Below are 54,712 nucleotides of genomic sequence, written 5' to 3' on the forward strand. Positions count from 1 at the left end.
TCGGCAATGCCTCCCGCGGGGGCTGCGGGCGAGGGGTGGGTTGGGGGGGGGGCGGATTTGGGGGCGGTGGAGGCTTCGGCGGCGGTGGCTTCGGAGGAGGCGGCGGCTGGGGCGGTGGCGGTGGTCGTTCGGGAGGCGGTGGCGCCTCGGGGAGTTGGTGATGCGTTGCTGGCGGCATCTGTTTGCACCTTCGGCGCAGGCGGCGTTTCCCGAGCCGAGCCTGGATCGCATCGCCCACGCCATTGCCGATGGAGAACGGCTGCACGATGGGCAGGTGATGTTCGCGGTTGAATCCGATCTGCCGCTGTCGGCGCTGTGGCAGGGCGTCAGCCCACGACAACGCGCCGATCACGCCTTCGCCGTCCTGCGGACCTGGGACACCCGCGCCAACAATGGCGTGTTGATCTATCTGCTGTTGGCCGACCACGCCATCGAGATCGTGGCCGACCGTGGCCTGCGCGAGGTGGTGGACGCGGCGCGTTGGCAGCAGGTGTGCGACCACCTGCGGCAACAACTGCAGCAGGGTGACCGCGAAGCGGCGGTGCTGGCGGCGGTTGCCGAGGTTTCACAGCTGCTGGCGTTGCACTTCCCGCCGGATCCCTCGCGTCCTTCGGGCAATGAATTGCCGGACCGGCCGCAGCTGTTGGGCTGAACCCCGCAAGGGCTGACCTGATGGCATGGCTTGAGCCCGGGGGAGGCTGCCCTGAGAATAGGCAATCGTTTCGCTGGATAGCACCTGCATGATCTATCTCCATGACATAGACCCCATTGCCTTCTCACTGGGGCCGATCAAGGTGCACTGGTACGGCGTCATGTATCTGTTGGGCTTTGCCGCCGCCTGGTGGCTGGGGCGCAGACGGATCGCCGCCGGGCGCTTGCCCGGGGTGGATGCCAATGGCTTCTCCGACCTGCTGTTCTACGCGATGCTCGGCGTGGTGCTGGGCGGGCGGATCGGTTACATGCTGTTCTATGCCACCTCCGATTTCCTGCACAACCCGCTGATCCTGCTGCGGGTGTGGGAAGGCGGCATGAGTTTCCACGGTGGCCTGCTGGGTGTGATGGCGGCCGGCTGGTGGTGGACGCGCAAGCACAAGCTGCATTTCTTCGACACGATCGATTTCGTCGCACCGCTGGTGCCGCTGGGCCTGGGTTTTGGGCGCCTGGGCAACTTCATCGGTGGCGAGTTGTACGGCAAGTTCACCAATGCCGGGTGGGGGGTGGTCTTCCCGCACGCGCCGCTGAAGGATATCCCGGCCGGTCTGCCGACCATGCAGCAGCTGATGTCCGCCGCGCAGATCCAGCAGGACTACGCCGCCGGCCTGCTCAACCAGTACGCCCGTCATCCCTCGCAGCTGTATGAAGCGTTGCTGGAAGGGCTGGTGATGTTTGTGGTGCTGTGGGCGTTCTCGATGAAGCCGCGCGCGCGCTATGCGGTATCCGGTTTGTTCGCGCTGATGTACGGCAGCTTCCGCTTCCTGGTCGAGTTCGTGCGCATGCCCGACAACGGCGTCTACGTGGCCTTCGACTGGCTGACCCGCGGGCAGATCCTGAGCCTGCCGTTGATCGCACTGGGCGTGGTCCTGTTGCTGATGTCGCGCCGTGCCCCGGTACTGCAACCTGTTCTGCCCACCGGAGAGAAGGCGTGAAGCAATATCTGGATCTGCTGCAGCACGTACTCGAGCATGGCAGTGAGAAGTCCGATCGCACCGGTACCGGCACGCGCAGCGTGTTTGGTTGGCAGATGCGCTTCGATCTCAACCAGGGCTTCCCGCTGGTCACCACCAAGAAACTGCACCTGCGCTCGATCATCCATGAGCTGCTGTGGTTCCTGAAGGGCGACACCAACATCGGTTACCTGAAGGACAACAAGGTCAACATCTGGGACGAATGGGCCGACGCCAACGGCGACCTCGGCCCGGTGTACGGCAAGCAGTGGCGTAGCTGGGCCACTGCCGATGGCGGCTCGATCGACCAGATGCAGTGGCTGGTGGATGAGATCAAGCGCAACCCGGATTCGCGCCGGCTGGTGGTCAGTGCATGGAACGTGGGCGAGTTGTCGCAGATGGCGCTGATGCCGTGCCACAACCTGTTCCAGTTCTACGTGGTGGATGGAAAGCTCAGCTGCCAGTTGTACCAGCGCAGCGGCGACATCTTCCTAGGCGTGCCGTTCAACATCGCCAGCTACGCGCTGCTGACGCACATGGTGGCGCAGGCAACCGGCCTGGGGGTAGGCGATTTCGTGCATACGCTGGGCGATGCGCATCTGTACTCCAACCATTACGAGCAGGCCCGCGAGCAGTTGTCGCGTGAACCACGCGCGTTGCCAAAACTGTGGTTGAACCCGGAAGTGACCGACCTGTTCGGTTTCAGTTTCGATGACATCCACATCGATGGCTACGACCCGCATCCGGCGATCAAGGCGCCGGTGGCGGTATGAGCAAAGCGGCAGGCAGTAAGCTGCAGACATTGCTTTGTCGCGGTGCATTCGCTTTCCTGGGGGTACTGCCGACAGTGGCCGCGGCTGACGTTGCACGTGGTCCGGCCGGTAGTTTTGAATTGCCCGAACAGATCACTTTCTCGGTGGAGCCGGCAAACGAGAAACACCCGAACCCGGCGCTCAGCAGCGTGCTGCGTCTGACCAATGGGCCGGAAGCGGAATCTGCTCAGGCAGCGGTTACGCAGACATGCTCTCCCGGTATTGGTGGCCTCAACTCCAAACCGGGTATCGAGCGCTTGGCGGCAGCCACGTTGATGGTGGATACGCGACTGCAACTGGTGAAGCCGGGTGAGTGGACGGTATTGGACTCCCACCCCGCTTACCGGACCGAGTTGTCCAATGGTCAGGGTACGTTGATCACGCAATGGATGATTCCGTTGGAAACGCATTTCGCCTGGATCAAGTTCGAGCGTCTTGAGCAGACAACGATCGAGCAGGGCGTGCTCGCTGCCATCGACAGAATGCAGATCCATTGCGGCCTGACAGCTGCCGGTTCGGAAGGTTGAGTGAGCTGCATGAAACTGTCTCTGATCGCAGCACTCGACCGGAATCGCGGTATCGGTCACGACAACCAGCTGCCGTGGCACCTGCCGGATGACCTGAAGCACTTCAAGGCGCTTACGGTGGGCAAGCCGGTATTGATGGGGCGCAAGACTGCGCAATCACTGGGACGCGCCCTGCCGGGTCGCACCAATCTAGTGTTGACCCGCAGCGGGCAGGTGCCGTTTGCAGGCATGCGTGCAGTGGTTTCGCTGGAGCAGGCGCAAACCCTCGTGACGGAAGAGGGGGCAGACGAACTCTGTGTGATCGGCGGCGGTGAGATCTATCGTCTGCTGCTGGACCAGGCGACGGATCTCTATCTGACCTGGGTGGATACCGAAGTGCCCGCGGACACGCATTTCCCGGAAGTCGACCCTACCCATTGGCGGGAAGTGGACAGCCAAGCGCATGCGGCCGATGAGCGCCACGCGTTCGGGTTCCGCTTCGTGCACTACCTGCGGCGGTAGCAGCGGCCTCGGTCGCGCTCTATCGCCGCAGGCGAAGGAGAGGGCTGGGCAGGAGAAAGGGCTTCTGCGCATCGCGCCCCAACAAAAGAACCATCAAGCCGCTGGTCGGTAATGCCCGATGATCGTGTGCCGGAACAGCAGGTCTTCCTCCTGCGTGCCGCGGGCGATGTTGTGCAGGACCAGCGGTGTGCCATCGTCCAGTCGCCGATCCGAGACGATGCCGACGTGCAGCAGGCCATTGCCATTGAGCTTCCACGCCACGATGTCACCGGGGCTGAAGTCGTCAACCTGATCACTGCGGGGTTGCTCCCAGCCTTGTCGCTGGAACCAGCGCATCTGGTTGGGCACGCGGCGATGGTCGATGTTCCGATCTGGTCGCGACAATCCCCACAACTGCGGATAGGCGGCGAAATCGCCGCGCATGTCGTCATTGATGCGCTGTTGCAGATCAATACCCTGCGTGCGCAGGGCGCGGATCACCACATCGGTGCAGACACCGCGATCAGACGGCGGGTCGCCGCCTGGAAAGCCGAGGGCGAAGTAGGCCGGATCGTAGTGGGTAGTAACGCCGATCTGCGCGCGTGCTGCCGCCACCAGTGGCGGCGAAACGACGGCAGGTACTGCTGATTCGATTGCCGCCTGCGGCGGCGGGCTGGTCTGCGCGCCGTCCATCTGCGGACGGCAGCCCGCAAGCAGCGTAATGACCATCAGCGTCAGTGCTGATGGCCACAGCCTCATGCAGCCGGACCGTTACTGTCTGGCGTGGGAGTGCTGTTGTTGGGATTGCCGCTCCTTCCGCGCGGGCGATGACGGCGCGAGCGACGGCGTTGCTCGCCGCTGCGCTCGTTGTTGGGCGTTTCGCTACGCGGCTCGGTCCTGGCCTCTGGCTTGGCTTCCACACGCGGCTTGCGTGGCGGCTGTGCGCCCGGCACCGGTGCCGGTACGTCGCGACCGGGCACCTGCACCACGCGCAGATCTTCGCTGTCCAGCTGCAGTGCGGTGAGCTTGCCGCCCCACACCGCACCGGTATCGATGGCGTGCACGCCCTGGGTGATGGTCAGGCCCAGGGCCGACCAGTGGCCGCAGACCATCTTCAACTCGCGTTCCACCCGACCCGGGACTTCAAACCACGGGTACATGCCCTGTGCCTGGGTGCCGGGCGTGCCCTTGTCCTCCATGCTGATGCGCCCGCTCGGGGTGCAGTAACGCATGCGGGTGAACATGTTGATGATGGCGCGCGAGCGGTCGTAACCGCTCAGGCCCGGTGACCAGGCCGGCTTGTCGCCGTACATGTTGCGGAACAGTTTGCGGTAGCCGTTGCCGTGCAGCTGCTGCTCGACTTCGCGCGCATGTTTCTCGGCCAGGGCCACGGTCCATTTCGGTGCCAGCCCGGCATGGAACATCATCCAGCCCAGCTCGCGGTCCACATGCACCAGCTTCTGCAGGCGCAGCCAATCCAGCAGGACGTTGCGGTCCTCGGCCAGCACGATGCGTTGCAGGTCCTGGTTGACCTTGCGCTGTTCCTCATCGCTGCGTGCACCGATGGCCAGCAGCGACAGGTCGTGATTGCCCAGCACCACGACCGATTGGTCGCGCAATGAATGCACCAGCCGCAGCGTCTCCAGCGATTGCCCGCCGCGGTTGACCAGGTCACCGCAGAACCACAGCTTGTCGACGGCCGGGTCGAAGTTGATCTTCTCCAGCAGGCGCTGGGTGACGTCGTAGCAGCCTTGCAGGTCGCCGATTGCCCAGGTCGCCATCAGTGCAGCGTCCTGGGAATGGTCAGTACGAACGGCGCGATGGGCACGGCGAACTCGGTGCCGTCGTCGGCGACCATGTCGTAGTGGCCCTGCATGGTGCCGCGCTCGGTGCCGAGCATGATGCCGGAGGTGTATCGGAACTCTTCGCCCGGGCGCAGCCGCGGCTGCTCGCCGACCACGCCATCGCCGTCGACGTGCTCGACCCGGCCTTCGCCGTCGGTGATGCGCCAATGGCGGCTGATCAGCCGCGCCGGCATGGTGCCGCTGTTGTGGATGCGGATCGTGTAGGCGAACGCAAAGCGCCCGTCTTCAGGGGCCGACTGTTCGTCGATGAAGCGAGGGGAGACCTCGATCTCGATCGCGTAGTGGCGGGAATCTTCCATGCGGGGAGTGTAAGCAAAAGCAGGTGATCGGAATGCGCAGTTGCCGCGTTCAAGCGTGCGGCAGATTGGCAAGGCGGATGAAATCGGCAACTTCCAGCTGTTCTGCACGGGCGTCGCTGCGCACGCCGGCGGCCTCGAACTGGGCCGCGTCGATCACGCCGTTGAGCGCATTGCGCAGGGTTTTACGGCGTTGGCCGAAGGCGGCCCTGACCACATCGGCAAAGCGCTTGCGGTCGTTGATGCCCACGCTGGTGGGATCGCGCGGCACCAGGCGCACCACCGCCGAGTCCACCTTCGGTGGTGGCCGGAACGCGCCCGGCGGCACCACGAACAGCGCCTCGACCTCGCACCAGGCCTGCAGCATCACGCTCAGGCGGCCGTAGACCTTGCTGCCCGGGCCGGCAGCCATGCGGTCGACCACCTCCTTCTGCAGCATGAAGGTCATGTCCGAGATCGCCGCAGCGTGGTCCAGTGCATGGAACAGGATCGGCGAGGAGATGTTGTAGGGCAGGTTGCCGACCAGGCGGATCTGCCCACCAGCGGCCAGCTCGGTGAAGTTCACCTGCAGCACGTCGCGGTGGACGATGGTCAGCTCACCCAGCGGCGCGGCCGCTTCGGTGAGCGGCGTGATCAGGTCACGGTCGAACTCGATGACCGTCAGCTTCGGGTGGCGGCGCAGCAGCGGGAAGGTGATGGCGCCCTGGCCCGGGCCGATTTCGACCAGCCGGTCGTCGCCTTTCGGGTCAACCGCCATCACGATCTTCTCGACGTAGTACTTGTCAGCCAGGAAGTGCTGGCCCAGCTGCTTCTTCGCCGGAGCGGTGAAGCCGCTGCCCGTGCGCGGGGAATGTGAGGAATTCATTGGGGGATTTTACGTTGTGCAGCCAGCCTGGCGCACAAAACAGCGGCAGCAAACAGGCTGGAGGGGTTGGCGATGCCTTTGCCGGCCAGATCCAGCGCGGTGCCATGGTCCACGGCCACGCGCGGGTAGGGCAGGCCGAGGGTGATGTTGGTGGCCTGCTCGAAGCCGCTGTACTTGAGCACCGGCAGGCCCTGGTCGTGGTACATGGCCAGCACGGTGTCGAAGCCGGCCAGCTTGGCCGGCAGGAACGCGGTGTCGGCCGGCAGCGGGCCGATCAGGTCCAGACCCTCGCTGCGCAGCTGTTGCAGCAGCGGGATCATCACGTCCAGCTCCTCGCGGCCCAGATGCCCGTCTTCGCCGGCATGCGGGTTCAGGCCGAGCACGGCGATGCGCGGTTGCGGCAGACCGAAATCGCGGCGCAGCGCGGCATGGGTGGTGCGGATGACCTTGCTCAGACCGGCGGCAGTGATCGCGTCGGCCACCTCGCGCAGCGGCAGGTGGGTGGTGGCCAGGGCGACGCGGACGATGTCGTTGGCCAGCATCATCACCACTTCCACCCCGGCCTGGTTGGCCAGCAATTCGGTGGTGCCGCTGTAGGCGATGCCGCCCTCGTTGATCACCGCCTTGTGCACCGGGCCGGTGATCACGCCGTCCAGGCTGCCGTCCAGACAGGCCTGGCCGGCGCCGAGCAGGGCGTCGATCACCGCGCGTGCGTTGCGCGGGTCGGGCGTGCCGAAGCGGTTGGGGGCGGCGTTGGGTACCGCGCGCAGAGGCAGGTCGCCCGGCGCGCGGGCGGGTGAGTCTTCAGGCAGCAGTTGCAGCGGCAGGGCCAGTGCGGCAGCCGCCGCGCGCAGCGTATCCGGGTCTGCAAACGCCAACAGCCGGCAATCATTGCGCGGCTGTTGGGCAAGTCGGACACAGAGTTCCGGGCCAATCCCGGAAGGCTCGCCCGGAACCAGAGCGAGCTGGGGAATCATCGATCAGGGCTTGGCGGGTTCAGCCGTGCCTTCGGCACGGTCACCGCTGCGGAAGCTGACGTAGGCTTCGCCACGCAGTTCCTGCAGGAAACGGTTGTACTCGTCATCCAGCTTGCGGCGACCGATCTGCTCACGCACCTGGGCGCGCTTGTTGTCATCGGTCACGTCGGTCTGGCGCGTCGCAACGCGCTGGACGATGTGCCAGCCGGCATCGGTGCGGAACGCAGCGGTCACGCCGCCATCGTTCACACCTTCAATCTGCTTGCCGAAGTCCGGGCCGAACGCATCGGCCGGGAACCAGCCCAGGTCACCGCCCTGGCCGCGGCTGTTGGTGTCATCCGAGGATTCCTTGGCCACGGTCTGGAAATCGGCGCCGCCGGCGATCTGCGCGCGCAGGGTTTCGATCTTGGCCTTGGCGGCTGCCTCGCTGACCTGGTCGGTGACGCGGATCAGGATGTGACGGGCGTGGAATTCAGTGACCTTGCGGGCATCGCCGCCGGCATTGCCGTCACGTACTTCCACCAGCTTCAGCAGCTGGAAGCCGCTGGGGCCGCGGATCGGGCCCAGTACGTCGCCCGACTTCATGTTCTTGATCTGGTTGGAGAAGGCGCTGGGAATCTCATCCAGGCTGCGCCAGCCCAGGTCACCACTTTCCAGTGCGTTGGGGCTGTCGGAATAACGCACAGCCGCGGCGGCGAAATCCAGTTCGCCCTTGTCCAGCAGGTTCTTGATGCCGTCCACCTTGCTCTGGCCGGTGGCGATCTGCTCGGCGTTTGCGCCTTCGGGCAGAGCAACCAGGATATGGGCAAGGTGGTACTGCGCGCCGCCGGCGTTCTGCTGGGCCAGGGCGGCATCAACCTCGCCCTCGCTCACGCTGATGCGGCTCTGCGCGAAGCTCTGGCGCAGGCGCTGGGTGATGATTTCCTCACGCACCGAGTTGCGGAAATCGGAGAAACCGATGCCGTCCTGGGCCAGGCGCTGGCGCAGGGTGTCGACATCGCTGCCGTTCTGCTGGGCGATGCTGGCGATGGCGTGATTGAGTTCTTCGTCGCTGACACGGATGCCGCTGCCATCGGCGCGCGCTACCTGCAGCTTGACCAGCACCAGGCGCTCCAGCACCTGACGCTCCAGCACGCTGTCCGGCGGCAACTGGGCCTCACGGCCCGCGTACTGGCCCTTGATGTTGTTGACCGCGCGCTGCAGTTCGCTCTGCAGAATCACGTTTTCATCAACGATGGCGGCGATGCGATCCAGCGGCTGGTTCTGCTGCTGGGCGGCTGCCGGAGCAGTCACACCGGAAAACGCCAACAAAGTGGCGAGGACTGCGGGAAGGGTTTTGGTCATGGAATCAGATTCGGATCGTAGTCGTCCTCGATCGCCTGGATGTTGCTGGGCGGTACGAGGTACAGGTCGTCTCGGTTGTACCCGAGAATAGCACGGCGCAAGGTGCGGTCCGTGTCTTGTCCAACCGAGCTCAGGCCCTTGAGCACGAACTCGATCTGGAAGGAGTTGTTGAGGTCACCCTCGCGGTTCTTGACGTAGCGGCGCGCCAGCGCACGCACGGCCAGGCAGCAGCTGTCCCATTGCACACCGCCGATGATTTCCAGCGGCTTCTTGTCGGCTTCGAGCAGCGAGTAGTAGTAGCGGCCGACGATGCTCCAGCGCGGGTTGATCGGGTACAGGAAGGAGAAATCCACCTGTTTGAGCTGATCGGTGTTGGTGCTGGGATTGCCGCGATAGCGGTAACTCAGGTTGATGATGCCGTCGTTCGGGAACAGATAACGGCCACGGATGCTGGCCAGATCTTCCTTGCGGTACTTCGGGTTCCACTGGTAGGTACTGCCCAGGGTCCAGCGGTCGGTGACAGCCCAGTTGACGTCAGCCACCCACGCGGATTTGCCGTCGCGCACGATCGCGTCGTTGGGGGTGAGGGTGACCCGTGAATCCTCGAAATAGGTGATCTGACCGATGCTGGCCGACAGCTTCTCGCGCCCATCTTCCTGGCGGATCAAGCGGGTGGTCAGCGCGGTGGTCAGCTGGTTGGCATCGTTCTGGCGGTCAGCACCGGTGAAGCGCGAGTCGCGGAACAACTGGCCCCAGCTGAAGGTGAAGGCACGGGTGTCGAACAACGGCATGTCGTCCTGGTCGCGGTACGGCGTGTTCAGGTAGAACAGCCGTGGCTCCAGGGTGTTGAGATAGGACCTGCCCCCGATACTGGTTTCCCGGTCGAAGAACAGGCCCATGTCGATGCTGCCGATCGGAACGCTGCGGCTGGGCGAGGTGTTGCCGCGCAGCTGTTCCGGGGTGGCGGTGCTCGGATCGATGCCAGCGGCCTGCAGGTTCTGCCGGCGGATGCTGTCGGCCAGGCCGCGCTCCAGGTCATAGGCGGTGTAGCGCCAGGCCAGGGTCGGGGTGATGTACCAGGACGCGCCGGCCAGCGGCATCGAGATGTACGGTTTGATGTCCAGACGCGAGCCGCCGGGCTGAGCGGTCACCGTGCCGGTCCGGACATACTCGCCATCGGCATCGATCGTTTTCTGATGGATGTCGTCATGGGTGAAGCGCACCGCTTCTGCGTAAACCCCGGTTTCAAACCAGTTGCCATAGCTTTCATCCCAGGTGCCGAACAGGCGCGGCTGGCGGCTGTAGGGCAGGGACTGTTCGGTCAACGTGTAATCGGTGAGCTGCCAGTGGTCGGCCATCAGGCCGGCGGTCCAGCTGCGGCCGGAGCCGTACAGGCCGGCGGTGCTCTGCAGGTTGGAGGCGGTCACGCCGAGCAGGCGGTTGGCGAAATCCTCCATGTAGCGCTCATCGCTGACCCAGGCCATGTTGGCGCGTGCCTGCCAGTGGCTGTCGATGTTGTGGTAGCCGCTGAACTGGACCTTGCCGCGATCCTTGTCGCGCAACGAATCGTTGGGCAGGTAGGCGGTATCCAGCTGCCCTCGGCCGCCGGAATAGAGATAGCGGAACTCGTTGTTCAGCATCAGCCCGCGCTTGCTCATGTAGCGCGGAGTGAGCGTGTCGTCGTAGTTCGGTGCCAGGTTGAAATAGATCGGTTGTGCATAGTCGAAGCCGTTGCGGCCGGACATGCTCAGCTTGGGGTACAGCAGGCCGGTCTGGCGGCGGTCGTCGATCGGGAACTTGAACCAGGGCGCATAGAACACCGGCACCTTGCCAATGCGCAGCACCGCGTTGCGTGCGGTACCGAAGCCGGCCTCGTTGTCCACTTCGATCTGCGGGGCCACCAGCTTCCACACCGGTTGCGAGGGATCGCAGGTGGTGTAGGTGGAGTGGTGCATCTGCCCGACCGAACCCTGCAGGTCGATCGATTCGGCACCGCCATTGCCACGCCGGGAGACCAGCTGGTACTGGATGTTGCTGATCTTGTGGGTATCGGTTTCCTGATTGCCCTCGGCACGCTCGGCCATCATCCGGATCGAAGTATCCGAGTAACGGACATTGCCTTCGGCGATGTAGTTACCGCTCTCGGTGTCCAGACGCAGGTTGTCGGTGCCCATGAACTGGTCACCGCGCTTGAGCACCACGTTGCCCTGGTATTGGGGGATGGTGCTGGTGCCGCTGAGCTCGTTGCCTTCGATATCGGTGGGCAGCTGCTCGCGGCTGGCGGCAGCGGCCGGGTCGGCCTTGGGCGCTTCGCTGAAGGCGGGCAGGACTTCCGTCGCTGGGCAAAGGCCCCAGTTCAGCGGTTTATCATCGGCCATCGCTGGCAGGCAGATGGCGATTCCCAAGGGTAACGGAAGCAGGCGGAAGGCTCGGCGCACGCGGTTCGGGTTCGGGGGAAAACGGTCGCTAGCTTGCCCCATCGCCTGCATGGGGGCAATGAAGGCTGCTGTGGGGAGCCGGTTCGGGTTCATTGACCTCGATGACGGCTATCACCTGCGTCGTCTGGTGAAGGCCGGTGCGCATGATCGCAGCCGGTCGGCAGGTGGGGCATTGGCCGCTGAGCCGGGGTCAGGTGTCCAGCAGTGCCTGGACATGCGCCACGCTGCATTCGCGCAACGCCTGCAGGTCGTAACCGCCCTCAAGCACTGACACCACCCGGCCATTGCCATGGCGGTTGGCGATGCCGGCCAGTTCGGTCGTCAGCCAGCCGAAATCCTCGGTTTCCACCATCAGGTCCGCCTGCGGATCACGCATATGGGCGTCAAAACCGGCGGAAATGAGCAGCAGCTGCGGCCGGAACGCCTCGATCTGCGGCAGCATGTCGTCGGCCCAGGTATTGCGGAAACGGAAGCCGCCACTGCCAGGTGGCAGCAGGATGTTGCAGATGTTGCCTACGCCGCGCTCGCGCATGCTGCCCGAGTACGGGAACAACCCGGATTGATGGGTGCTGTAGTAGGCCACCTTGGGGTCGGTCTCGAAGATCGCCTGGGTGCCATTGCCGTGGTGCACGTCGAAATCGACGATGGCGATGCGCTCCAGCCCGTATTTGTCACGTGCATAGGCCGCAGCGACGGCCACGTTGTTGAACAGGCAGAAGCCCATCGCGGTGTCGGCGGTGGCATGGTGGCCGGGCGGGCGTACCGCGCAGAACGCGCGCCGGGAGCCGTCGTCCAACATCACCGCGTCGACGGCGGCGACGCCGGCGCCGGCCGCATGCAGGGCGGCACTGGCCGAGCCGGGCGAAGTAAAGGTATCCAGGTCGATGCGCCGCAGGGGCTGTGCCTGCGCTTGCAGGACATCGTCGATCAGCTCGCGGCAATGCACCCGTGCCAGTTCGCCCAACTTGGCCGGCGGCGCCTCACGCCATTGCAGTTGATCGGGGAATTCACCGCGCAACGCGGCGACCACCTCGCGCAGGCGTTCCGGGGATTCGGGGTGGTCGGCGCCCGGGTCGTGGCCCAGGCAGGCGGGGTGGGTGAATACGAGCATGGCCGAACTGTAACCGGCCGCGCAGGCCTTTGCGCGGCGGTTGCTACCAAAGCATCAGATGCGGCAATCCGCGGCGATGAGCCGCGGTGATCATCAGCCGCGACGGCGTTCGTGGTTCCACAGCACTTCGCCGTGGCCATCCGCACGGGCCAGCACACGGGCCAGCACGAACAGCAGATCCGACAGGCGGTTGAGGTAACGCACGGCTTCGCCCCGAACCGTTTCCACTCGCGCCAGCGCCACCGTTTCACGCTCGGCGCGACGGACGATGGTGCGGGCCAGGTGGCAGCGCGATGCCCCTTCGCCACCGGCTGGGAGGATGAAATCCTTCAGCGGTGGCAGATCGTCGTTGTAGCGGTCCAGGTGACGTTCCAGTGCGTCGATGTCCTCGGCCTGGATCGCGGCGTGGCCGGGAATGCACAGTTCGCCACCCAGATCGAACATCTGGTGCTGGACGGTGGTCAGCAGCGCGCGGACATCTTCCGGCAGGTTCACCGCCAACAGCACGCCGATGGCCGAGTTGGCCTCATCAACGGTGCCGTAGGCGTTGACCCGGGCCGAATCCTTGCCGGTGCGGCTGCCATCGCCGAGGCCCGTGCTGCCATCGTCGCCGGTGCGGGTGTAGATCTTGGAAAGGCGGTTACCCATTGTGCAGTGCCGCCCTTAGTGGGCGACGCGGTCGGTGGTCGACTGCTTGCCGGCCACTTCGACAACCACCTGCACCAGTGCGGCGGCGCCGGTATACAGCGCAGCGGTGCGCAGGTACGGGAGCAGCCAATCGGCGTAGTTCTTGGCCCAGCCGGCAAAGGTCGGTTCGGCAACCGAAGCGCTGATCCAGTAGAAGCTGCCCTGGGCGATCAGGTGGCACAGCGCCACCGAGCCGATCAGGGTGCCAGCCAGCATGCCCAGCGACTGCCAGCTGGCGGCCTTGTAATAACGGCGCAGCAGCATGCCGCCTGCCCACATGGCGAAATAGGCCGGAATCAGCATCCAATAGGCGGCCGAGACACAGTAGTGCTGCCAGAAGCTCATCCCCTGGCTGCTGATCACCGCCCAATCCACGGCCACGGCCAGCGCCATCAGCAGCGGGAAGGCCCAGCGGGTCCAGCTGCGCAGGTAGAAGCCGCCGATGAAGAACACCGCCCAGGACGCATCCGGGATCGGCGCGAAATGGTTGATGCGGGTGCCTGCCATCAGCAGCACGAGCAGGGACAGAACGAAAGCACGTTGGGCGTTGGCGGTCATGACAGTGATCGGTTCGGCGGAATCAGGCGGCCATTCTAGCCGCAGTAGGCGTGAACCTGCGGTTGCAGCGCCGCATGAGCAGGGCTGACGCAGGCGGGCGAACCCTTATCATGGCCGCATGAGTGCGAACCATGACGTAGTGATCGTAGGCGGCGGGCTGGTCGGGGCCAGCCTGGCCATTGCCCTGGACCGGCTGGGACTGGATGTGGGATTGGTGGAGGCCACTCCCGGCGGCGCATTGCCGGCGGTGTTCGACCAGCGCAACCTCAGTTTTGCCGCAGCCACGGTCAATGCACTGACCGCGTTGGGCGTGATGCAGCGCCTGACCAACCCGGGCGGCCCGATCCGCCGCATCCATGTCAGCCGTGCCGGTGATTTCGGCCGGGTGGTGATGCGCGCCGAGGATTACGACCGGGATGCCTTCGGCCAGGTGGTGGTGGCACGCGATTTTGGCGAGGCGCTTGAAGCCCGCCTGGGTGAGCTGAAGCAGCTGACTCGCTACCGCCCAGCGAAGTTCGTTGGGCTGGGCACGAGCAGCGATGGGCGTCGTGAGGTGCTGATTGCCGACGAAGGCGGCGAGCGCCGTCTGCAGGCGCGCCTGGTGGTAGGCGCCGATGGCACCCGCAGCGCGGTGCGGCAGGTGCTGGGCATCGAGGTGGTCGAGCATGACTACCAGCAGACCTTGTTCGTGGCGCGGGTACGCCCGGCCAAGGTGCCTGACGGCAGCGCCTACGAACGTTTCACCGACACCGGCCCGACCGCCTTGCTGCCACGCGGCGACCGCCATTACGGCGTGGTGCATGGTGTAGCCCGCGATCAGGCCGATGCGGTGATGGCATTGGACGACGCAGCCTGGTTGGCACGACTGCAGCACGCAGTGGGCTGGCGTGCCGGACGTCTGCTGGAAAGCGGCCCGCGCAGCGCCTATCCGTTGATCCAGGTGCTGGCGCAGAAGCTGGTCGGTGAGCGCGCGCTGTTGCTGGGCAATGCCGCGCAGACCATTCACCCGGTCGGAGCGCAGGGTTTCAACCTGGGCCTGCGCGACGCGCTGACCCTGGCCGAACTGATCGGCGAAGCGGCATTGGATCCAGGTTCCGATGCGTTGTTGCAGACCTACGTGCAGCGGCGCGGGCCCGACCGCGAACAGACCCTGGCGTTCTCCGATGGCTTGGCGCGGCTGACCAGCAATGGCTCGCCGCTGATGCGCCCGCTGCGCAGCCTGGGGCTGGTTGCCGCCGCGCAGGCCACGCCGGTGCAGTCCTTCCTGGTGGGCGGTGCGATGGGTTTCCGCGGGCAGGTGCCCGAGCTGTGCAGGAGTGAAGTGCAATGAGCCGCCGCGGACAATGGGATGTGGTGATTGTCGGCGGTGGTGTGGTCGGCGGTGCCTGTGCGTTGGCACTGGCGCAGGAAGGCCTGCAGGTGGCCTTGGTGGAAGGCCGAGAGCCGCAGCAATGGTCGCCGCAACGCCCGGACCTGCGCGTGTTCGCCTTTGCGGCCGACAACGCCGCGCTGCTGGATTCGCTCGGTGTGTGGTCCCAGGTGGAACGCGGACATGCACGCGCCTATCGGCGCATGCGGGTCTGGGATGCCGGTGGTGGCGGCGACCTGACATTCGATGCCGATACCCTGGGCCGGCGTGCGCTGGGCTGGATCGTCGAGAACGGCCTGCTGGTGGACCGGCTGTGGGCCGCATTGCCGGCGGCGGGGGTGCAGCTGTACTGCCCGGCGCGGGTTGAATCCATGGAGCAGGATGCGCAGGGCGTGCGCCTGCGACTGGATGACGGTCGTCGTGTGGAGGCGTCCATCGCGATCGCTGCCGATGGTGCCGAATCCACGCTGCGGACCCTGGCCGGGCTGGACGTATCGCGGCATGACTACGGCCAGCGCGGCGTGGTGGCCTACGTCGACAGCGAACTGCCGAATGAAGACACCGCGTGGCAGCGGTTCCTCGATACCGGCCCACTGGCGGTGCTGCCGTACGAAAAACACCGCAGTTCCATCGTGTGGACCTTGCCCGATGCCGACGCCGAGCGCGTGCTGGGGTTGGACGATGAAAGCTTCAACCGCGAACTGACCAACGCCTTTGCAGGCCGCCTGGGTCAGATGCGCGTGGCATCACCGCGCGCGGCATTTCCGCTGCGCCGGCAGTTGGCCAAAGCGTATGTCGCCGGGCGGGTGATGACGCTGGGCGACGCCGCGCATGTGGTGCATCCGCTGGCGGGGCAGGGGGTGAACCTGGGTTTGCGTGATGTGGCGGCGCTGCGCGACATGGTGCGCACCGCCATGCAGCGTCGGCAGGACTGGAGTGCACCGCATCGCCTGCAGCGCTGGGCGCGGACGCGACGCAGTGAGAACACCGTTGCCGCTTACAGCTTCGATGCGATCAACAAGGTGTTCTCCAACGATGAGATGCACCTGACCCTGGCGCGCGGTGCGTTGCTGGGATTGGCCGGGCGCATGCCGCCACTGCTGTCGCTGTTCTGGAAGCGCGCATCGGGGTTGTAAGCCGATGTGTCCCCGTTGGAGCCGCCTTGGGCGCGAAGCCGGCCCTCTCTGACGTCATACAGTTTTCGCACCCGAGGGCGCTCCTGCACCGATCAGTGTGATTTACGGCTTCAGCCAACCGGCCAGCTGTTCGCGTGACAACTTGCCGCGACGGGTGCTGTCGAGGGCGTTGAACTCGGCGGCCAGCGCGGGATTGGCCTGCGCTTCCTCGCGACTGATGAAGCCGTCTCCGTTGACATCCATCGCAGCGAAATCGATGCGGTAATTGCCGACCACGTTGTCCGCCTGCACCGAACGCACGGTCACCTGGGCCTGGCCCGGGGGCGTTTGGATCTGCACCGAGTGAGTGACCTTGCCAGTGGCAAGGGGCTGCTCGCGTACGCTGGCCGGAGTGTCGAGCAGCGGTGAACTGACGGCAGGCGTGGGAGGTTGAACGTTCTGTGCAGCGATGCTGAGCGGCAGCATCGCGGTGATGATTAGCGACAGGGCAGGGCGAAGTGCGGGGACGGTCATGGTCGGTTCCATCGAATTACGGGAAGTGACGGCTGACGGTGATCCGTGCAGCGCAGGGGAACAACGCGGATGGTAACCAGGTGTGCTTGAAGGCCGGCTTTCAGCCGGGAATGAAGGGGAACACCAGTTTCAGCAGGCCTTTCAAGCCACCTTCCGCCGTCGAGCTGACCGCCTTCGCGCCGAGGCTGTTCAAGGCGCGTCGCAGGTCGTCCCAGCGCAGCTGTTTGATGTCCTTCTTCAGCAGGTCGGCCACTTCTTCCGAGGTCGGCGCCAGCTTCCTGAGTGCGTCGAGCGTGGCCTGCGGATCCGGCTGCAGGTAGTTCCAGCGTTCGGCGATGGCAAGCAGGGTGTCGAAGCGTACGGCCACCACCTCGCGGTTGCGCTCGTAGACCGGGATGGCACCCACGTCGAGGATGGCCTGTTCGAAGCGTTGCGCGTCGTCCGGGTGTTCGATGCGGATGGCGAGGAAGCCTTCCTTGCGGCTGCGCTCGGTGACGTGTTTGACGCCCGAGCGCAGGTTGGCCTCGGTCAGCGCGGCGGCGACGATGCGCTGCAGGGCGTTGTCGCCTTCCTCCGGCACCAGGGCGCGCCAACGGGCATAACCATCCCGCCGCAGGCCTTTGACCTTTGCCGGTGTCACCCGCAGCTGCAACGCCACGGCGGTGTTGGAAGCGCTGCGGTCGATCGCACCGTCGCGCTCAAGCAGTATGAAGATCAGCAGTTCCAGGTCGCGTTTGGTCAGCGACTGGAAGCCCTGCAGCAGGGTCAGCCGCAGGAATTCATCGCCAAATGTGGCCGGGTCCTTCAATTCGATTGCGTGCATCGGTGTCCTCCCATGAGCACACAGGATGCCCGATCCCGGTGGCACGGATTGAGACGGGCGGCCGGCTCAGCGATTGCCGGCGTGCTGCAGGCCGTATTCCCGTCCGGGGCGGTCGGCCTGGAAGGTCTCCACCGCGCCCCGGTCCTGCAGGGTCACGAAGACCTGCCTGCCATCGGCGCCGCCGAAGGCGACATTGGTCGGTTTGCGGCCTTTCAGCGGCACCTCGCGCAGCAGTTCGCCTTGCGGTGAAACCACGGCCACCACGCCGGCGTCGTAGCGGGCGATGTAGAGATTTCCGTCCATGTCGCTGCGCATGCCGTCCATGCCGTGATCGTCGAAGCGGATCAGCAGCCGCTTGTTGGAGGGCTTTCCCCCTGCGTCGAGGTCATAGACCCATACGTTGCGCTGCACGCTTTCGTTGACATAGAGGTGACGGCCATCGGGGCTGACCTCGATGCCGTTGGTGGTGCCCATGCCGCTTTCGAGCAGGTGTACGCCGCCGTCGCGGTCGATGCGCCAGAGCTGGCCGTTGTCGGGCCTGGCCCAATCCGGGTCGCTGGCATACAACGTGCCATTCGGCGCCAGTGCGATGTCGTTGGGCTGGTGCGCGTCGGGCAGGTGCGCGAACACGCTGATCACGCGGGTTGCCGGATCGATCTGCAGGATGTTGTGGCCAGGGTAGTCGGCCACGAACATCGCGCCGTCCGTTCCGAAGCGGATGCCATTGCCGATGCTGCCTTCGGGAAGCGTGACGAACAATGCGGCGTTGCCGTTGGGATCGACGCGGCCGATGGTGCCGTCCTTGCCGATGTTGACGACATACAGAGCGCCGTCCGCGCCGGTGGCAGGGCCCTCGATGCCGGTCGTGAAAACGCCATCACCGACATGGTCACGCACGACAAAGGCTGGGGCAGCGCAGGCGCTGCCGGCCATCGCCAGGCACAGCGCAACAACCGTTCGTTTCATTACGGCATGGCAGACGATCACGACATTCTCCGCTTCAGGACCCGGGCGAGTGTGCCAGAGCCTTGCAGCGAAGCGGTCGGTGGTTGCGAAGGCAACCGCGTCGGTCGGCGCGGCAGCTCAGCGTTTGTCGCTCGGTGGAGTCTGCAGCGGCATGCGTCGTGCATCCGTTGCGTCCCGGTTGGCTGCGCACTGGCCTTTCACACAGCTGCAGCCACTGATTTCCGCGAAGCCACAGACGCTCATCATGCCCTTGGCCTGGCAGCTGGCCTGCACGCCAGCCGGGTCGGTGCGACTGGCGACGTTGACGCAGGCCGGGTAATAACCGCAGCAGTTGCCGACGTTCTTGACCGTGCAATCGGCATCGGTACGGCAACTCTGGTCGACAACCACAGGCGTTGCGGCGGGCGGTGTTGGTGCAGTTCCGGCGACGGGTGGCGAGGTGGCTGCAGGAACGCTGCAGCCGCTGGTGATCAGCAGCAGTGTGAGCAGCATGAACGAGCGGAACATGGCGGCTTCCGGTGCGGGGCACGCCATGATGGTGAACCCGGCCCGGTGTAGACGATGTCGCGATGGAGCCCGGGGCCGTGCAGGCCCCGTTGTGGTCAGCGCCGTGCGGGCGTGACGAAGACCGTGATTTCCTCACGGTCGTGGTACAGCTGCTTGGCACGGATGGTCAGCGACTTGCCGGCTTGATCCGCGAACAGGTCCAGACACAGCTTGGTTTCATCCCAGCGCTTCTTCATCGGCAGCTTGAGGTTGAAGATGGCGTGCTTGCACCAGCCTTCGCGCAGCCAGGTGGCCATGCGCTCGGCGACGCGACGGGGCTGTTCGACCATGTCGCAGACCATCCAGTCCAACGGCACTTCCGGTTGCCAATGGAAACCGTCGGCACGCAGGTGTTCCACCAGGCCGGTGTCGATCACATGCTGGCGCAGCGGGCCGTTGTCGATGCTGCTGACGCGCAGGTGCTGGCGGGTCAGCACCCAGGTCCAGCCGCCCGGTGCCGCGCCCAGGTCAGCCGCGCGCATGCCGGGCACCATCAGGGCTTCGCGTTCCTCCGGTGTGAGCAGGGCCAGCAAGGCTTCTTCCAGCTTCAACGCCGAACGCGACGGCGCGTCGGACAACAGCTTCAGGCGCGGGATGCCCAGCGGCCATGGCGCGCTGTCGCGGGTATCGGCGACGCAGACGAACGCGTGGGTGCCATCAACGAACACGATGTGCAGGCGTGGCAGCTTGGTGTTGGTCTTGTCGGTGAGCAGGCCGGCCTTGCGCAGCGCCGGGCGCAGTGCATTGCCGAAACTGCGCGCCAGCCCGGCCAGCGGCTTGCCGGCATCCGAATCCGGGTGCTCCACCCACAGGTCGCCGAAACGTTGCTGACCTTCCAATGCGGCGATGATCGGGGTGATGCGGTCGCTGGCATCGAGCTGCGGCAGTTCGGCCAGTATCTGCAGCTTCTGACGGGCGAAGATCAACTCGCGCCACGGCAGGCGTTGGTCCAGCGCGGCGGCCTCGTCGGTGACGAACACCACATAGCCATCGTTGCGCTGTGTGCGTGCATAGCCGGCAATGCCGGCAGCACCGGCACGCTCGTTGAGTTCGCCGGCCAGCTCCGGTTCAAAGCCTTGGCGGCAGTAGCACAGCAGGCCAGTCATGGAAATCCTTGGTGTTGAGCGGAGCGGGGCAGGTTCCTTCTCCCGTCGGGAGGAAGGTGCCCCGCAGGGGCGAGATGAGGATACGTACGAACCCTCACCCCAACCCTCTCCCGGAGGGAGAGGGGCTAGCAGATCAGTAACGTGCGCCGTCGTTGCGGCCGTAGTTGCCGAGCACGACGCGTGCTTCGTCACGCAGAAGGCCCTGCACGACTTCGATGCCACGCTTGTTCAGCTCGCCCACCCAGTCAGCCGGCAGCGGGCCTTCATCGAACGGGGTGAGTTCTTCCACGTCGGCGGCGCTGGCGCCGATCAGCAGGCGATCAATGCCAGCCCACACGGTGGCGCCGTAGCACTGGCAGCACGGCTGCGACGAGGTGGCCAGGGTGATGGGCGAGAGCTCCGCGTTCAGGCGCGGCGTATTGAGCTTCTGCTGGGCCAGCATGTAGGCCATGTTTTCGGCATGGGCCAGCGAGGTGGCGTGTGGCACCACACGGTTCACTGCAGCGGCGATGACACGATGGTCCGGGCCGAACACCACCGCACCGAACGGGCCGCCGGTGTCGTGTTCGATGTTCAGTCGCGACAGTTCGATCGCCAGGGCCACCTTTTCCGCATCGCTGGTATATGCGTGCTGGCTGTCGACCGCATCGTGGATCCAGACGGGAAGTGTGAGATGAACCTGCGCGTGAAGCATGACGATGACCGACCTTTGGACAAAAACGGCGGCCAGTGTATCGGACTGGGGCTTTGGCCTCACTGGATGGGTGAGATCTGTTCAGCTGCAAGGGCTGTGGGATGGCAGTGTGGCTTGGGTTTGCGTTCCGTCACAAACGCCCTCACCCCAACCCCTCTCCTGCGGGGCGGGAGAGGGGCTTCAAGTCAATCAGGTCCTTAGAACCCCGCGCTCAGCGTGATGAACGTCTGGCGCGGGGCACTGGCATGGATGGCGTAGCGGGTGCCGTTGGGATCGGAGGGGGCGAACGAGCTGAGCTGGCCGGCGTAGCGCTTGTTGGTCAGGTTGGTCACGTTCATCGACACCTTCAGGTCCTGCAGGCCCAGGCCGGTGCCGAAGGTGTAGCCGAAACCGGCGTCGAAGGTGGTCACGCCCGGCACCGACTGGTCATTGGTGTACGTGTAGTAGCGCTTGCCGGTGTACTTGCCACGCAGGCTGGCGAACCAGCCATCGTGGTTCCAGCTCAGTTCGCTGGAGGCCATGCGCTGTGGTGTGTCGACGGTGATCTTGCCGGCGACCGGCACCAATGCGCCGCCGGAGACGTAATCGTCCTCGTAGGTGGATTTGTTCCAGGACAGCGCGTTGTACCACTGCAGTCCCTGCATCGGTTTGAGGATGAAGGTCAGCTCGGCGCCACGGCTCTTCACCGAGCCGACGTTGATGAAGCGGGTGATGCATTCCGGACGCGTGCCCACTTCGATGCTAGTGCAGGGATTGAGCGAGAGCAGGCGGTTGTCGAAGGTGACGTCGTAGGCGGCGAGGGAGGCCTGGTAGTGCTTCCCGAAGGTGCGGAAGCCGGCTTCGAAGGTCCGCGACTTCTCCGGCTCCAGCCCGGCGCTGGCGGCGAACGATTCCGGTGTGACCTGCAACGGGCCACCGCTGCCACCGCCGACGAAGGCGGCGATGTTTTCCGAGTAGGACGCAAACAGCTCGTTGTTGCCGTTGAGCTTGAAGCCGATGCTGGCCTGCGGCAGTACCGATTCCTTGGCCGTCAGCGTGCCGGATGCATAGCGTGCCTCGGTACCGGGCTTGGCGTTGGCACGCATGCGCGTGTTGGGGCTCTTGATGCCCACGTCCACGGTCAGGCGGTCGTCCATGAAACGCATGCGGTCCTGCACGTAGAACTGACGTGTGCGGATATCGAAGTCCTGGTCGAACAAACGCCGATCCGGATCGGTGAGGTAGGTGTCGTCCAGGAACGGGCCATCGATGTAGTAGAAATTGCGCTCCACGTGATGATCGTTCTGCTCCCACCACAGACCTGCTTCCAGCTCGTGGATGCCGAGCGTCCATGACAACGCAGCGGTGAGGCCCTGACGGTTGATGCTGTAGTTGCTGCTGCGGATGGAGATGGGCAGCATCCTGTCGGTGCCGGGATGCGATGGCTGGCCCGGCGCCCACCAATGGCCCTGGCCACGGTTTTCGTGATGATAGGCGAGCAGCTTCAAGCGGCCTTGTTCACCCACGCGCAGGTCCGCATCCAGCGAATACAGATTGTCGTCGCGCAATGCTCGGCTCTGGTAGTAGGCATCGTCGATGCTGTTGACGCCGCCGCTGAACGCACAGCGTTCGGCATTGAAGGTGGCCGGTGCGCAATATGCGGCGGCAACGGCGCGATCCCAGTCAGGTGCATAGATGTTCCAGTCCCAACCCAGGCCGCGCTCCAGCATGCTTTTGGACAGATACGCGTAGTTGGCCTGGCTGGTGCGCGAAGTGGCGACGAACGCGCCAAAGCGGTTGTCGCCGACGTTCCACACCGCCTTGGCGTTGAACTGGCGGCTGGTCTGGTTCTGATGCGGCGCGGCCCACATGTCCGCATCCTGATGAACCCCGGAGACGTAGGCGGCAAAGCCATTGTGTTCGCCGGTATCCACACGCAGGTAACCGCGACGCTGGTTGTCATCGCCCAGGGTGATGCTGGCACGGCCACCGAATACGGAAGACGGATCGCTGGAGAAGTACTGGATGGTGCCGCCCAGGTTGCTGGTGGATGCCACGCCCAACGAGCCGACGCCCTGCGCCAGCTCGGCGCCCGCCAGGTTTTCGGCGATCAGCGCGCGCGAGATGCTCAAGCCGTTGTAGTTCCCGTAGCTGTTGTCACCCAATGGGATGCCATCCAGCGTGTAGCCCAGGCGGCTTTTGTCGAAGCCACGCAGGCTGATGGTCTGTGACTCTTCGTTGGCGCCGAATGCATCGTTGGATTGCACCGATACACCGGGCAGGCGGTCGAGGATCTTCTGGCCGCTGGTGCCGGGCGGCAGCACCTGCTTGTCGACTTCGCCGATGCGCTGCACCTGTCGGGTTTCGCCTTGGCCGATCACCGATATCGCATCCAGCGTCTGTGCGCTGCCTGCCGCGAGCGCGGAGGTTGCATCGATGCTGGCATCGCCCTGCGCGGGCGTGGCAGCGTACAGCGGTGCGGAGGTCAGGGCGGCGAGTACTGCGAGGGTCAGAAGTCGGGGTTGCATGTCGATCCGTGGCATAAGGGGGAGGCGCGTGAAACACGTGCGCAGCCACTATGCGAAGCCAACATGAAAGGTTTTTGACGGCACCCGGGAAACCCTGCGCATCTGTGATGACTGGCAGTAAATCGCTGGCAAAAAAAGCCGCGATGCAGAACATCGCGGCGTCGCCTTGAGGAGGCGAGGAAACCAGGGCTCAGCCCATGTGTAGGCCGCCGTTGACCGCATAGTCGGCGCCGGTCACGTAGGCGGCCTCATCCGAGGCCATCCATGCGCACAGCGCAGCGACTTCCTCCGGTGTGCCCAGGCGCCGGATCGGCACCGAGGCAGCCAGCCGATCCAGCACATCCGGCGGAAAGCTGCTGATCGACTGGCTGGCGATGTAGCCGGGCGAAATGGTGTTCACGGTGACATTGCGCGTTGCCACTTCGTTGGCCAATGCGCGGCTGAAACCGTGCATCGCCGCCTTGGCGGTAGCGTAGTTGACCTGGCCGATCTGGCCTTTGTGTGCGCTGACCGAACCGATGTTGATAATACGGCCCCAGCCACGGCTGGCCATGCCATCCACCACCTGCTTGGTGAGATTGAACAGTGAGTTGAGGTTGGAGGCGATCACCGCGTTCCAGTCGTCAACGGTCATCTGCCGGAACAGCATGTCGCGACTGCCACCGGAGTTGTTGACCAGTACGTCGACCTCGCCCACCTCCGCACGCACCTTGGCGAAGGCGGCGCTGGTCGAGTTCCAGTCGGTGGCGTTGCCTTCGGAGGCGATGAAGTCGAAGCCGAGCTCACGCTGCTCGCGCAGCCAGTTGGCCTTGCGGGGCGAATTGGGTGCGCAGCCTGCGACCACGGTGTGGCCGCTGCGGGACAGGGTCTGGCAGATGGCAGTGCCCACGCTGCCCATGCCGCTGGTGACGTATGCGATGCGAAGAGTCATGTGAAGCTCCGGTTCGAGGCAGGGCCGCTCAAGCGGCCAGCGGATACAAGGCACACAGCAGGCTGCCGGCCATCAACAACAGTGAGATCGCCACTGCCCATTTGAGGGTGAACTTCTGGTGGTCAGCGAAATCCACCTTGGCCAGGCCGACCAGCAGGTAGGTGGAAGGCACTAACGGGCTGAGCAGGTGCACGGGTTGCCCGGCCAGCGAGGCGCGGGCCATTTCCACCGGGGTGATGCCGTAGTGACCCGCAGCCTCGGACAGGATCGGCAACACGCCGAAGTAGAAGGCGTCATTGGACATGAAGAAGGTGAACGGCATCGACGCCAACGCGGTGATCACTGCCAGATGGGGCCCCCATGCATCCGGGATCACGGCAAGGAACCCGCGCGACATCGCATCGACCATGCCGGTGTTGGACAGGATGCCGGTGAAGATGCCCGCAGCGAAAATCAGCGACACCACCGACAGCACATTGCCCGCATGGTTGACCACGCGACGGCGCTGCTCGGCCAGGTTCGGATAGTTGATCACCAGCGCGACGGCGAAGCCGACCATGAACAGCACCGGCATCGGCAGCAGGCCGATCACCAAGGCCGTCATCAGCGCCAGCGTCAGCACCAGGTTCACCCACAGCAGCTTGGGACGCTTGGTGTCTTCGGCATCTTCCACGGTGGGCAGCGCATCGCCGTCATCGGAGACGCTGGCATCCATCCACGAACCACCGTGCGGCAAGGTGACCACGCCCAGGCGACGACGTTCCTTCATGCCCAGGTACCAGGCCAGCAGCAGGATGCCGGCGCAGGCCAGCACCATTGCCGGGATCAGCGGGATGAATACATCGGCCGGGTCCACGTGCAGCGCGGTGGCGGCGCGTGCGGTCGGGCCGCCCCATGGCGTGAGGTTCATCACGCCACCGGCGAGGATGGTCACGCAGGTCATGTTCAAGGCATTCATGCCCAGTCGCCGGTACAGCGGCAGCATCGCCGAGACGGTGATCATGTAGGTGGTCGAGCCGTCACCGTCGAGCGAGATCAGCATCGCCAGCACCGCCGTGCCCATCACGATCTTCAGTGGATCGCCCTTGACGATGCGCAGGATGATGCGCACCAGCGGATCGAACAGGCCCGCGTCGATCATCACGCCGAAGTAGAGGATGGCGAACATCAACATCACGCCGGTGGGCGCGATCTTCTTGATGCCATCGAGCATCATCTCGTCCAGGCCGGCACCGAAGCCACCGAGCAGGGCGAAGACGATGGGGACGGTGATCAGCGCGACCAGCGGCGACAGGCGCTTGCTCATGATGAGATACATGAACGTCAGCACCATGCCGAAGCCGAGGATGGTCAGCATCATCTGCAGACTCCTTGTGGAAAGAGAAAAGGGGGAAGGGCTTAGAAGTCGAACTGCAGGCGGCCGGTCACCGCGCGCGTGCGGTCGACGGTGACGTCGGCAAGACGGTCGCGGTTGTGGCTTTCGATCACGTTGAGCATCAAGCGCAGGTTGTCGCGCAGGTACCAGTTGCCGCCCAGCGTCCAGGCTTCGGTGCTGCCGCGGCGCAGGTCGGGCCGGCCATCGAGATGTTGCGCACCGCGCATCTGGTCGTAGCGCAGCGCCAGTTCAAAGGCGCCGGCGGTGTGGCGGATGTCCTTGATTCGGGCGAAGCGACCGGTCTTGCGGTCATAGCTGCGCGACTCGCCGGTGACAAACCAGCTCAGCATGCCGTAGCCGGCCATCACGTCGCCGCGCTGGGCACCATCGTCGAAGGTGGCGCCACTGAACTCGCCCTGCCATGACAGGGGACCACGCACCTGCGCGTACTCCAGCGACCACTTGTTGACGTCGGTGTCGCGGCCGGCGGAGAAGTCCACCAGCGTCAGGCGGCTTTCATCGGACAGGTGGCCGGCAGGACGGGGGCGGATGCGCAATGCCGGCACGCCGTTGGCGCCGGGGTTGTCATAGGACTCGCGCGCCAGCGACAGGCCCAGGTGCAGCACGTCGCCGGCACTCGGGCTGGGTGCCCAGGTGGCGCGGCCGCCGGCAGCACGGCCCTTTACCTGCCACGCATCGATGCTTTCCAGGCTGTAGATGCTGGCTGCCCAGGTGAAATCACCCGGGTTGGCCTGCCATGACGCGCCCAGTCGGTACAGCGGTGCCAGCGTGGTGCCCGCGTTGCCGCGTTCCAGGAAGCTGCCGTAGTTGGAGCCGGTGCGGTCATCCAGCGAGAAGTACTGCTTGAACTGGCCGACCGTCAGCCGGCCGGCATCGCCGAAGCTGCGGCTGATGTAGACATCCTTGGCCTCGACGCGGTCGCCGGAGAAGTCGGCTTCCAGCTTGTAATCAACCACGAAGAACTTGCCGGACACATCCAGCCAGGCGCGCCGTACTTCGGTGTCGTCCTTGTTCGGCGTGCCGCGGCCATCGTTGTCGAACGTGGCGAAATCCAGGTGCAGGCGACCGCCGACCGTCGCGCTGACCGGGCGTTCTTCATCGGCGGCGACCGCCGGTGCGGCCAGTGCCATCAACGTCAGGGCAGCGCCGCTGCGCCAGCATGCAATGTGGGAGCTCATGAACCCTCCTTGGTGCGCATCGGGCGCTTGGGGAAAGGCACCGGGCGGTGCGTGGGCGCAGTCTGGAGGTGGCAAGCTGTCATCCGCCTGTCAGCGGTTTGTGCACTGCAGCGAAAAGGCCAGTGCAGCGGCGCTGGGGACGCCAGCGCGTTAGCATTCGCGTCTCCCCACGCCCCCTTGCCCCATGCGCTTGCTGCTGGTCGAAGACAATCCGGATCTGGCCGACGCGATCATCCGTCGCATGCGTCGCAGTGGCCATGCCGTGGACTGGCAGGCCGACGGTCTGGCGGCAGCCAGCGTGCTGCGGTACCAGAATTTCGATCTGGTGGTGCTGGATATCGGCTTGCCAAAGCTCGATGGCCTGCGCGTGCTGGCCGGCATGCGCGAGCGCGGGGACAGTACACCGGTGTTGATGCTGACCGCGCGCGACGGCATCGAGGACCGTGTCCAGGCGCTGGATGTCGGCGCCGATGATTACCTCGGAAAGCCCTTTGATTTCCGCGAATTCGAGGCGCGCTGCCGGGTGCTGTTGCGGCGCACGCGCGGGCAGGCGAGTGAAGTGGTGCAGGTGGGCGGCTTCCAGTTCGACAACGCCGCGCACCGGGTAAGCCTGGACGGCGAGCAGATCGAATTGCCCAACCGTGAATACCGCCTGCTCGAAATCCTGGTCGGGCGGCTGGGTCAGGTGGTCGGCAAGGATGAGATCGGCAATGGCCTGTTCGGTTTCGACGACGAAGCCGGCCCCAATGCCATCGAGCTGTATGTCGGGCGCCTGCGCAAAAAACTTGCTGGCGCACCGCTGCGCATCACCACCGTGCGGGGCGTGGGTTACATGCTGGAATCCAGCGACGGTATTGCTGATGGAACGGACTGAGCGAAGCGCGCCGGCATCGCTGCGGCGCACGCTGATGCTGTATCTGGGTGTGCTGCTGGCGGTGTTCGCGGTGGTGTTGTTGTTCGCCGCCCGTGACTACGGCCAACGCGCCGCCAACCGTTCCTTCGATCACCTGCTGGTGTCTTCGGCACTTTCCATCGCGGACTCGGTGGCGCTGGTCGAAGGGCAATGGCAGGTGGATCTGCCCTATGCGGCGCTGGACCTGCTGTCGATGGCGGAAGAGGACCGGGTGTTCTACCGCGTGGCCGACAGTCAGGGCCGTTTGATCACCGGTTACGGTGATCTGCCGGCGGCACCACGCAGACCCGGAGCGCGGCCGCAGTTGTTCGATGCGGCGTACAGCGGTGAGACCGTGCGCTTTGTGGTGGTTACGCGCAGTTTCGCCGCCGCTTCGGCACAGGGCGAGGTGCAGGTACAGGTGGGGCAGACCCGCCGTGCCCGTGAGGTATTGGCGCAGGACATGGTGAACCGCGCGTTGTTGGCCATCGGCCTGTTGTCGGCATTGTTGCTGGCGCTGGTGGCCTTTGCCGTGCACCGCGTTTTCCGGCCCCTGGTACGCGTGGAACGCGAGCTGTCACGGCGCGAGCCCTCCGACCTCAAGCCACTGGACGCGCGCGTGCCGCGTGAGATGGACCAGATGGTGGCAGCGTTGAATCGTTTCATGGAGCGTCTGTCCAGCAGCAACGAAACCCTGCGCGCGTTCATGGCCGAGGCAGCGCACCAGATGCGCACACCGTTGGCGGCGTTGCGCGCACAGGCACAGTTGGCGGTGGACGATGACGATCCGCGCGACATGCGGCGCAGTCTGCAGGCCATCGAGCGCAACGCCGCGCATATGAGCCGCCTGCTCAATCAGTTGCTCAGCGATGCCAGCGTGATCCATCGCTCGAACCTGCAGCGTTTCCAGCCGGTTGATCTGGCCGAGACCGTGCACCAGGCCCTGCATGAAGCCCTGCCACAGGCGGGCCGTGCACCGCGCGTGCAGCTGGCGATGACCAACGCGGCGGTGCAGGTCAATGGTGACGCATTGCTGCTGCGTGAAGCGATCAAGAACCTGGTCGACAACGCCCTCAAATATGGGGGCGATGGCGCGTTGCAGATCGCGTTGACGATGGATGATGCACATGCGGTGCTGACCATTGCCGATCATGGCCCGGGCATCACCGCGGCCGATGCCGAGCGTGTGTTCGAGCGCTTTGGCCGGGGTGAAGATGCGCCGCCAGGGGGCGCGGGCCTGGGCCTGGCCATCGTCAAGCGTGTTGTCGACAGTCACGGCGGCAGCATTGATCTTGCCAATCGTCCCCAGGGCGGCCTGGTCGCCACCATTCGCCTGCCCCGGAGTGCTGCATGAAACGCTTGTTCGCCGTGATCGCGGTCGCGATGTTCGCCCTGCCGGCGTTGGCCGCGCCGGGCGATGTGCAGCGCTTCCCGGCGCGCGGCACGGCCACTGAACAACTGCGCATCAGCGGCACCACCGACAGCGAAGTGTTCGCGGTGGTGATTGCCGATTACCAGCACCTGCATCCTGGCACCGAGGTGGTCTACGAAGACATCGTCGCGCAGGATCTGTACACCCGTTACCTGCATGATCGACAAGGGCCGGCTTCGCCGGATCTGCTGATTTCCAGCGGCATGGACCTGCAGGCCAAGCTGGTCAATGACGGTCATGCGCTGCCGCATCGCTCGCTGCAGACCGAGGCCGTGCCGGCCTGGGCGAAATGGCGCAACGAAGCATTCGGCATCAGTTACGAGCCGGTGGCAATGGTCTACAACACCCGCGCGCTGCCTGCGGCAAAGGTGCCGCATACACGGCGTCAGCTGCTGGATCTGCTGCGTGCGGAGGGGGCGCCGCTGCGTGGCAAGGTGGGCACCTATGACATCGAACGCAGCAGCGTGGGTTACCTGCTGGCAACCCAGGATGCGCAACGCGGCAGCATTGCGGGCGCATTGCTGGGTGCCTTGGGCGACAACGGCGTGGTGCGCGAAGAACGTACCGGCGTGCTGCTGGACAAGGTAAGCAAGGGGGAGTTGTCGTTGGTCTACAACGTGCTGGGTTCGTATGCCCAGGCGCGCATCGATGCCGGTGCGCCGCTGGGCATCATCGAGCCGGAGGACTACACGCTGGTGGTGCTGCGCACGGCGGTTATTCCGCGCACCAGCACGCATCCGGCCGAAGCCAAGCGCTTTCTGGACTATCTGCTGTCGCCGCGAGGGCAACAGGTCCTGTCGCGCGAAGCGCGGCTGATGCCGATCATTCGCGGTGATGGCCGCGACGGTGATCCCGCGCGCAACCTGCGACCGATTCAACTGGGCCCGGGCTTGCTGGTGTATCTGGATGCGTTGAAGCGGCGGCAGTTTCTGGATGTCTGGCGCAGCAGCGTGGTCGAGCCGGGGAAGAAATAGGCGTTCGGACACGCTGTGCAGGCCGCACTGTAGAGCGCAGCGATGCTGCACTGGAGTTTTGTCGGGAACGCTCCAGCCGAGCAGGGCTCGGCTCTACAGGTGCCTGCTGTTACCTCAGGCCGTCCAGGTATCGCGCAACGTCACGCTGCGGTTGAACACCGGCTTGGTTGCGGTGTGGTCGCGGCGGTCGGCGACGAAGTAGCCGGTGCGCTCGAACTGGAACGACTGCTCCGGCGCGGCGAGGGCGGCGGCCGGTTCGATGTAGCCGGTGACGACCTTGCGCGATTCCGGATTCAGGTAATCGCGGTAGGTCTTGCCTTCGGATTCGTCGTCCGGGTTCTGCACCGAGAACAGGCGGTCGTAGAGGCGGACTTCGGCTTCCACCGCATGCTGGGCGCTGACCCAATGGATGGTGCCCTTGACCTTGCGGTTGGCACCTTCCATGCCCGGACGCGATTCCGGGTCCAGCCAGCCACGCAGCTCGACGATCTCACCGGCATCGTTCTTGACCACCTCATCGACGCGGGCGATGCCGGCGCCGCGCAGGCGCACTTCACCGCCCGGTACCAGACGCTTCCAGCCCTTCGGCGGGACTTCGGCGAAATCTTCGCGCTCGATCCACAGCTCACGTGCGAACGGCACGTCGCGGGTGCCGAAGCTTTCGTCCTTCGGATGGTTGCTGAAGGTCAGGGTTTCTTCGTGGCCTTCGGGCAGGTTGGTGAGCACCAGCTTGATCGGGTCGATCACCGCCATGCGGCGCGCGGCGGCGCTGTCCAGGTCCTCACGCAGCGCGCCTTCTAGCACGCTGAAATCGATCAGCGAATTCTGCTTGGAAATGCCAACGCGCTCGGCGAACAGGCGCATCGCTGGCGGGGTGTAGCCGCGGCGACGCAGGCCCTGCAGGGTCGGCATGCGCGGGTCGTCCCAGCCGTCGACCAACTGTTCGGTGACCAGCGCCATCAGCTTGCGCTTGCTCATCACCGTGTAGTTGATGTTCAGGCGCGAGAACTCGATCTGACGCGGCTTGGCGGCTTCACGCGGCAGGCCCTTGTCGACCAGCGGCTGGGTCAGTTCCGGGCTGTGCGCGTAGTCGACGTTGTCCACGCACCAGTCGTACAGCGGGCGGTGGTCTTCAAACTCCAGCGTGCACAGCGAGTGGGTGATGCCCTCGATCGAGTCGCCCAGCGCATGGGCGAAGTCGTACATCGGGTAGATCGGCCACGCGTTGCCGGTGTTCTGGTGCTCGACGTGCTTGATGCGGTAGATCGCCGGGTCGCGCAGGTTGATGTTGCCGCTGGCCATGTCGATCTTGGCACGCACGGTACGCGCGCCATCCGGGAACTCGCCGGCGCGCATGCGGGTGAACAGGTCCAGGTTCTCCTCGACGCTGCGGTCGCGGTACGGCGACGGCCGGCCCGGCTCGGTCAGGGTGCCGCGATAGGCGCGCACTTCCTCGGCCGACAGGTCACAGACGTAGGCCTTGCCGTCACGGATCAGCTTCTGCGCCGCCAGGTAATAGGCCTCGAAATAGTCCGAGGCGTGACGCAGCTCGTTCCATTCAAAGCCCAGCCAGCGCACGTCGTCCTGGATCGCGGTCACGTACTCCGGGTCTTCCTTGGCCGGGTTGGTGTCGTCGAAACGCAGGTTGCACACGCCGCTGAACTCGCCGGCGATGCCGAAGTTCAGGCAGATCGACTTGGCATGGCCGATGTGCAGGTAGCCGTTGGGCTCGGGCGGGAAGCGGGTCTTGATGGCCGTGTGCTTGCCGCTGGCCAGGTCCTCGCGGACGATCTGGCGGATGAAATCGCGCTTCTCCGGGGTGGTTTCCAGGGTGGCGTCGGCGGCAGGCGTGTTCTCGGACATGGGGGGGCGCGGCATTCGTTTCAGATAGTAGGGCGAAAGTTTAGCCGAGCCGGGCCCGACGTGCCTTGGATGGGCCTATGCTGGAGGGCCGTCCCGCCCTTGAACGCCCATGAATCGGCCTGTTCTGGTAATCGGCAACAAGAATTACTCCTCCTGGTCGCTGCGGCCCTGGTTGCTGTTGCGGCACTTTGGCGTGGATTTCGACGAAGTCCGGCTGGCGCTGGACACCCCGGAATTCGTCGCCGAGATCGGCCGGCATTCCCCCAGCGGCAAGGTGCCGGCGCTGCGCGATGGTGAGGTCCATGTATGGGACTCGCTGGCCATCTGCGAGTACGCCAATGAGCGTTGGCTCGGCGGCCGTGGCTGGCCGCAGGACCTGCGACAGCGTGCCCAGGCCCGTGCAGCGGCGGCGGAGATGCACTCCGGCTTCGTCGCGCTGCGCTCGCAGTTGCCGATGAACAGCCGGCGCACGCCTGATGCCTACCACTGGGACGCAGCCGCGCAACGCGACATCGACCGTGTCCAGACGCTGTGGCGTGATCTGCGCCGGAGCGAAGGTAGTGGCGGAGAGTTCCTGTTCGGGGACTTCGGCATCGTCGACGCCATGTTCGCCCCGGTCGCGGTGCGCTTTGATGGCTATGGGGTGGCATTGCAGGGCGAGGCTGGCGACTATCAACGGGCGTTGCTTGAGCTGCCGGCCATGCGTGAATGGCGACAGGCGGGCGCCCAGGAAACCGAGCACGTGGCGGCGACCGACGGGTTGATCCGGCCGTTCTGAACCGCCCAGGAGATCTCGATGCAACTGGTCTACCAGACAAACAACCTGTTCGATGCGCATCTGGTCAAACATGCGCTGGAGGACGCGGGCATCCCGGCCTTCGTGTTCGGCGAATCGCTGCTTGGCGCTGGCGGCGAGCTGCCGCTGTTCGGCATGCTGCGGGTATGCGTGCCGGACATGGCAAAGCCCGAAGCCGATGAAGTCGTCGCCGAACTGGCCTTGGACGCCGGCCCCGCCGACCCCATTTCCGATGACGATGAAGCGCCCGGTTTCCTGCCGGCCTGAACGCTTGTTCCTGCCCGGCAACGGGTTCGGGCGCAGGCGGGCATCGCACACACACGTTATGTGAGGAATTGATCATGTTGGGAATCAGCCAAGGGCTGCTGGGCATCGGCGCGTTCAAGCAGCGCCTGCCACGCCCGGAGGAAGCGTTGCCGGGGCGCGATGAGCCGTTGCCGTTGCACAACGTACATTTCGTCAACGGCCAGCCGTTGCGCGGCGACTTTGCCGGCCTGCAGGTGCTGGATGTTGGCATGGGTTGCTTCTGGGGTGCTGAGCGCAAGTTCTGGCAGCTGCCGGGGGGGGTGACCACGGCGGTGGGCTACCAGGGCGGCGTTACGCCGAATCCGACCTACGAGGAAGCGTGTTCCGGGCTTACTGGGCATACCGAAGTGGTGCGGGTGGTGTTCGACCCGGCACAGGTGACACTGGAGACGGTGCTGCGCACGTTCTGGGAGAACCACGATCCGACCCAGGGCATGCGCCAGGGCAACGACACCGGCACGCAGTACCGCTCGGCCATCTATTGCCACAGCCAGGCGCAGTTGGATGCCGTACTGGCCAGCCGTGATGCCTACCAGCAGCAGCTGCATGCTGCCGGTTACGGCGACATCACCACGGAGATCGCATTCCCGGCGCCGCCGTTTTATTACGCCGAGGATTACCACCAGCAATACCTGGCCAAGAATCCCAACGGCTATTGCGGCATTGGTGGCACCGGCGTGAGTTGCCCGATTGGTCTGGATGCCTGAGTTGTGAGTGCCGCACCGCGCCGACTGTTGGTGGTGTGGCACAGCTTTACCGGCGCTACGCGCGCGCTGGCGGAAGCATTGGCAGGCGCTGCACGAAAAGAAGGGGCTGACGCGTTGCAGGTCACGCTGCTGCATGCGGCAGATGCTGGCGCGGACGACGTGCTGGGTGCCGATGCGGTGGTGTTTGCCACGCCCGAAACCCTGGCGTCGATCAGCGGTGCGATGAAGGACTTCTTTGACCGCAACTATTACCCGCTGTTGGGGCGCTGCGAAGGCAAGCCCTATGCGTTGCTGGTGTGTGCCGGTTCGGATGGGCGTCCCACCATCGCGCAGTTGCAGCGCATTGCGACCGGCCTGCGCTTACGCGAAGTCGCCGAACCGGTGCTGGTCTGCACACATGCACAGACGCCTGAGGCGATCACGGCGGCGAAGCTGTTGCCGGAAGCAGAATTGGAGCGTGCAAGGGAGTTGGGGGCACTGCTGGCAGCAGGCCTGGCGCTCGGGATTTTCTAAAGCCCCTCTCCCTGCGGGAGAGGGGCTGGGGTGAGGGTAAGGGGCGAAGCCTCCAGCAAGCAGATGCCACCAGGCTTCGCACGAACCCTCATCCGGCCTTCGGCCACCTTCTCCCGGTGGGAGAAGGCAGGCGTCAGGCATTGCTTTGGCTGTCAGCCGGCCAACTCGTCCGCAATGCGCTGACGCAGGGTCTGCAGATCCTTGGCAAACGCTTCAATGCCGGTCGCCAGCTTCTCGGTCGCCATCGGATCGGCCGCCATATCCGCGTCGAATCTGGCTTCATCGATCGCGGCAGCCGACGTCGCTTCTGCAGCACCGGCCGCCAGCTTGCGCGGCAGTTCGCCGAAGTCGGCGTCCAGCCTTTCCAGCAGGTCCGGCGAGATGGTCAGGCGATCACAGCCAGCCAGCGCTTCGATCTGCGCGGTGGAGCGGAACGAAGCGCCCATCACCACGGTCGGCGAGCCGCGACGCTTGAACTCGGCATACACGCCGCGCACGAACTGCACGCCGGGGTCTTCGTCGATGCTGGCCGGGGTCTGGCCGTTGGCGACATACCAATCCAGGATGCGGCCGACGAACGGCGAGATCAGGAACGCACCGGCTTCCGAGCAGGCCAAGGCCTGGGTCGGGTTGAAGATCAACGTCAGGTTGCAGTCGATGCCTTCGGCCTGCAGCACGCGCGCGGCTTCCACGCCGGCCCAGGTGGCGGCGATCTTGATCAGCACCTTGCTGCGCGGCACGCCGGCCGCTTCATACATGGCGATGAACTCGCGTGCCTTGGCGATGGTGGCGGTGGTGTCGTGCGCCTGGTCGGCGTCGACCTCGGTGGACACGCGGCCGGGCACCAGCTCGGCCAGCATCGTTCCGACGCCGACGGTGAGGCGATCCACCACCGCTTTGGCGATGTCCTGCGTGTCGCCACTTTGAGCACGGCCCCACTGCAACTCGCGCTCGATCAGGCCGGCGTACACCGGCAGGTCGAGGGCTTTCTTCACCAACGTCGGGTTGGTGGTGCAGTCCACCGGGCGCAGGCGCTTGATGGCGTCGTAGTCACCGGTGTCGGCGACGACGACGGACAGTTCGCGCAGCTGGGCGAGTTTGGAGGGGGCCTGGGTCATTGCGTGTTCCTGTACAGCGGTGCCGGCGCGATGCGCTCAGCGGTTGAGGTCGCCAGCGGCTTCGGGCTGGTAGTGGACGGCGGTGACGCGCAGGCGCAGCTGACGGCCGCCGGGCGCAGTCCAATCGATGGTCTGGCCAACCGACAGGCCGAGCAGGGCGCTGCCAACCGGTGCCAGGATCGACACGTGGCCCTTGTCGAAATCCGCCTCGTGCGGATAGACCAGGGTCAGGGAATGCTTTTCGTCGTGCAGTTCGTCGATGCAATCCACACGCGAATGCATGGTGACGATGCCTGCGGGGATTTCTTCCGGCGGCAGCACCTGCGCGCGTTCCAGCTCCAGGGACAGAGCGACGGCGGCGGGGTGCCGGCTCAGGGCCGGGGAGTCGAGCATGGCCTCGAGGCGGGCCAGGTCGCGGCTGGAAACGATGATGGATGGCGGCAGACCGCTGTGGCTGGTCATTGGATGTTCCTTATCTGTTGAAAAAACTATTGAAAAAGCAAGCAAAAGGCGACGCCTTGTCGGCGCCGCCTGGTCACTATTGTGCTGGTAACACGGGCCGGTTGCGACCCTGTACCGATCATGGGGCCGGTCAGGGCCGGATGCAATGTGGGGGTAGGGAGTGTTCAGGTTGATGGACTCCCGAAAGGCAGCCTTTGCCAGCCTTCCCCTTGGCCGCGATGAAGGGGGCACAATCTGACCGATTGCGATGAACGCGGCTTCTGCCTCCCTTCGCCACAGGCAAAGGGAGGGGGCTGTTCGCGCTTAGGCCGTCGCTGGCGGTAACTCCAGCAAACCTGCCGGCAACTGCCTGAACAGCTGGGCGAGCTGCTCCAGAAATTCGCCCATCGCCGAGCTGCGGCGCCAGATCATGGCAATACGACGGTTGGGTACCGGCTCGCCCTTGAACGGGATCAGATGGATGTTTTCCGAACGCGCCACCGGTGGCTTCACTGCCAGCATCGGCAGCAGGGTGACACCCACGTTGGCTGCGACCATCTGTCGCAGGGTTTCCAGGCTGGTGGCCTGGAATTCGGATTTCTCCAGTGCGCCCGCCAGGTGGCAGACATCCAGTGCCTGGTCACGCAGGCAGTGCCCGTCCTGCAGCAGCAACAGGCGCTGGTGGGACAGGTCATCCAGTGTCAGCGATGCATGCGCGGTCAACGGGTGGCCTTCCGGCGCAGCCAGCATGAAGGGCTCCTCGAACAGGAACTCGACGTGCAGCTGTTCGTCGTTGATCGGCAAGGCCAGCACCGCCGCGTCAAGCTGACCATTGCGCAGCTGTGCCATCAGCACGTCGCTCTTTTCCTCGACCAGCAGCATTTCCAGCTGCGGGAAGCGCTGGCGGATCGCAGGTACCACGTGCGGCAGCAGATATGGGCCAAGCGTGGGGAAGATGCCCAGACGCACGGTGCCGGCTTCCGGATCCCGGCTGCGTCGCGCGGCTTCCTTCATCTGCTCGACTTCGGCCACGATGCTGCGCGCACGCGCGGCGGCTTCGCGCCCGGCTGGAGTCAACATCACCTTGCGCGGTGCGCGCTCGACCAGCGGCACGCCCAGCTCTTCCTCCAGCTTCTTGATCTGGGTGGAGAGCGTGGGCTGGCTGACGAAACAGGATGCAGCGGCGCGACCGAAGTGCTTGTGCTCGGCCAGCGCCACCAGGTACTTCAAGTCACGCAGGTTCATGTCGGACTCCTGTCATGTCGCAGCAACGACGGAAGGAGTGGGAGGCCGCAGCTGCTTCCTCCCACTCCTCGTTTCTTGCTGATGGCCCTGGATCAGGCCGTCTCAGCCACCGCCGCAACCGGTGCCGGCGCCGAACTGCGGATCAGGTGATCAAACGCGCTGAGTGCGGCGGTGGAGCCGGCGCCCATGGCGATGATGATCTGCTTGTACGGCACCGTGGTGCAGTCGCCGGCAGCAAACACGCCCGGCACGTTGGTCTGGCCGCGGTCGTCGATGATGATTTCGCCACGGCCGCTCAGTTCCACCGAACCGCGCAACCATTCGGTGTTCGGCAGCAGGCCGATCTGCACGAAGATGCCTTCCAGCTCCACGCGGTGCGAGTCGCCGCCGACGCGGTCGGTGTAGACCAGGCCGGTGACCCTCTGGCCATCGCCCAGCACTTCGGTGGTCTGTGCGTTGAGCACCACCTTCACGTTGGGCAGGCTGTTGAGCTTGGCCTGCAACACCTGGTCGGCACGCAGCTTGCTGTCGAACTCGAGCACGGTGACGTGGCTGACGATGCCGGCCAAATCAATGGCCGCCTCGATGCCCGAGTTGCCACCGCCCACCACCGCCACGCGCTTGCCCTTGAACAGCGGGCCGTCGCAATGCGGGCAGTAAGCCACGCCCTTGTTGCGGTATTCGTTCTCGCCGGGCACGTTCATCTGCCTCCAGCGCGCACCGGTGGACAGGATCACGGTCTTCGACTTCAGCGAGGCACCGTTTTCCAGCTGCACTTCGACCAGGCCATCGGCACCGGCCGGCACCAGCTTGGTGGCGCGCTGCAGGTTCATGATGTCCACCTCGTACTCACGCACGTGGGCTTCCAGCGCACTGGCCAGCTTCGGGCCTTCGGTGTGCTGCACCGAGATGAAGTTCTCGATGGCCATGGTGTCCAGCACCTGGCCGCCGAAACGTTCGGCTGCAACACCGGTGCGGATGCCCTTGCGAGCCGCGTAGATCGCTGCGGCCGCGCCGGCGGGGCCGCCGCCGACCACCAGCACATCGAACGCATCCTTGGCCTTGATCTTCTCCGCTTCGCGGGCCATGGCGCCGGTGTCGAGCTTGGCGATGATCTGCTCCAGGCTCATGCGGCCGGAATCGAACATTTCGCCACCCTGGAACACCATCGGCACCGCCATCACCTGGCGTTGCTCCACTTCCTGCTGGAAGGTGCCGCCTTCGATCACGGTGGTGTGGATCTTCGGGTTCATGATCGCCATCAGCGCCAGTGCCTGGACCACGTCCGGGCAGTTGTGGCAGGTCAGCGACATGTAGACGTCGAAGTCGAACTCGCCATCAATCGCCCTGATGCTGTCCAGGACTTCCTCGGCAACCTTCGGCGGGTGACCACCGGTCCACAGCAGGGTCAGTACCAGCGATTCGAATTCATGGCCCAGCGGCAGGCCGGCGAAACGCACGCCATGGTCCTGGCCTTCGCGGGCAACGACGAACGAGGGGCGACGCGCATCGGTGCCGGACGCGTCCAGCGTGATCTTGCCGTTGCCGGCGGCCACGATGTCGTCCAGCAGGCCACGCATGTCCTGGCTGGCGGCGCTGTCATCGAGTGAGGCGATCAGGCGCAGCGGTTGGCGCAGCAGGCCCATGTACTGCTGCAACTGGGTCTTGAGGCTGTCGTCGAGCATGAGCATCTCCTTCGTTGAGGCAAAGCGGGGGTGTGACGCCGCTGCGGCAAGCGGGGCGCCGATAGAAGTAGGGGTGAACCGCAGCGGGCTGTTCGGCTTGCGGGCGTGGTGCTGGCTGGCATCAACTCGCTGCGGTTCACCCCCACGCCCGCCGCGAGGGCGGGGTGGGAGTGCCATGGAGATGAACCAGGTATCTGGTTCATCCCCAACGGCTGACTGGGACTTAGATCTTGCCGACCAGGTCCAGCGACGGGGTCAGGGTCTTCTCGCCTTCCTTCCACTTGGCCGGGCACACTTCGTTCGGGTGTGCGGCGGTGAACTGGGCAGCCTTCAGCTTGCGCAGGGTCTCGGACACGTCACGAGCGATCTCGTTGGAGTGGATTTCCGAGGTCTTGATCACGCCTTCCGGGTTGATCACGAAGGTGCCACGCAGGGCCAGGCCTTCTTCGGCAATGTGCACGCCGAAAGCGTTGGTCAGCTGGTGGGTCGGGTCGCCAACCAGCGGGAACTTGGCCTTGCCCACGGCCGGCGAGGTTTCGTGCCACACCTTGTGCGAGAAGTGGGTATCGGTGGTCACGATGTAGACCTCGGCACCGGCCTTCTGGAACTCGGCATAGTTGTCAGCGGCGTCTTCAATCTCGGTCGGGCAGTTGAAGGTGAATGCGGCCGGCATGAAGATCAGCACGGACCACTTGCCCTTCAGCGAGGCGTCGGTGACTTCAATGAACTTGCCGTTGTGGAACGCATTGACCTTGAACGGCTGAACCTGGGTGTTGATAAGGGACATGTTGCTTCCTTTTGGTTGAAGGGGCGGGGTGAATCGTTGAAGCCAAGACTAATAGGCTGTGTCTAATAAGACAAATGAATTGGATGCATCGAATCAATAGATATTGACTATCAATCATCGCCATCAGTGGATCGCATTACCCGATATCGGGGGCTTTGCCGGGTTTCCAAGCCGGGTTTTCGCCAAGCTGAACGCTCTGGCATAGGCAGGCTTTATCCGAATGATCTCCGGGCGGTAGGCAGGGCGGGGCGGGGTGACTATCCTCGCCGTCCAGGAATTTCCCGCGAAGGGGTAGTGAAGTGTCCACGGTGAAGATTGCCGAGCTGTTGCGGGAAGCCGCCGCCCGTTTGCCGGGCGAGGAAGCCCGCCACGAAGCCGAGCAGTTGCTGCTCCACACCCTGGGCGTTGAGCGCGCCTGGTTGTTCGCCCATGCCACCGACGCGGTGGCCGACGCGGACCGCCAACGCTTCGAGCTGTTGCTGCAGCGTCGTGCCGAGGGCCATCCGCTGGCCTATCTGGTCGGCCGCCGTGGGTTCTGGACACTGGATCTCGAAGTCAACGTCGCCACCCTGATTCCCCGCCCGGAGACCGAGTTGCTGGTCGAGCAGGCCTTGGCACGCCTGCCGGCCGACGACATGGTGCGGGTGGCCGACATGGGCACCGGCAGCGGGGCGGTGGCGCTGTCCATTGCCAGCGAGCGCCCGCTGGCGACGGTGATGGCGACCGATGTGCTCGGGCCAACGCTGGCCGTGGCGGTGAAGAACGCGCAGGCGCACGGGCTGGAGAACGTCTGGTTCCGCCGCGGGCACTGGTACACGGCGCTGGGTGCCGACCGTTTCGACATGATCGTCAGCAACCCGCCCTACATCGCGGCCGACGACCCGCACCTGCAGCAGGGCGATCTGCGCTTCGAGCCGCCGCCTGCGCTGGCTTCAGGGGCGGACGGCCTGGATGCGATCCGTGAAATCATCGGCGGTGCGCATGAGCATCTGGTTCCGGGTGGCTGGCTGTTGCTGGAGCACGGCTGGGATCAAGGGCAGGCGATCCGCGAACTGCTGGAACAGGCCAGCTTTGTTGAGGTGCAGACCGTGCAGGATATGGAGCAGCGCGATCGGGTCACGCTGGGACGTCTGGCTGTCTGATCTGCCGTTGCATGGCGTCATGCAATGACGCGCCGTCGTGGTGGTGGCGCGTCTTTGATGGATGCATGGACACGTGCATCGTGCAGCAATGCGTCAGGGTGCGGGACATTGCAGTTGTCGGTCACCAAAACCTCGTTTCTGCCGTGACAACGGGCCAAGCGCGCACCTAGGATCGGGACGCCTTCAGCCACCGTGGACGCTTGATGAATCGATTGCCGAGTGCCGCAACCCTGCTGGCGCTGTTGCTGGCCTGCCTGACTGTTGCGGCATGTGCCGCCGATGCGCCACTGCATCCGTTGCGCGCGGACATTCCGGCGCAGGATGACTTTGCCGACCTGGCACCATTGGGCGCCGCCATCGGCGACAAACGCATCGTGATGTTGGACGAGCTCACCCACGGTGAGGGCAACGTCTATGCCTACAAGGCCCGCGTGGTGCGCTATCTGCATGCGCACAAGGGCTTTGATGTGCTGGTGCTGGAAAGCGGCTTCTTCGACGTGGCGCGCTTGTGGCGCCTGCGTCAACCGGTGCGTCAGTTGGCGCCGGGCAACATTTTCTACATGTATGCCAACAGCGCCGAGGTGTGGCCGCTGTTCGATTACCTGGATGCGCAACGCAGCAGCACACGACCGTTGGAGCTGGCGGGGCTGGATGGGCGCCTGAGTGGCAGCCTGTCGAGGAAGGAGCTTGTACCGCAGTTGCGCGCGCATCTTTCGCGGCAACCGCTGGATGCGCCGCAGACGCTCCGGTTGGAACGTCATCTGGACCAGACACAGCGTCTGCTCGACGGCCACTTGCTCAAGGCTGACGTTGCCGAGCAGGCGCAGTTCCTGCGGGATGCACAATGGCTGGAGAGCCTGCTGCCGGCGCCGGCCGGCGCGCACGGTGCGGATGTCTTCAGCAGCGACGGCTTCTGGCGGCGAGTCAACGCCAGCCTGCAGCGCATGGCCGAAGTGGCGTGGCAGCGCAGGCCGTTCGATGAACATGACCCGGTGATGGCCGGCAACCTGCAGTGGCTGATGGAGCAGGCCTATCCGGGGCGCAAGGTGGTGGTGTGGGGCCACTATGCGCATCTCAATCGGCTGGGCGGTTACCGTGACGGACATCCGGGCGGACTGCCGCCGGTGGACAACGTCACCCGCGCACTGCCTGCGGCGTTGCAGGCGCAGACCTACGTGCTGCATTTCGCCGGTGCCCAGGGGCGTTACCTGGACTATGTGGATCAGCGCGTGATCGAGGTGCCGGCCGGGTCGGGTGTGCTGGAACCGACATTGACTGCTGCATCGCCGAGTGGCGCGGTGTTTGTTGACCTGCATGCCGGTGCATTGCCAGGCGAGGTCGATCCGGCGTCGCGCCTGTGGAGCATGGATTATCGGGAGACGTTGTCTTTGCCCGAAGCGCGACAACGTTTTGATGGCCTGCTGTTGCTGGACCGGATTACGCCGGCGAGTTACCAGTAACGTTGAATTGTGCCTCCCTCCTCTGCGAGATGGGGGGCGGGTAAGGAGCCCAGCCAGGCAATCCACTGCAAGCACTCTGCAAACATCACGAAAACAGGGCTGCGCTAAACTAGCCAATCCGTTTTCCGCGAGGTTGCCATGCGCACGCTCTACCCCGAAATCACCCCCTACGAAACCGGCACGCTGCAGGTTGATGGTCGCCACACGCTGTATTTCGAGCAGTGCGGCAACCCGGACGGCAAGCCGGTGGTGATGCTGCACGGTGGCCCGGGTGGCGGTTGCTCGGACAACATGCGCCGGTTCCACGACCCGGCCAAGTACCGCATCATCCTGTTCGACCAGCGCGGCTCCGGCCGTTCGACGCCGCACGCCGATCTGGTGGACAACACCACCTGGGACCTCGTCGCCGATATCGAGAAGCTGCGCGAGAAGCTGGGAGTCGCGCAGTGGCAGGTGTTCGGCGGCAGCTGGGGTTCCACCCTGGCGCTGGCCTATGCCGAAACCCACCCGCAGCGCGTGACCGAACTGGTGCTGCGCGGCATCTTCATGCTGCGCCGCTGGGAGCTGGAGTGGTTCTACCAGGAAGGTGCCAATCGTCTGTTCCCGGATGCGTGGGAGCACTACCTCAAGCCGATTCCCGCGGTGGAGCGTCACGACCTGATTTCCGCCTTCCACCGCCGCCTGACCAGCGACGACGAAGCGACGCGTCTGGCCGCGGCCAAGGCCTGGAGCGTGTGGGAAGGTGCGACCAGCTTCCTGCATGTGGATGACGATTTCATCAACAGCCATGAAGACCCGCAGTTCGCGTTGGCGTTCGCGCGCATCGAGAACCACTACTTCGTCAACGGTGGCTTCTTTGAAGTGGAAGACCAGCTGTTGCGCGACGCGCACAAGATCGCGCACATCCCCGGCGTGATCGTGCACGGCCGCTACGACGTGGTCTGCCCGTTGGCCAACGCATGGGAGCTGCACAAGGCCTGGCCGAAGGCGCAGCTGCAGATCTCGCCGGCCTCGGGCCATTCGGCATTCGAGGCTGAGAACGTGGATGCGCTGGTGCGCGCCACCGATTCCTTCGCCGGCTGAGTACTCCGCTCATGTTGTACGGACGGGCGGCGCAGGCCGCCCGTTCTGTTCATGGCGCCGGCCTTACCATTCCCCGGCCAGCAGTGCGTCGGCCAGCACCTGCAGCTTGGGTGAGCATTGCCGCGACGGCGGGTAGATCAACGACAGCTCGCGGCTGCGTCCTTCGGCGGCCTGCAATACGCGCTGCAGGCGGCCATCGGCCAATGCATCGGCCACCGCGAAATCCATCACCTGCACGATGCCGATCCCGGCCAGCGCGGCTTCCACCAGTGGATCGCCGCTGTCGAACACCATCCGCGCCGGTGGCGTGAACTCCTGCAGCTGCCCGTCCGCAGCGCGGAACTGCCAATCCACCAGCCGCCCGCTGCGCAGGTTGCGCACCGCCAGGCAGCAATGGTCGTGCAGTGCCTGCACGCGGTCCGGCGCACCGTGTTCGGCCAGATAGGCCGGGCTGGCCACCGTCACCCAGCGCAAGGGGCGCAACCGCCGCGCGATCATGCGCTGGTCGGCGATCGGGCCGGTACGCAGTGCCCCGTCGAAACCCTCTTCAAACAGGTCGACCAGCCGGTCGCTCAGCACCGCTTCGATCTGCAATTGCGGGTACTGCGCCATCAGTTGCCCGGCCAGCGGCACCAGTACCTTGCGCCCGAACATCGAGGGTGCGGTGATCTTGAGTGTGCCGGACGGTGTGCACGGGCGGTCACCGAGCTGGCGACGGGCGTCGTCCAGCCCGCACAGCAGCGGCGTGACCTGCTCGACGAACTGGCGGCCGTCCGGGGTCAGCCCGACGTTGCGCGTGTTCCGCTGCAGCAGCTTCACGCCCAGCCCGGCTTCCAGCCGGCTGATCGCCCGCGACAGCCCGGATTGGCTCAGCCCCAGCTGCCCGGCCGCGGTGGTGAAACTGCGGGCCTCGGCCACCTGCACCAGCATCCGTACCGCATTGAGATCGAAAGGAAGATCATTCATGCGGAAAATCATCGCAGAAATCCATGATGCATGGTTTATGCGAATGCGTGCATCAATGACACTGCCGCTCCCCACTGAACGGACCATTTCATGCCGCCTCTTCGTTATCCCCGGCTGGCGTTGGCGCTGTTGGCCACCGCACAACTGATCATCGCCCTGGATGCCACCATCATCTTCGTCGCCCTGCATGACATGGGGCGTGCGCTGCAGATCAATGCCCAGCAGCTGCAATGGGTGGTCAGCGGCTACACCGTGGCCTTCGGTGGTTGCCTACTGCTGGGCGGCCGCGCTGCCGACCTGCTCGGCAAGCGCCGTTTCTACCGGCTGGGCATGGTGCTGTTCGCGCTGGCCTCGCTGGTCGGCGGTTTCAGCAGCAGTGCGTGGCTGCTGGTGGCGGCGCGGGCGGTGCAGGGGATCGGCGCGGCGCTGCTGTTCCCGGCCACCTTGGCGCTGATCAACACGCTGTACGCCGAAGGCCCGGTGCGCAACCGCGCGCTGGCGATCTGGAGCATGGCCAGCGCCGGCGGGCTGGCGCTGGGCACCCTGCTCGGTGGCGTGTTGACCCAGCACTTCGGTTGGGCCTCGGTGCTGCTGGTGATCGTGCCGATCGCGGCGGCCTGCGCGCTGCTGGGTGGCAGCTGGCTGCCGCCGGACGGGCTGCGCGCGCGCGGTCGTTCGTTCGACCTGGCCGGCTGCCTGGCGGTGACGCTGGGCGGCAGCCTGCTGGTGACCACGCTGGTGCAGGGGCCGGAATGGGGCTGGCTGACGCCGTTGACGCTGGGCTGTCTGCTGCTGTCGGTGCTGCTGCTGGTTGCGTTCGTGCGCATCGAGCAGCGCAGTGCCGATCCGCTGATGCATTTCGCGCTGCTGCGTGTGCCGGGTCTGCGCGCGGCGATGTGGCTGACGATGCTGTTCATGAGCAGCTTCGGGGTGCAGTACTACTTCCTGGCGTTGTATTACCAGGATGGTTACGGCTGGAGTCCGCTGCAGGCCGGCCTGGCGTTCCTGCCACCGACGCTGGTGTGCACGTTCGGCATCACTGTTGCCGAGCGCATGCTGGCCCGCCGTTCGCCGCGTCAGGTGCTGGCCTGGGGCCTGGCCGGCGGCGCGTTTGGCATCGCCGCGGTGGCGCTGGCACTGCCTTACGGTGCCGGTTACTGGCCGTTGCTGCCGGGCATCGTGCTGCTCAGTCTTGGTCAGGGCATGACCTGGACGGCGATGTGGATCGTGGCCGGGCAGGGGGTTCCCGCCGCCCAGCAGGGCGTGGCCTCGGGCATGGCGGCGACCGCGCAGCAGATCGGTGGCGCGCTGGGCCTGGCATTGCTGGTGATGCTGGCCAATGCGGCGCGCGGCACGCAGGCCGCCAGCAGTGCCGAAGCGCTGCAGGGGCTGGTCCACGCGCAGTACGGCGCGGCCGCGTTCGCACTGCTGGGCATGGTCGTCGCGCTGGGTCTGCGCCCGGCGCGGGTAGACTGCGCTCCCCCGGATTGCCTGCGCAACGACGCATGATCGAACTGCTGGATCTCCGCCAGACTCTGGACGCCATCGCCGCCTGCAATGACGACGGGCAGGTCTGGGAGCGCTATGGCTGGGTGCATGCGACCGATGGCGGCGCGCTTGCCGCACGCTTCTGGTTGCCGCCCAGCGAGGAGGAGGCCTGGGACGAGGACGATGAAGTGGCCGTCGCTGCCCGGGGGCTTGGACTGTCTCCGTTCCTGGAGCCGGCCACGTTCGCCGACGTGCTGGATGTGCAGAAGCGGCAGCGTCCGTTGTCCACGCTGGAAGACTATGCCCGCGCGCTGGATTACTACGCCGAGTACGATGCTTTTCTGCAGGTTCCCGGCATGGATGAAGCACTGGGCGAAGCGTCAGCTGCCGAGCAGGATGCCGCGCAGGTCATGGGCGTTGGCCCGGGCATCTTCGCTTCGTTTGACGTGGTGCTGGTGGCGTGTCCGGCCGAGCACATGAAGGGCGCTGCAAGCCGGGTGGCGACGCTGCTGGCGATTCCGGTGGGTGAAGCTTTGGCGCGCTGCCGTATGTTGCCGCTGGCGCTGGGGCAGCACCTGGACCGCGTGCGTTGTGGCGAAGTCCAGGCACCTTTCGAGGAACTCGGTGCAACGCTGCAGATTCACGCCTACCGGCCGTTTCCGTGGCGGGCTGAGCCGAACGCTGGTTGAGCCGCTCCGTTGGCCGGGGGTAAGGCCAACGGCACGTTCTTCTCCAGCGGTACGGACTGCTTGCTGCTGGCGGGCGTGCAGCGAAGGCCCGATCACTGCAGCTGCAACAGTGCGGGCTGCAACGTGCGGAAGATGCGTTCCAGGCGTTCTGCCCAGGCTTCCTGGCCGGGCGCATCGGCAATCAGGTCCTGGCGGATCTCCAGCTCCACATGCACCAGGCCGCGCGCTTCGCCGTGCATGGGTACGGCGTAGTCGCTGGTGGTGTTCACCGAATACGGCTCGTTGTCGCCGACCACCAGGTCGCCTTCATCACGCAGTGCCTGCAGCAGCGCATGGGCGAAGCGTGTGTCCTGGTGATAGAGCACGCCGGCATGCCAGGGGCGCTGGAAGCCGTTCATCGCCGGGGTGAAGCTGTGCATCATCACCAGCAATGTGGGAATGCCCGCATCGCGGCGGCGATCCAGCTCGGCATTGATGTGGGCATGGTACGGAGTGTGGATTGCCGCGATGCGCTGCTCGCGCTGCACATCACTCAAGCCGGTATTGCCGGGAATGGCCGTGCCGTCGCTCACTTCGGGAATCAACGTTGGCGAAGCCAGCGGCCGGTTGCAGTCGATCAGCAGCCGCGAGTAGGTCTGTTCGATGGCCCAGGCATCCAGCCGCTTCGCCAATGCGCGGGTGGTGCCGGCGATGCCGATGTCCCAGCCGATATGGCGATCCAGTTCGGCCTGCGGCAGCCCCAGTTCGTCCAGTGATGCCGGTAGGCGCTGCCCGGCATGATCGGCCAGCAGTACGAACGGTGAAGTGCCGTGCGGGTGGTGCGCGGTGAATACTGGCGGATCGTCCGCGCCAAGCAGCGCGGTTGAGATCTGCAGGCCGGAATCAGCCACGCGGCCTCCCGTCGAGGTGGTGTTCGATCATCCACAGGCCGGCCCAGAGCTTGGCATCCAGCTCGTAACCTTCGGCCATCTTTTCCACCAGCCACGCTGCGGCGCGATTGCGCGCGATGGCGTGCACGGTGATGTCTTCGCTGGCATCACCGCCGCCCGGGCCGATCCTGCGCAGGCCGGTGGCGCGCACGAAGGCGATCTTCTCGCTGCTGGCGCCGGACGAGGTGGGGCCGATCATCAGCACTTCGGCGTGGTCGGCGGTCCAGCCGGTTTCTTCTTCCAGCTCGCGTACTGCTGAAACTTCGATGGACTCACCGGCGGTGATGTCGCCCACCAGGCCGGCAGGCATCTCGATGGTGCGCGCCTGCAGGGGCACACGAAACTGTTCGACGAACAGCACCTCGTCGTCCGGCGTCACCGCGATGATGATCGCGGCCAGGCCGCCGGCATGGGTGCGCTCGCTGTATTCCCAGGTGCCGCGCACGACCATGCGCTGGTACTTGCCTTCATAGACGACGCGGGGTTCTGCGGTGTTATGGCTCATGCGAACTCGTTGGCGGGAGAGGAGGGGGATTCCAGTCCGGCGGCGGCCAGCAGCCGGCGCCGGGTCAGCGGGCCGAAGCGCAGTGCTTCGCACAGGCCGCCGAGCATGTCGGCATCGGCGGGGCTGCGCACGAAGGCGGGCTGTGCGTGCGGCAGCGGCGCGTGGACGGCAACGGTGGTCAATTGCCGGAACAACAACACCTGCTCGCGTTGTTCGCGCAGGCGCACGGCCATGGTGGCGGCACCACGCAGGCGCAGGAACGGCACCTCGTCGATGCGCTCCAACAGCGCATCCAGGCTGCCGAAATGGGCCAGCAGCACCGCTGCGGATTTGGTGCCGATGCCGGACACGCCAGGGATGTTGTCCACCGCGTCGCCACACAGCGCCAGGTAGTCGGCCATCTGGTGCGCATGCACGCCATGGCGCGCCTTCACCCCGGCTGCTCCCCAGCGCTGGTTGCGGGCGTAGTCCCACTGCTCGTCGTGTTCGAGCAACAGCTGCGACAGATCCTTGTCGGCCGAGACGATCACCCCGCGCAGACGGTGCTGGTGGCCGGCCTGCAGCGCGCTGCCGATCAGGTCGTCGGCCTCGTACTCGCGATCGGCCAGCACGTCCAGGCCCAATGCCGCGCACAGCGCCTTGCAGTGGGCGAACTGGCGGCGCAGTTCATCCGGGGCCGGGTCGCGGTTGGCCTTGTAGGCCGGGTACAGCGCGTGCCGGAAGCAGCTGTCCAGCGCTTCGTCGAACGCCACCGCGATGTGGCGCGGGCGCTCGCGCTCCAGCAGGTCCAGCAGGAAGCGTGCAAAGCCATGCACCGCGTTGACCGGCCAGCCCTGGTTGTCCTGGAACTCGTTGGGCATCGAGTGCCAGGCACGGAATACATAGAGGCTGGCGTCGATCAGATAGAGCGGCTGCCGTACCGGCAGGGTGCTCACGGCTGCCAGTCCTGCAGCAGCGCTGCCGGATCCGGGCGCTCGCGGTCGGGGACTTCCAGTTTGGGGGTGCCAATATGGATGAAGCCGACGATGCGTTCGTTCTCAATCAGGCCCAGATGGCGGCTGACCTCGACGTCATAGGCCATCCACGCGGTCAGCCACTGCGCACCGAAGCCGGCACCCTGCGCGGCCTGCAGCAGCGCAAAGCACACACAGCCGGCGGTCAGCAGCTGCTCCTGCGCGGGTACCTTGTGGTCAGGCTGCAGGCGCGCGATGACGGTGACGATCAGGGGCGCATGTGAAAACCGCAGGCGGTCCTTCTCGACCGCCGCCTCGGCCGCCTGCGGGTCGCGCTGGCGGCTGCGTTGGGCCAGGAACTCACCCAATGCGTGACGCGCGTCGCCACGCAGCTGCAGGAAACGGTAAGGCACCAGTTTGCCGTGGTCGGGCACGCGCACCGCGGACTGGAGCATGCGCAGCAGGGTGGCCGGGTCCGGGGCAGGTTCGCCCAGTTGTCTGGACGGGACCGAAAGGCGCTGGTCCAGCGCTTGCATGAAGCAGTTGTCGGGCATGACTCACCGAGGGGGAAACACGGCCATGGATTATAGACGCCGCCGCCATGGCGGCCCGATGACGGCTTTGGGAGCCAATTCTGTGCACTCCGTCAGGCGGCTGAATACCGCAGGATTCGCCAATATCCCGCAGCACGCTTAGCATGTCGGCTTATGCCGGCATGCCGGCCACGAGGTATGAAGTGCGCACTGCATCACTGACCCTGTTCAGCTTCTCCGCCTACCATGCGCACGCGGGTTCAGGGGCCGCGTCTGCAATCAACCATCCGTTTTCCAGAATGCCAGCGCCTTACAGGGTGTGGAGCCTTTGCGCATGAACTCCAATCCGCATCCCGCCGGTCAGCCCGGCCGTAACCCGAACCTGCTGGCACTTTCCCGCGAGGCCGCCTTGCCGTTGCTGGCGCAGGCCTTTGGCAAGGTGCTGGCCGGCTTTGACGACGTCCTGTTCGACCGTGCCGAGACCGCCGGTCCGTCGCAGCTGGCCTTCCTGGACGGCATGCGCGAGCTGCGCCGGCGCCGGGAAGAAATCGCCAGCCGCTTTGGCAGCCACCTGCAGCAGGCCTGGTCGGCATTGGAGGCCGGTACGCCGTTGTCGGCTGACAGCGTATTGGCCGGGCAGAGCGACGGTGGCCTGAGCCTGGTGCCCGAGCACATTCTCGAATCGCGTCTGGCGGTGCGTAATTTCGCCACCGTGCTGCTACGTGACTGGAAGCAGGTGCTGGCGCGGCTGGATCACCGTCTGGCGTGGATCAGTGGTGTGCCTGCGCTGGACGCGGACACCAACCCCATCGGCCCCGAGCACATCGGTGTGGCCGTGCATGAAGCGTTCTATACCTGCGAATTGGCCCCGGAAGTACGGCTGGTGCTGTTCAAGCTGTGCGAGCGCGAGTTCGCCGCCGGCATCGGCAAGCTGTACGAATCGGTGGATGAGCGTCTGGCCCAGGCCGGTGCCGCCCCGGAAGTACCGGCACCGCGCCGCGTCGCGCCGGCCCGCCCGTCGGCTGCCGAACAGCAACCGGGAGACGACGACAGCCAGGACCCCGGGCACGCACCGATGTGGGCGCAGCGTTTCTCCGAACGCTGGAGCCAGCGCCGCAGCAGCATGTCCGGTGCCGCTGGCCACGACGGTGGTGGCGCAGCGGCAGGCGGTGGTTTTGACGAGGACGGCGGCTTTGGCAACCATCAGAGCGTGGTGCTCGAAGCGCTGCATGAACTGCTGGCGCAGACCCGCCAGACCCGCGAAGGCGTGAACGCCGCAGGCGCTGCGCTGAACAACGCCAACGCCCAGCAACGCTCGCTCAACCAGCGCGAAATGATGTCGGTGTTGTCGCTGCTGCAGGCCACGCCCAGCGCCACGCTGCGTGCCGCAGTTGGTGAAGACGGCGAATCACTGGCGCAGCGGCTCAAGAGTGAAGTGCTGTCCGGCGCCACCCGTCTGGGTGTCGATCCGGCACAGGCGCACCTGGATCCGCAGGACGAGGACGCCATCGACCTGGTTGGCATGCTGTTCGACGTGATGCTGGACGAGCGCGACCTGGAAGGGCGCTCGCGTGAACTGATCGGTCGCTTGGTGGTGCCGTTCGTCAAGGTCGCCATGCTGGACCGGCGCATGTTCGTGCAGAAGACCCACCCGGCCCGCAAGCTGCTCAATTCGCTGGCCGAAGCCTGTGAAGGCAATGCCGGCGAAAGCCAGGCCGAGCGCGCGCTGATGGGCAAGGTCGAAGAAATCATTGAAAGGTTGACTGCCGAGTTCAACGAGAACCTGGCGATCTTCCTGACCCTGGAAGAAGAATTCCGCGAGTTCCTCTCCCAGCACCGCCGTCGCATCGAGATTGCCGAGCGCCGCGCCGCTGAAACCCAGCGTGGCCAGGAAAAGCTGGAAATGGCGCGCAGCCGCGCCGGCACCGAGCTGGACAAGCGGGTGGAGGGTGCGCCGCTGCCCAAGGCGATCAATGACTTCCTGCGCCAGCCATGGAGCCATCATCTGACGATGACGCTGCTGCGCGAAGGTGACGAAGGCGAAGGTGTGAGCGAGGCCTTGAAGTTGGCCGATGACATGCTGGAGGAAGTGGCACAGGCGCGCCGTCATATTGTCGGCAAGCCGTGGTTGCAGGCCAGCCAGCCAGCCTTGCGCAAGGTGTTTTCCAGCGTGGGCCTGCACGGCGACGGTGGCAGCAGTGCCATCGATGCCCTGCACGACACCCTGCAGGCCATCGCCGAGGCCCGTCCTGAACTGGAGCGCGCGCTGCCCGAGCTGCCGCAGGTGGTATTGCCAAGCCCACCGGTACAGGAGGCACCTGCCATCGAGTTCGGCAGCAGCGCCAAGGCCGAGGATTTCGATGACGCCGATGCCGAGCGTTTCCGTCGCATGGAAATCGGCACCTGGCTGGACTTCATCGACAAGGACGGCAAGATGCAGGCCGGCAAGCTGTCCTGGGTGAGCCCGATCTCCTCGCGTTTGTTGTTCGTCAGCCGTCGTGGCATCCGCTTCTGTGTGGCCTCGCCGGAAGAACTGGCGGTAATGGTGCGGCTGGGCCGCTTGCGTCCACATGTGGACGACGGCGCCTTCGACAGCGCCATGCAGGGCGTGATCGACCGCCTGGAGCCGCAGGCCGCACCGACCAACTGACCGGCGTGCGGCAGGCAATCTGCCGCGCGGCTTCGGCTTTGCTACGATCCGGGTGTTGATCCACTGCGCATCGGGTACCGGAATGGCCGTTGATGTACGGGTGTTGAAAGAAGCCGCAAGCGGCGAACGGCGCGTCGCCGCCACGCCGGAAACCGTGAAGAAGTTGCTGGCCGCTGGCGCACGGGTGCATGTGCAGCCCGGCGCAGGCCAGTCGGCGGGGTTCCCCGATCAGGCCTACCTGGATGCAGGCGCGCAGATTGACGACGCGCTGGAGCAGGGCGAGTTGGTGCTGTGCGTACAGACGCCACCGCCGGCGGTGATCGCACGCCTCAGGCAGGGCGCCACGCTGGTCGGCATGCTGCATCCGCAGGCCGAACCCGAGCGCAGCAGCGCCCTGCAGTCGCGCCAGCTGCAGACCTTTCCACTGGAACGCCTGCCACGCACCACGCGCGCGCAGGCGATGGACGTACTCAGCTCGCAGGCCGGCATGGCCGGTTACAAGGCGACCTTGATCGCCGCGCAGCTCGCGCCGCGGTTCTTCCCGATGCTGACCACGGCTGCCGGCACCATCCGCCCGTCCAAGGTGTTGATTGTCGGTGCAGGCGTGGCCGGCTTGCAGGCGGTGGCCACGGCCAAGCGGCTGGGCGCGCAGGTGGAGGGTTTCGACGTCCGCCCGGAAACCCGTGAGCAGATCGAATCATTGGGCGGCAAGTTCCTGGACCTGGGCGTCAGCGCCGCAGGCGAAGGCGGCTATGCCCGGCAACTGACCGATGACGAGCGCGCCGAGCAGCAGCGTCGTCTGGCGGAACACCTGAAGGGCGTGGACGTGGTGGTCTGCACCGCTGCGGTGCCGGGTCGTCCCGCACCGAAGATCATCACCGCGACGATGGTGGACGGTATGCGTCCAGGCAGCGTGATCGTGGATCTGGCAGCGGAAACCGGCGGCAACTGCGAGGCAACCCGGCCAGGTGAAACCGTGGAGACGGGCGGCGTGATCGTTGCCGGGCCATTGGACCTGGCCAGCATGGGTGCCGTGCATGCCAGCGAGATGTACGCACGCAACGTCTACAACTTCGTCGCGCTGTTTCTGAAGGATGGCGCGCTGCAGTTCGATTGGAACGACGAATTGCTGGCGAAGACGGTGTGGCCAGCGCGGCCGGCCGGTGGGGAAATCCCACCGGTGTGAGATGGGTTTCTCAGGGGCGAGGTTGATGTTCACCCCAAATGAAACCCAACACGTCCCTCGAAAATCCCCGGCCCGCAGATGCAGCAACCCCTCAGCGCGGTGACCGCGACGGTGGCGGATTCGCCTCCACCCATTGCCTGCGTTGTTCCGGCGTCATCTTCTGCCACTGATCATGCAGTTGCTGGCGTTGTTCTTTGTCCATGCCGCGCATTTTGGCGAACAAGGCCTGCGCCTCGCGGCGCTGCTGCGGTGCCATGTGCTCGAAGCGATGCATGCCGCGACGGGCCTGTTCGCGCTGTTCCGGCGTCATCTGCTGCCAGCTGCGGGCATGGTCGTAAATACGCTGGCGGCGCTCGGGCGAGGCATTCCAGCGGTCGCGCATGGGGGCGACCAGGGTTTCGCGTTGCGCCGGGCTGAGCTGGTCCCATTCCGGCAGCGGTTGTTGTGCCAGGGCAGGCGCACTGGCCAGGGCCATCAACAAGGGCAGAAGCAGGCGGGCTGTCAGGGTCTTCATGGTGTTCATTCCATCGCCAGGGCGCCGTCCGAGCCCAGCCACAGGTACAGCTCCGGGCTTTCGTCGAACAGCAGGGTGTCATCGGAGGTGTCGTCGCCGGTTGCCGCCACGGTGTTGCTGGGCAGATCCGGTGGCGCGATGTTGTTGAAGCGCGCTGCGACCGTCACCGCCAGGACCGCCGAGCAGGCGGTCGCCAACCACCAGCCCCGGCGGCGCCAGGGCGAGCTTGCCGTATGGGCTGAGGTGGCCTGCAGGCGTGCCTGCCGCAGCTGTGACAGCGTGGCAGGCGAGAGTGCGCCTTCGGCATGTTGCTGCAGTTGTCGCAGCGACTGGTCGAAATCGTCGTGCGGGGATGTGGGCATGCGATTCACCGCGTGGCCTCCAGTTGTTTCTGCAAAGCGTCGCGCGCGCGCGACAGGTGGGTTTTGACCGAGCCTTCCGAGCAGCCCATGGCCTTGGCCGTGGTGGCGACGTCCAGTTCCTGCAGCACGCGCAGCCCGAAGGCTTCGCGCTGGCGTGCCGGCAGCTGCCGCAGTGCCTGCACCAGACGGGCGTAATCCTGCTGCTGCTCATGCTGTTGTGCCGGGCCGGCGGTGTGGTCCGCCCAGTCGATGGCGCTGTCCTGGTCCTGCTCTTCCTGCGGTGCCCAGAACTTCAGGCGGAAACTGCGACGGCGCTGCAGGTCGATGATGCGGCGGCGCAGGATGCTCCAGAACAATGGTGTCCATTCTTCGGACGGATGTTCGCGGTAGCCGAGCATCCGTTCCATCGCGTCCTGCACCGCGTCCAGCGCATCGTCGCGCTGGCGCAGGCCGGCTTCGGCGAAGCGGAACGCACGCGGTCCGATCCCCGCCAGGAAAGCATCCAGCGAGGCAGGTGGGGCGATGGACGTCAGGGGCGGGCTGGTCACCAGCACAGGGTAGCGTTCCGGTCGTTACTGGGGGTGTTAACGCGCGAGGGCCGGATTGGTTGACACCGCAACGGTCGCATCGCCTTGACCAGCATGGTTATGATGCCGGGCAGGCCGTTCCAGCCTCGGAGAGAGCAGCAATGAGCGATGGGTTCG

Annotated in this window: 55 protein-coding genes and 1 pseudogene (1 of these 56 cut by a window edge); 22 read left to right on the plus strand and 34 right to left on the minus strand. The window is 65.4% G+C overall.

Annotated elements, in window-relative coordinates:
• The first annotated feature begins 160 nt into the window (after positions 1 to 160).
• The 5 genes from ABB26_RS07195 (at position 161) to ABB26_RS07215 (ending at position 3,504) form a co-directional block, all read left to right on the plus strand.
• Positions 161 to 652: a TPM domain-containing protein gene (locus ABB26_RS07195; RefSeq protein WP_057633012.1), complete on the plus strand. Its 492-nt coding sequence runs from the start codon at positions 161 to 163 to the stop codon at positions 650 to 652.
• A gap of 88 nt (positions 653 to 740) precedes the next feature.
• On the plus strand, positions 741 to 1,646 hold the full coding sequence (lgt, locus tag ABB26_RS07200; RefSeq protein ID WP_057633013.1) for a prolipoprotein diacylglyceryl transferase: 906 nt from the start codon (positions 741 to 743) through the stop codon (positions 1,644 to 1,646).
• Positions 1,643 to 2,437, plus strand: a complete 795-nt coding sequence (locus ABB26_RS07205; protein ID WP_057633014.1) for a thymidylate synthase — start codon at positions 1,643 to 1,645, stop codon at positions 2,435 to 2,437. The genes lgt and ABB26_RS07205 overlap by 4 nt, the downstream gene beginning before the upstream one ends.
• Entirely contained in the window at positions 2,434 to 3,003 is a 570-nt protein-coding gene (locus ABB26_RS07210) for a hypothetical protein (protein WP_057633015.1), read from the plus strand. The genes ABB26_RS07205 and ABB26_RS07210 overlap by 4 nt, the downstream gene beginning before the upstream one ends.
• Positions 3,004 to 3,012: 9 nt before the next feature.
• Positions 3,013 to 3,504, plus strand: a complete 492-nt coding sequence (locus ABB26_RS07215) for a dihydrofolate reductase (RefSeq protein ID WP_057633182.1) — start codon at positions 3,013 to 3,015, stop codon at positions 3,502 to 3,504.
• Between the two features lie 93 nt (positions 3,505 to 3,597).
• On the opposite strand, the gene ABB26_RS07220 is transcribed toward ABB26_RS07215, so the two are convergent.
• The 10 genes and pseudogenes from ABB26_RS07220 to ABB26_RS07265 form a co-directional block, all read right to left on the minus strand.
• On the minus strand, positions 3,598 to 4,176 hold the full coding sequence (locus tag ABB26_RS07220; protein WP_425477250.1) for a DUF1287 domain-containing protein: 579 nt from the start codon (positions 4,174 to 4,176) through the stop codon (positions 3,598 to 3,600).
• A 62-nt stretch (positions 4,177 to 4,238) separates the two neighbouring features.
• Complete coding sequence (locus tag ABB26_RS07225) at positions 4,239 to 5,264, minus strand: symmetrical bis(5'-nucleosyl)-tetraphosphatase (protein WP_057633017.1); 1,026 nt, start codon at positions 5,262 to 5,264, stop codon at positions 4,239 to 4,241.
• The gene (apaG, locus tag ABB26_RS07230) at positions 5,264 to 5,647 is read right to left on the minus strand and encodes a Co2+/Mg2+ efflux protein ApaG (protein WP_057633018.1); all 384 of its coding nucleotides are present in this window, start codon (positions 5,645 to 5,647) and stop codon (positions 5,264 to 5,266) included. Before apaG ends, ABB26_RS07225 begins: the two co-directional genes overlap by 1 nt.
• A 49-nt stretch (positions 5,648 to 5,696) precedes the next feature.
• Positions 5,697 to 6,509, minus strand: a complete 813-nt coding sequence (rsmA, locus tag ABB26_RS07235; protein ID WP_057633019.1) for a 16S rRNA (adenine(1518)-N(6)/adenine(1519)-N(6))-dimethyltransferase RsmA — start codon at positions 6,507 to 6,509, stop codon at positions 5,697 to 5,699.
• A complete protein-coding gene (gene pdxA, locus ABB26_RS07240) occupies positions 6,506 to 7,486 on the minus strand; it encodes a 4-hydroxythreonine-4-phosphate dehydrogenase PdxA (protein WP_057633020.1) in 981 nt (326 codons plus the stop codon). Before pdxA ends, rsmA begins: the two co-directional genes overlap by 4 nt.
• A 3-nt stretch (positions 7,487 to 7,489) precedes the next feature.
• Positions 7,490 to 8,830: a peptidylprolyl isomerase gene (locus ABB26_RS07245; RefSeq protein ID WP_057633021.1), complete on the minus strand. Its 1,341-nt coding sequence runs from the start codon at positions 8,828 to 8,830 to the stop codon at positions 7,490 to 7,492.
• Positions 8,827 to 11,268: an LPS-assembly protein LptD gene (lptD, locus tag ABB26_RS07250; protein WP_057633022.1), complete on the minus strand. Its 2,442-nt coding sequence runs from the start codon at positions 11,266 to 11,268 to the stop codon at positions 8,827 to 8,829. Before lptD ends, ABB26_RS07245 begins: the two co-directional genes overlap by 4 nt.
• Positions 11,269 to 11,439: 171 nt before the next feature.
• Positions 11,440 to 12,379, minus strand: a pseudogene (locus tag ABB26_RS07255) (histone deacetylase family protein); the annotation flags it as partial.
• Between the two features lie 93 nt (positions 12,380 to 12,472).
• Positions 12,473 to 13,027 carry a cob(I)yrinic acid a,c-diamide adenosyltransferase gene (locus tag ABB26_RS07260; protein WP_057633024.1) on the minus strand — a complete coding sequence of 185 codons (555 nt, stop codon included), beginning with the start codon at positions 13,025 to 13,027 and terminating at the stop codon, positions 12,473 to 12,475.
• A 15-nt stretch (positions 13,028 to 13,042) separates the two neighbouring features.
• Positions 13,043 to 13,624, minus strand: coding sequence for a hypothetical protein (locus ABB26_RS07265; RefSeq protein ID WP_057633025.1), 582 nt, complete (start codon positions 13,622 to 13,624; stop codon positions 13,043 to 13,045).
• A 118-nt stretch (positions 13,625 to 13,742) separates the two neighbouring features.
• Here ABB26_RS07265 and ubiH point away from each other — a divergent pair, with 118 nt between their 5' ends.
• Positions 13,743 to 14,954, plus strand: a complete 1,212-nt coding sequence (gene ubiH / locus ABB26_RS07270; RefSeq protein WP_057633026.1) for a 2-octaprenyl-6-methoxyphenyl hydroxylase — start codon at positions 13,743 to 13,745, stop codon at positions 14,952 to 14,954.
• Complete coding sequence (locus ABB26_RS07275) at positions 14,951 to 16,129, plus strand: UbiH/UbiF family hydroxylase (protein ID WP_057633027.1); 1,179 nt, start codon at positions 14,951 to 14,953, stop codon at positions 16,127 to 16,129. Before ubiH ends, ABB26_RS07275 begins: the two co-directional genes overlap by 4 nt.
• 102 nt (positions 16,130 to 16,231) lie before the next feature.
• On the opposite strand, the gene ABB26_RS07280 is transcribed toward ABB26_RS07275, so the two are convergent.
• From ABB26_RS07280 to ABB26_RS07325, 10 genes are all read right to left on the minus strand, one after another.
• On the minus strand, positions 16,232 to 16,642 hold the full coding sequence (locus tag ABB26_RS07280; RefSeq protein WP_083490732.1) for an EF-hand domain-containing protein: 411 nt from the start codon (positions 16,640 to 16,642) through the stop codon (positions 16,232 to 16,234).
• A gap of 100 nt (positions 16,643 to 16,742) precedes the next feature.
• A complete protein-coding gene (locus ABB26_RS07285) occupies positions 16,743 to 17,465 on the minus strand; it encodes a hypothetical protein (RefSeq protein WP_057633028.1) in 723 nt (240 codons plus the stop codon).
• A gap of 66 nt (positions 17,466 to 17,531) precedes the next feature.
• Positions 17,532 to 18,431 carry an SMP-30/gluconolactonase/LRE family protein gene (locus tag ABB26_RS07290; protein ID WP_057633029.1) on the minus strand — a complete coding sequence of 300 codons (900 nt, stop codon included), beginning with the start codon at positions 18,429 to 18,431 and terminating at the stop codon, positions 17,532 to 17,534.
• Between the two features lie 117 nt (positions 18,432 to 18,548).
• Complete coding sequence (locus ABB26_RS07295) at positions 18,549 to 18,938, minus strand: hypothetical protein (RefSeq protein ID WP_057633184.1); 390 nt, start codon at positions 18,936 to 18,938, stop codon at positions 18,549 to 18,551.
• 95 nt (positions 18,939 to 19,033) lie between these two features.
• Positions 19,034 to 20,083, minus strand: coding sequence for a 23S rRNA (cytidine(2498)-2'-O)-methyltransferase RlmM (rlmM, locus tag ABB26_RS07300; protein ID WP_057633030.1), 1,050 nt, complete (start codon positions 20,081 to 20,083; stop codon positions 19,034 to 19,036).
• A 133-nt stretch (positions 20,084 to 20,216) separates the two neighbouring features.
• Positions 20,217 to 20,777, minus strand: coding sequence for a nucleoside deaminase (locus ABB26_RS07305; protein WP_057633031.1), 561 nt, complete (start codon positions 20,775 to 20,777; stop codon positions 20,217 to 20,219).
• A gap of 197 nt (positions 20,778 to 20,974) precedes the next feature.
• Positions 20,975 to 23,284 (minus strand): TonB-dependent receptor, encoded by a 2,310-nt coding sequence (locus tag ABB26_RS07310; RefSeq protein ID WP_083490733.1) that lies wholly within the window; start codon positions 23,282 to 23,284, stop codon positions 20,975 to 20,977.
• Positions 23,285 to 23,474: 190 nt separating this feature from the next.
• Positions 23,475 to 24,215 (minus strand): acetoacetyl-CoA reductase, encoded by a 741-nt coding sequence (gene phbB / locus ABB26_RS07315; RefSeq protein ID WP_057633033.1) that lies wholly within the window; start codon positions 24,213 to 24,215, stop codon positions 23,475 to 23,477.
• Between the two features lie 28 nt (positions 24,216 to 24,243).
• Positions 24,244 to 25,572, minus strand: a complete 1,329-nt coding sequence (locus ABB26_RS07320; protein WP_057633185.1) for a CitMHS family transporter — start codon at positions 25,570 to 25,572, stop codon at positions 24,244 to 24,246.
• Positions 25,573 to 25,613: 41 nt separating this feature from the next.
• Positions 25,614 to 26,789: an OprO/OprP family phosphate-selective porin gene (locus ABB26_RS07325; RefSeq protein WP_057633034.1), complete on the minus strand. Its 1,176-nt coding sequence runs from the start codon at positions 26,787 to 26,789 to the stop codon at positions 25,614 to 25,616.
• 184 nt (positions 26,790 to 26,973) lie between these two features.
• On the opposite strand from ABB26_RS07325, the gene ABB26_RS07330 reads away from it, so the two are divergent.
• From ABB26_RS07330 to ABB26_RS07340, 3 genes are read left to right on the plus strand one after another with little or no spacing between them, the layout of a single operon-like run.
• A complete protein-coding gene (locus ABB26_RS07330; protein ID WP_057633035.1) occupies positions 26,974 to 27,663 on the plus strand; it encodes a response regulator transcription factor in 690 nt (229 codons plus the stop codon).
• Entirely contained in the window at positions 27,650 to 29,035 is a 1,386-nt protein-coding gene (locus tag ABB26_RS07335; RefSeq protein ID WP_057633036.1) for a sensor histidine kinase, read from the plus strand. The genes ABB26_RS07330 and ABB26_RS07335 overlap by 14 nt, the downstream gene beginning before the upstream one ends.
• Positions 29,032 to 30,087 carry an ABC transporter substrate-binding protein gene (locus ABB26_RS07340; RefSeq protein WP_057633037.1) on the plus strand — a complete coding sequence of 352 codons (1,056 nt, stop codon included), beginning with the start codon at positions 29,032 to 29,034 and terminating at the stop codon, positions 30,085 to 30,087. Before ABB26_RS07335 ends, ABB26_RS07340 begins: the two co-directional genes overlap by 4 nt.
• 114 nt (positions 30,088 to 30,201) lie before the next feature.
• On the opposite strand, the gene ABB26_RS07345 is transcribed toward ABB26_RS07340, so the two are convergent.
• Positions 30,202 to 31,950, minus strand: coding sequence for a glutamine--tRNA ligase/YqeY domain fusion protein (locus tag ABB26_RS07345; RefSeq protein ID WP_057633038.1), 1,749 nt, complete (start codon positions 31,948 to 31,950; stop codon positions 30,202 to 30,204).
• Between the two features lie 109 nt (positions 31,951 to 32,059).
• On the opposite strand from ABB26_RS07345, the gene ABB26_RS07350 reads away from it, so the two are divergent.
• The 4 genes from ABB26_RS07350 to ABB26_RS07365 all read left to right on the plus strand — a co-directional run bounded on the left by ABB26_RS07350 (position 32,060) and on the right by ABB26_RS07365 (position 34,272).
• A complete protein-coding gene (locus tag ABB26_RS07350) occupies positions 32,060 to 32,728 on the plus strand; it encodes a glutathione S-transferase family protein (RefSeq protein WP_057633039.1) in 669 nt (222 codons plus the stop codon).
• An 18-nt stretch (positions 32,729 to 32,746) separates the two neighbouring features.
• Positions 32,747 to 33,013: a putative signal transducing protein gene (locus ABB26_RS07355; protein WP_057633040.1), complete on the plus strand. Its 267-nt coding sequence runs from the start codon at positions 32,747 to 32,749 to the stop codon at positions 33,011 to 33,013.
• A 95-nt stretch (positions 33,014 to 33,108) separates the two neighbouring features.
• Positions 33,109 to 33,759, plus strand: coding sequence for a peptide-methionine (S)-S-oxide reductase MsrA (gene msrA, locus ABB26_RS07360; protein ID WP_057633186.1), 651 nt, complete (start codon positions 33,109 to 33,111; stop codon positions 33,757 to 33,759).
• Positions 33,760 to 33,762: 3 nt separating this feature from the next.
• Positions 33,763 to 34,272 carry a flavodoxin family protein gene (locus ABB26_RS07365; RefSeq protein ID WP_057633041.1) on the plus strand — a complete coding sequence of 170 codons (510 nt, stop codon included), beginning with the start codon at positions 33,763 to 33,765 and terminating at the stop codon, positions 34,270 to 34,272.
• Between the two features lie 152 nt (positions 34,273 to 34,424).
• Here the strand turns inward: ABB26_RS07365 and ABB26_RS07370 are convergent, their stop codons facing one another.
• The 5 genes from ABB26_RS07370 to ahpC form a co-directional block, all read right to left on the minus strand.
• On the minus strand, positions 34,425 to 35,390 hold the full coding sequence (locus ABB26_RS07370; RefSeq protein ID WP_057633042.1) for a transaldolase: 966 nt from the start codon (positions 35,388 to 35,390) through the stop codon (positions 34,425 to 34,427).
• A gap of 36 nt (positions 35,391 to 35,426) precedes the next feature.
• Positions 35,427 to 35,852: a nucleoside diphosphate kinase regulator gene (rnk, locus tag ABB26_RS07375; RefSeq protein ID WP_057633043.1), complete on the minus strand. Its 426-nt coding sequence runs from the start codon at positions 35,850 to 35,852 to the stop codon at positions 35,427 to 35,429.
• A gap of 303 nt (positions 35,853 to 36,155) precedes the next feature.
• The gene (oxyR, locus tag ABB26_RS07380) at positions 36,156 to 37,076 is read right to left on the minus strand and encodes a DNA-binding transcriptional regulator OxyR (protein WP_057633044.1); all 921 of its coding nucleotides are present in this window, start codon (positions 37,074 to 37,076) and stop codon (positions 36,156 to 36,158) included.
• A gap of 92 nt (positions 37,077 to 37,168) precedes the next feature.
• Positions 37,169 to 38,761 carry an alkyl hydroperoxide reductase subunit F gene (ahpF, locus tag ABB26_RS07385; RefSeq protein WP_057633187.1) on the minus strand — a complete coding sequence of 531 codons (1,593 nt, stop codon included), beginning with the start codon at positions 38,759 to 38,761 and terminating at the stop codon, positions 37,169 to 37,171.
• Positions 38,762 to 38,984: 223 nt separating this feature from the next.
• Positions 38,985 to 39,548 (minus strand): alkyl hydroperoxide reductase subunit C, encoded by a 564-nt coding sequence (gene ahpC / locus ABB26_RS07390; RefSeq protein WP_057633045.1) that lies wholly within the window; start codon positions 39,546 to 39,548, stop codon positions 38,985 to 38,987.
• Positions 39,549 to 39,847: 299 nt separating this feature from the next.
• Between ahpC and prmC the strand changes: the two genes are divergently transcribed.
• The 3 genes from prmC to pip all read left to right on the plus strand — a co-directional run bounded on the left by prmC (position 39,848) and on the right by pip (position 43,233).
• Positions 39,848 to 40,690: a peptide chain release factor N(5)-glutamine methyltransferase gene (prmC, locus tag ABB26_RS07395; RefSeq protein ID WP_057633046.1), complete on the plus strand. Its 843-nt coding sequence runs from the start codon at positions 39,848 to 39,850 to the stop codon at positions 40,688 to 40,690.
• A 203-nt stretch (positions 40,691 to 40,893) separates the two neighbouring features.
• Positions 40,894 to 42,150 carry an erythromycin esterase family protein gene (locus ABB26_RS07400; RefSeq protein ID WP_057633047.1) on the plus strand — a complete coding sequence of 419 codons (1,257 nt, stop codon included), beginning with the start codon at positions 40,894 to 40,896 and terminating at the stop codon, positions 42,148 to 42,150.
• A gap of 138 nt (positions 42,151 to 42,288) precedes the next feature.
• Positions 42,289 to 43,233, plus strand: coding sequence for a prolyl aminopeptidase (gene pip, locus ABB26_RS07405; protein WP_057633048.1), 945 nt, complete (start codon positions 42,289 to 42,291; stop codon positions 43,231 to 43,233).
• 63 nt (positions 43,234 to 43,296) lie between these two features.
• On the opposite strand, the gene ABB26_RS07410 is transcribed toward pip, so the two are convergent.
• On the minus strand, positions 43,297 to 44,199 hold the full coding sequence (locus tag ABB26_RS07410) for a LysR family transcriptional regulator (protein ID WP_057633188.1): 903 nt from the start codon (positions 44,197 to 44,199) through the stop codon (positions 43,297 to 43,299).
• A 90-nt stretch (positions 44,200 to 44,289) separates the two neighbouring features.
• On the opposite strand from ABB26_RS07410, the gene ABB26_RS07415 reads away from it, so the two are divergent.
• Both ABB26_RS07415 and ABB26_RS07420 read left to right on the plus strand, forming a co-directional pair.
• A complete protein-coding gene (locus ABB26_RS07415; protein WP_057633049.1) occupies positions 44,290 to 45,708 on the plus strand; it encodes an MFS transporter in 1,419 nt (472 codons plus the stop codon).
• Positions 45,705 to 46,376 carry a DUF7716 domain-containing protein gene (locus ABB26_RS07420; protein WP_057633050.1) on the plus strand — a complete coding sequence of 224 codons (672 nt, stop codon included), beginning with the start codon at positions 45,705 to 45,707 and terminating at the stop codon, positions 46,374 to 46,376. Before ABB26_RS07415 ends, ABB26_RS07420 begins: the two co-directional genes overlap by 4 nt.
• Before the next feature lie 92 nt (positions 46,377 to 46,468).
• Here the strand turns inward: ABB26_RS07420 and ABB26_RS07425 are convergent, their stop codons facing one another.
• Genes ABB26_RS07425 through ABB26_RS07440 form a run of 4 tightly spaced genes read right to left on the minus strand, consistent with a single transcriptional unit; the run spans position 46,469 to position 49,317 of the window.
• Positions 46,469 to 47,266: an N-formylglutamate amidohydrolase gene (locus ABB26_RS07425; protein ID WP_057633051.1), complete on the minus strand. Its 798-nt coding sequence runs from the start codon at positions 47,264 to 47,266 to the stop codon at positions 46,469 to 46,471.
• Positions 47,259 to 47,810 (minus strand): NUDIX hydrolase, encoded by a 552-nt coding sequence (locus ABB26_RS07430; protein WP_057633052.1) that lies wholly within the window; start codon positions 47,808 to 47,810, stop codon positions 47,259 to 47,261. Before ABB26_RS07430 ends, ABB26_RS07425 begins: the two co-directional genes overlap by 8 nt.
• Positions 47,807 to 48,754, minus strand: a complete 948-nt coding sequence (locus ABB26_RS07435; protein ID WP_057633053.1) for a 5'-3' exonuclease — start codon at positions 48,752 to 48,754, stop codon at positions 47,807 to 47,809. The genes ABB26_RS07430 and ABB26_RS07435 overlap by 4 nt, the downstream gene beginning before the upstream one ends.
• Positions 48,742 to 49,317 (minus strand): nitroreductase family protein, encoded by a 576-nt coding sequence (locus ABB26_RS07440; protein ID WP_057633054.1) that lies wholly within the window; start codon positions 49,315 to 49,317, stop codon positions 48,742 to 48,744. Before ABB26_RS07440 ends, ABB26_RS07435 begins: the two co-directional genes overlap by 13 nt.
• 313 nt (positions 49,318 to 49,630) lie before the next feature.
• On the opposite strand from ABB26_RS07440, the gene ABB26_RS07445 reads away from it, so the two are divergent.
• Both ABB26_RS07445 and ABB26_RS07450 read left to right on the plus strand, forming a co-directional pair.
• On the plus strand, positions 49,631 to 51,946 hold the full coding sequence (locus ABB26_RS07445; RefSeq protein ID WP_057633055.1) for a DUF1631 domain-containing protein: 2,316 nt from the start codon (positions 49,631 to 49,633) through the stop codon (positions 51,944 to 51,946).
• 82 nt (positions 51,947 to 52,028) lie between these two features.
• Positions 52,029 to 53,132, plus strand: coding sequence for an NAD(P) transhydrogenase subunit alpha (locus ABB26_RS07450; protein WP_057633056.1), 1,104 nt, complete (start codon positions 52,029 to 52,031; stop codon positions 53,130 to 53,132).
• 91 nt (positions 53,133 to 53,223) lie between these two features.
• Here ABB26_RS07450 and ABB26_RS07455 read toward each other — a convergent pair whose 3' ends face one another.
• Genes ABB26_RS07455 through ABB26_RS07465 form a run of 3 tightly spaced genes read right to left on the minus strand, consistent with a single transcriptional unit; the run spans position 53,224 to position 54,562 of the window.
• On the minus strand, positions 53,224 to 53,655 hold the full coding sequence (locus ABB26_RS07455; RefSeq protein WP_057633057.1) for a DUF3106 domain-containing protein: 432 nt from the start codon (positions 53,653 to 53,655) through the stop codon (positions 53,224 to 53,226).
• Entirely contained in the window at positions 53,652 to 54,008 is a 357-nt protein-coding gene (locus ABB26_RS07460; RefSeq protein WP_057633058.1) for a hypothetical protein, read from the minus strand. The genes ABB26_RS07455 and ABB26_RS07460 overlap by 4 nt, the downstream gene beginning before the upstream one ends.
• A 5-nt stretch (positions 54,009 to 54,013) precedes the next feature.
• Complete coding sequence (locus tag ABB26_RS07465) at positions 54,014 to 54,562, minus strand: RNA polymerase sigma factor (RefSeq protein WP_057633059.1); 549 nt, start codon at positions 54,560 to 54,562, stop codon at positions 54,014 to 54,016.
• Between the two features lie 134 nt (positions 54,563 to 54,696).
• On the opposite strand from ABB26_RS07465, the gene ABB26_RS07470 reads away from it, so the two are divergent.
• Positions 54,697 to 54,712: the beginning of an NAD(P) transhydrogenase subunit alpha part 2 gene (locus ABB26_RS07470; protein ID WP_057633060.1), read on the plus strand. Its footprint extends 287 nt past the window's final position; only the first 16 of its 303 coding nucleotides appear in the window; its start codon is at positions 54,697 to 54,699; the stop codon falls past the right edge of the window.

Source organism: Stenotrophomonas humi (assembly GCF_001431415.1).
GTDB lineage: Bacteria > Pseudomonadota > Gammaproteobacteria > Xanthomonadales > Xanthomonadaceae > Stenotrophomonas > Stenotrophomonas humi.

What these genes read in the sequence shown, in the direction of transcription:
- ABB26_RS07195 (WP_057633012.1), top strand. Translation starts at nt 161, where the DNA reads ATGCGTTGCTGGCGGCATCTGTTTGCACCTTCGGCGCAGGCGGCGTTT.
- lgt (WP_057633013.1), top strand. Translation starts at nt 741, where the DNA reads ATGATCTATCTCCATGACATAGACCCCATTGCCTTCTCACTGGGGCCG.
- ABB26_RS07210 (WP_057633015.1), top strand. Translation starts at nt 2,434, where the DNA reads ATGAGCAAAGCGGCAGGCAGTAAGCTGCAGACATTGCTTTGTCGCGGT.
- ABB26_RS07215 (WP_057633182.1), top strand. Translation starts at nt 3,013, where the DNA reads ATGAAACTGTCTCTGATCGCAGCACTCGACCGGAATCGCGGTATCGGT.
- ABB26_RS07220 (WP_425477250.1), bottom strand. Translation starts at nt 4,176, where the DNA reads ATGGACGGCGCGCAGACCAGCCCGCCGCCGCAGGCGGCAATCGAATCA.
- ABB26_RS07225 (WP_057633017.1), bottom strand. Translation starts at nt 5,264, where the DNA reads ATGGCGACCTGGGCAATCGGCGACCTGCAAGGCTGCTACGACGTCACC.
- apaG (WP_057633018.1), bottom strand. Translation starts at nt 5,647, where the DNA reads ATGGAAGATTCCCGCCACTACGCGATCGAGATCGAGGTCTCCCCTCGC.
- rsmA (WP_057633019.1), bottom strand. Translation starts at nt 6,509, where the DNA reads ATGAATTCCTCACATTCCCCGCGCACGGGCAGCGGCTTCACCGCTCCG.
- pdxA (WP_057633020.1), bottom strand. Translation starts at nt 7,486, where the DNA reads ATGATTCCCCAGCTCGCTCTGGTTCCGGGCGAGCCTTCCGGGATTGGC.
- ABB26_RS07245 (WP_057633021.1), bottom strand. Translation starts at nt 8,830, where the DNA reads ATGACCAAAACCCTTCCCGCAGTCCTCGCCACTTTGTTGGCGTTTTCC.
- ABB26_RS07260 (WP_057633024.1), bottom strand. Translation starts at nt 13,027, where the DNA reads ATGGGTAACCGCCTTTCCAAGATCTACACCCGCACCGGCGACGATGGC.
- ABB26_RS07265 (WP_057633025.1), bottom strand. Translation starts at nt 13,624, where the DNA reads ATGACCGCCAACGCCCAACGTGCTTTCGTTCTGTCCCTGCTCGTGCTG.
- ubiH (WP_057633026.1), top strand. Translation starts at nt 13,743, where the DNA reads ATGAGTGCGAACCATGACGTAGTGATCGTAGGCGGCGGGCTGGTCGGG.
- ABB26_RS07275 (WP_057633027.1), top strand. Translation starts at nt 14,951, where the DNA reads ATGAGCCGCCGCGGACAATGGGATGTGGTGATTGTCGGCGGTGGTGTG.
- ABB26_RS07280 (WP_083490732.1), bottom strand. Translation starts at nt 16,642, where the DNA reads ATGACCGTCCCCGCACTTCGCCCTGCCCTGTCGCTAATCATCACCGCG.
- ABB26_RS07285 (WP_057633028.1), bottom strand. Translation starts at nt 17,465, where the DNA reads ATGCACGCAATCGAATTGAAGGACCCGGCCACATTTGGCGATGAATTC.
- ABB26_RS07290 (WP_057633029.1), bottom strand. Translation starts at nt 18,431, where the DNA reads ATGAAACGAACGGTTGTTGCGCTGTGCCTGGCGATGGCCGGCAGCGCC.
- ABB26_RS07295 (WP_057633184.1), bottom strand. Translation starts at nt 18,938, where the DNA reads ATGTTCCGCTCGTTCATGCTGCTCACACTGCTGCTGATCACCAGCGGC.
- rlmM (WP_057633030.1), bottom strand. Translation starts at nt 20,083, where the DNA reads ATGACTGGCCTGCTGTGCTACTGCCGCCAAGGCTTTGAACCGGAGCTG.
- ABB26_RS07305 (WP_057633031.1), bottom strand. Translation starts at nt 20,777, where the DNA reads ATGCTTCACGCGCAGGTTCATCTCACACTTCCCGTCTGGATCCACGAT.
- ABB26_RS07310 (WP_083490733.1), bottom strand. Translation starts at nt 23,284, where the DNA reads ATGCAACCCCGACTTCTGACCCTCGCAGTACTCGCCGCCCTGACCTCC.
- phbB (WP_057633033.1), bottom strand. Translation starts at nt 24,215, where the DNA reads ATGACTCTTCGCATCGCATACGTCACCAGCGGCATGGGCAGCGTGGGC.
- ABB26_RS07320 (WP_057633185.1), bottom strand. Translation starts at nt 25,572, where the DNA reads ATGCTGACCATCCTCGGCTTCGGCATGGTGCTGACGTTCATGTATCTC.
- ABB26_RS07325 (WP_057633034.1), bottom strand. Translation starts at nt 26,789, where the DNA reads ATGAGCTCCCACATTGCATGCTGGCGCAGCGGCGCTGCCCTGACGTTG.
- ABB26_RS07330 (WP_057633035.1), top strand. Translation starts at nt 26,974, where the DNA reads ATGCGCTTGCTGCTGGTCGAAGACAATCCGGATCTGGCCGACGCGATC.
- ABB26_RS07335 (WP_057633036.1), top strand. Translation starts at nt 27,650, where the DNA reads ATGGAACGGACTGAGCGAAGCGCGCCGGCATCGCTGCGGCGCACGCTG.
- ABB26_RS07340 (WP_057633037.1), top strand. Translation starts at nt 29,032, where the DNA reads ATGAAACGCTTGTTCGCCGTGATCGCGGTCGCGATGTTCGCCCTGCCG.
- ABB26_RS07345 (WP_057633038.1), bottom strand. Translation starts at nt 31,950, where the DNA reads ATGTCCGAGAACACGCCTGCCGCCGACGCCACCCTGGAAACCACCCCG.
- ABB26_RS07350 (WP_057633039.1), top strand. Translation starts at nt 32,060, where the DNA reads ATGAATCGGCCTGTTCTGGTAATCGGCAACAAGAATTACTCCTCCTGG.
- ABB26_RS07355 (WP_057633040.1), top strand. Translation starts at nt 32,747, where the DNA reads ATGCAACTGGTCTACCAGACAAACAACCTGTTCGATGCGCATCTGGTC.
- ABB26_RS07370 (WP_057633042.1), bottom strand. Translation starts at nt 35,390, where the DNA reads ATGACCCAGGCCCCCTCCAAACTCGCCCAGCTGCGCGAACTGTCCGTC.
- rnk (WP_057633043.1), bottom strand. Translation starts at nt 35,852, where the DNA reads ATGACCAGCCACAGCGGTCTGCCGCCATCCATCATCGTTTCCAGCCGC.
- oxyR (WP_057633044.1), bottom strand. Translation starts at nt 37,076, where the DNA reads ATGAACCTGCGTGACTTGAAGTACCTGGTGGCGCTGGCCGAGCACAAG.
- ahpF (WP_057633187.1), bottom strand. Translation starts at nt 38,761, where the DNA reads ATGCTCGACGACAGCCTCAAGACCCAGTTGCAGCAGTACATGGGCCTG.
- ahpC (WP_057633045.1), bottom strand. Translation starts at nt 39,548, where the DNA reads ATGTCCCTTATCAACACCCAGGTTCAGCCGTTCAAGGTCAATGCGTTC.
- ABB26_RS07400 (WP_057633047.1), top strand. Translation starts at nt 40,894, where the DNA reads ATGAATCGATTGCCGAGTGCCGCAACCCTGCTGGCGCTGTTGCTGGCC.
- pip (WP_057633048.1), top strand. Translation starts at nt 42,289, where the DNA reads ATGCGCACGCTCTACCCCGAAATCACCCCCTACGAAACCGGCACGCTG.
- ABB26_RS07410 (WP_057633188.1), bottom strand. Translation starts at nt 44,199, where the DNA reads ATGAATGATCTTCCTTTCGATCTCAATGCGGTACGGATGCTGGTGCAG.
- ABB26_RS07415 (WP_057633049.1), top strand. Translation starts at nt 44,290, where the DNA reads ATGCCGCCTCTTCGTTATCCCCGGCTGGCGTTGGCGCTGTTGGCCACC.
- ABB26_RS07420 (WP_057633050.1), top strand. Translation starts at nt 45,705, where the DNA reads ATGATCGAACTGCTGGATCTCCGCCAGACTCTGGACGCCATCGCCGCC.
- ABB26_RS07430 (WP_057633052.1), bottom strand. Translation starts at nt 47,810, where the DNA reads ATGAGCCATAACACCGCAGAACCCCGCGTCGTCTATGAAGGCAAGTAC.
- ABB26_RS07440 (WP_057633054.1), bottom strand. Translation starts at nt 49,317, where the DNA reads ATGCCCGACAACTGCTTCATGCAAGCGCTGGACCAGCGCCTTTCGGTC.
- ABB26_RS07445 (WP_057633055.1), top strand. Translation starts at nt 49,631, where the DNA reads ATGAACTCCAATCCGCATCCCGCCGGTCAGCCCGGCCGTAACCCGAAC.
- ABB26_RS07450 (WP_057633056.1), top strand. Translation starts at nt 52,029, where the DNA reads ATGGCCGTTGATGTACGGGTGTTGAAAGAAGCCGCAAGCGGCGAACGG.
- ABB26_RS07455 (WP_057633057.1), bottom strand. Translation starts at nt 53,655, where the DNA reads ATGAACACCATGAAGACCCTGACAGCCCGCCTGCTTCTGCCCTTGTTG.
- ABB26_RS07460 (WP_057633058.1), bottom strand. Translation starts at nt 54,008, where the DNA reads ATGCCCACATCCCCGCACGACGATTTCGACCAGTCGCTGCGACAACTG.